Genomic DNA, 57,671 nt, shown 5'->3' on the forward strand with positions numbered 1-57,671 from the left:
CGGGCCGCCGTCGCTCTCCGCCGGGCCGTCGTCGCGGTGCAGCCGGGGCACCAGCAGCTCGCCCGCGCGCAGCGCCACCTGGGGCTCACGGGCCGCGGACGCGACGGCGACCACGTCGCGCAACGCGGTGTCGCCCGGCTCGTCGACGTCGACCAGCAGGAGGCGACCGGGGTACTCGTTCTGTGCCGAGCGAGCCAGCCCGTAGGCCGCGGACAGTGCCAGGTCGGGTTCGTCGCCCGCACGCACGCCGAGCGCGCGCTCGGTGCGGACCACCAGCAGCGAACCGGCGAACCGCTGGTCGGTGAGCCACACGCGCAGGTACCCGGTCAGCTCGGTGAGCGCGGCGCGGACCCGTGCGGTGACGTCGTCCCCGGCGGGACGGGCCGGGCGCAGCACCACCACCGGCGGCACCGGGTCCTCCGCGTCCGCCAGCGATGCGAGGTCGAGCCCACCGATCCCAGGGTCGTGCCACCTACCGGGGTCGTCCACTGTGGACGGCCGGCGTACGGGCACCCAGTCCTGTGCAAGCAGTTCCGCGCCGTCCTCGGCCGGTCCCAGCAGGTAGGACTCGTCGGCGGGCAGCGGCCGGAACACCAGGGAGTCCACCGTGGCCACGGTGGCACCGGTCTCGTCCGCCAGCGTGATCGCCACGTCTCCGTTCCCGCCGGTGACGTGCACCCGTACCGTCGAGGCTCCGGCCCGGAACAGCGACAGCCCCGACCACGAGAACGGCATCGAGCCGCTGCCCTCGTCGATCCCGTCCAGCTGCGGGCCGAGACCGACCGCGTGCAGTGCCGCGTCGAGCAGCGCCGGATGCAGGCTGTAGCGCTTCGCGTCCCCCGCCGCTTCGGCGGGCAGGGCGACCTCGGCGAACATCTCCGAGCTCCCGTCGGGGTGGTCGCGCTGCCAGAGGGTCCGCAGGCCTCGGAACGCGCCCTCGTAGCGGAAGTGCCGGCCCTCCACCACCTCGTCATAGACGTCCGCGACCGGGATCTCCCGCGCATCCCGCGGCGGCCAGTGCGCGAGGGTCGTGTCCGGCGTCGCGGTGCGGATACCCAGGTAGCCGAAGGCGTGTGACCGCCATGGGCCCGGCTCGGCCCGGCCCACGCCCTCCGGCCGGGAGTACACCCGCACCGGGCGGCGGCCGCTCTCCTCGGCGTCGCCCACCACCACCTGCACCGATACCCCACCGTGCTCCGGCAGGGCCAGCGGTGCCTCGACGGTCAGCTGTTCGAGGAGGTCGCAGCCGGCATGCTCGCCCGCGGCCAGCGCCAGTTCCACGAAGCCGGTGCCGGCCAGCAGGGGGATGCCGCGCACCCGGTGTCCCCCCAGCCAGGAGTGCGACTCGAGGGACAACCTGCCGGTGAGCAGCACGCCGTCGCCCTCGGCCGCGGACAGCAGGGCGCCCAGCAGCGGGTGGCCCACCGGGAGCAGCCCGGTGGAACGCAGGTTCAGCCCATGCCCGTCCGGCACCAGCCAGTACCTCTCGTGCTGGAACGCGTAGGCGGGCAGGTCCGCCGTCCTGGCGGGCGCGGCGGGCAGCACGGCGGGCCAGTCCACCTCCACGCCTTGCGTGTGCAGCGCGCCGAGGGCGAGCAGCACGTCCTTGGTCTCGTCACGATCGGCCCCGCGCAGGGTGGGCACCACCGCCTCGTCCGGCCCGGCGTCCCTCCCGGCCAGCGCGGACAGCACGGCGCCCGGTCCCAGTTCGAGCAGGACGCGTGCACCGGCCTTGCGTGCGGTGCGCAGCCCGTCGTGGAACCGCACCGCCTGCCGGACGTGCGCGGTCCAGTACGCCGGCGAGCGCAGCTGCTCCGCCGTGGCCATCTCGCCGGTGAGGTTGGAGATCACCGGGATTTGCGGATCGTGCGTCGTCAACCCGGCCAGAACCGTGCCGAACTCGGCCAGCATCGGCTCCATCAGCGGTGAGTGGAACGCGTGGCTGACCTGCAGCCGCCGGGTCCGCCGTCCCCGGCCCGCCCAGTCGGCCTCCAGTTCCGTGATGTCCTCGTCCGCACCGGAGACGACCACTGTGTCCGAGGCGTTCACTGCCGCGACGGACACCCGCTGCGCGCGCCCCGCCAGCCAGGGGGCCAGGTCCTGCTCGGTGCCCTGCACGGACAGCATCGCGCCGCCCTCGGGCAGCGCGGCCATCAGGCGGCCTCTGGCGGCCACCAGGCGGACCGCGTCCGGCAGCGACCACACCCCGGCTACGTGCGCCGCGCTGATCTCCCCGATCGAATGTCCCAGCAGCAGGTCCGGGCGCACACCCCAGGAGTGCATCAGCCGGAACAGCGCGACCTCCACCGCGAACAGGGCGGCCTGGGCATAGTCGGTGCGGTCGAGCAGGTCCGGTTCGCCCTCGAGCACGGTCCGCAGCGGACTCGCCAGCTCCCGGTCGAACAGCTCGCACACCTCGTCGAAAGCCTCGGCGAACACCGGAAAGGAGGCGGCGAGCTGCCGCCCCATGCCGGGCCGCTGCGCGCCCTGGCCGGTGAACAGCATGCACAGCCCGCCGCCGGCGGAAGCGCCCACCGCCACATCGGTGGCCAGGCCGGTGCCGAGGTGGCCGCGCAGCGCGGAGGTGAGTTCGGTCAGGTCCCGGCCGGGCACTGCCAGCCGGTGGCGGAAGTGGGTGCGGCGGGTGGCCAATGCGTGCGCCAGCCCCTCGGCGGAGGGAGTATCGGCGGACTCGGCGAAGGCCAGCAGCCGGGTCGCCTGGGCGCGCAGCGCGTCCTCGGTCCGGCCCGACACCGTCCACACCAGGCCGGCGGACGGCACGCCGGGCTCCGGCGCCTCCGGCTCGACGTGCTGTTCCAGCACGACATGGGCGTTGGTGCCACTGATCCCGAAGGAGGAGACGGCGGCGCGGCGCGCTCGGCCGGTCTCCGGCCAGGGCATCGCATCGGCGAGCACGCGGACCCCGTCCACTCCCCAGTCCACCTTCGGGGTGGGGCTGTCCACGTGCAGCGTCTGCGGCGCGAGACCGTGCCGCATCGCCATGATCATCTTGATGATGCCGGCCACGCCGGCCGCGGCCTGCGTATGCCCGATGTTGGACTTCAGCGAGCCCAGCAGCAGTGGCCGGCCGGGCGGCCGGTTCCGGCCGTAGGTCGCCACCAGCGCGGTGCCCTCCACCGGGTCGCCGAGCGGGGTGCCGGTGCCGTGCGCCTCGACCACGTCGACGTCCTGGGTGGACAGTCCGGCGTCGGCGAGCGCGGTACGGATCACCTCCTGCTGGGCGGTGCCGTTGGGTGCGGAGAGCCCGTTGCTGGTGCCGTCGGAGTTGACCGCCGAGCCGCGCAGCACCGCGAGCACCTGATGGCCGTTCCGCCGCGCGTCGGAGAGCCGCTCCAGTACCAGGAGACCTGCCCCCTCGGCCCAGATCGAGCCGTTCGCCCCGGCCGCGAACGCCTTGATCCGGGCGTCCCGGGAGGTGACGCCCTGGCCGCAGAACTCGACGAACGTCTCCGGAGTGCTCAGCACCGTCACACCGCCCGCCAGCGCGATCGGGCACTCGTCGGAGCGCAGGGCCCGCATCGCGAGGTGGGTGGCGACCAGGGAGGACGAGCAGGCGGTGTCCACGGTGAGGGCCGGGCCGTGGAAGCCCAGGGCGTAGCTGATCCGGCCCGAGATCACGCTCATGGTGTTGCCGGTGATGCCGTACTGGGAGAACTGGTCGGTGCCTTGCCAGAGCATCTCGTAGTCGTTGCTGGACGCGCCGACGAAAACCCCGGCCCGCTCGCCCACCAGCGAGTCGGGCAGGATGCCCGCGGACTCCAACGCCTCCCAGGCCAGTTCCAGCACCAACCGCTGCTGCGGGTCCATCACCAGCGCCTCGCGCGGGGATATCCCGAAGAACGCGGGGTCGAAATCGCCCGCCCCGCTGAGGAAGCCGCCCTCGCGTACGTAGGACCGCCGCGCCTGCTGGGACTCCGGATCGGCGTCGTAGAGCTCCTCGATCGGCCAGTGCCGGTCCACGGGGAAAGGCGAAATGGCGTCCGTGCCCGCAGCCACCAGGTCCCACAGCTGGGCGGGCGAGGCCACGTCGCCGGGCAGCCGGCACGACATGCCGATCACCGCGATCGGCTCGGCGGACTGCTCGGTCGCGTCACGCAGCTGTTCCCGGGTGCGTAACAGGTCGGTGGTAACCCTTTTCAGATATTGCCGGAGCGTGCTGACTTCATCGGGTACTTCATCGGGCATGGACGACTCCCTGCGACGGTTGGCCGGTCAGAGTTGGAAGGTGATCCGTTCGGTGTCGAGGCCGCGGACGACCACGTGCCGGCGATAGCTCAGTGAGTCCTCGTGCACGTGGAAGCCGCGCAGCCGGCGGGCCAGCTCACCGAACACGATCTCCGCCTCCAGCCGGGCCAGGCTGCTGCCGAGGCAGTAGTGCGCGCCGGCGCCGAAGGCGAGGTTCATCGCGGCCGGCTTCCGGTCCGCGATGAACTGACCCGCCCTCGGGTACACCCGCTCGTCCCGGTTGCCGGACGCGAGGACCAGGGTGACCACCGAGCCCTCGGGGATGTCGAGGCCGTTGATCCGGTCGGACCGCAGCGCGACACGGCCGGTCAGCATGATCGGGCAGTCGTAGCGCAGCGCCTCGCTGACCACGTCGCCGGCGATCGCCGGGTTCTGCCGGAGCAGCTGGAACTGCTCCGGGTGGCGCGACATCGCGAGCAGGCCGTTGGTGATCAGGTTCGTGGTGGACTCGTGGGCCGCGGTGAACACGGTCACCACGACGTTCGTCACCTCACGTCGGCTCAGGCCGCGCCCGTCCTCCTGCGTGGAGAGCAGGCTGGAGATGAGGTCCTCTCCGGGGTTGCGGCGGCGCTTGTGGATGAGGTTCGCGAAGTAGCCGTGCAGTTCGGTGGTGGTGCGGATGATGCGGACGAGTTCCTCGCGGTCGAACATCGCGGTGGAGTGGAAGCTGGCCACCAGCGTGGGCAGCTCCGTGGACAGCGCCATGTCGCTGGACCACTCCCGCAGCATCGGGATGTCCTCGGCCGGGATGCCCAGGAGCGTCGCGATGACCCGCAGCGAGAGCACCGCGGCCAGGTCCTGTACGCCGTCGAACTCGCCGTCGGCCAGGCAGTCGCGGAGCAGTTCGTCCACGATCTCGCGAATCCACGGCTCGAAGCGCGCGGTGATCCGTGGCGTGAATGCCTTGCTGACCAGGCTCCGCTGCCGCCCGTGTCCGGGATCGTCCATGAAGAAGATCGAGTTGAGCACCGGCTCGTCACCGCGGTCGCCGAAGAGTTCCCGCATCCCCGGCGCGTTGAACGTGTCGCTGCCCATGGTCGTGTGGCTCTTGAGCACCGCCATACAGTTGTCGTGGTCGCTCAGCAGCAGGGAACCGTCCGGCGTCCACATCGGACCTTGCTCTCGCCACCGCTCGAACAACGGGTAGGGGTTCGCGAGCACCTCCCGGTCGAGCAGGGCGTGCAGCGGGTTGTCGAGCACGGTGGCCGGTGGGCGGCTTGGCACTGACATGGGCTAGCTCCTCTCCATGGCACGGCCGGCAGCGCGACCGGTGTCCGTTTTCTCGTCGTCGAGCACTCCGTCGATCAGCGCGAACATCTCGTCGTCCGTGGCGCCGCTCAGGTCGGGCACCGCGGCCCGCTCATCGGCGGTGCCGTCCTCCTGGCTGCGCAGCAGCCGCCGCAGTGTCGTAGTGACCACCTCGGGGACGGGCGCGGACGGACGCCGCCGGAGCAGGGCCGCCTCCAGCTCCCTCAGGCGGTCCAGCACGACCCGCTCGGCCGGGTCGCCCTCGTCGACACCGAGCGCGTCGCCGAGGTACCGGGCCAGCGCGGCGGCGGTGGGATGGTCGTAGACCGCGGAGGCCGGCAGCGGCACTCCGGTGTCCGCGCCGAGCAGGTTGCGCAGCCGGACCCCGGCCAGCGAGTCCAGGCCCAGCTCCTGGAACGGCCGGTGCGCGTCCAGGTCTCCGGCCGGCCGGCCCGAAACGACGGCGACCCGGGCGGTGACCAGCTCCAGCAGCACCGACGACCGCTGCTGCGGCGCGGTGGCCGCCAGCCGTTCCCGCAACGCGCTCGCGGGTTCGGGCCCGGTGTCCGCGCCCACACCCGGCAGTCCGGAGCACAGGCGCCCCGGCCGGGCCGCGGCGAACCGCGGCCAGTCCACGGCACCGACCACGTACTGCGCCGCACCGCCGGAGAGTGCCCGCTCCAGCGCGTCCAGCGCCCGGTCGGCGGGCATCGGCGTGGCGCCGCTGTCCGACCGCGCGCCGACGGGCCAGGACGTGGTCATCCCGGTGTCCAGCCAGGGGCCCCAGGCCAGGCTCGTCGCGGGCAGGCCGCCGGCCTGCCGATGGGCCGCCAGCGCTTCCACGACGGCGTTGGCCGCGGCGTAGTTGCCCTGCCCCGGCGAGCCCGCGGTGCCGGCCAGCGAGGAGCACAGCACGAAGAAACGGAGCGGATGGCCGGCGGTCAGCTCGTGCAGGAACCGCGCGCCGTCCGCCTTCGCCGCGAACACCCGCGCCAGCCGGGCCTCGGACAGCGCCTCCAGCACTCCGTCGTCGAGCACCCCGGCGGCGTGCACCACACCGGTGAGCGACCGCCCGGCGAGCAGCCCGGCCAGCGCCTCGCGGTCCGCCACGTCGCAGCCGGCGATCTCGACCTCGGTACCCAGCGCGGTGAGTTCGGCGCGCAGTTCCGTCGCGCCAGGGGTGTCCACGCCCCGGCGGCCGACCAGCAGCAGGCGGTCCGCACCCCGGGCCGCCAGCCGGCGGGCGACGTGCGCGCCGATGCCGCCCAGCCCCCCGGTGATCAGCACCGTGCCGATGGGCTCCGTCGTGGCGGGTTCGGTGCGAGGCACCGGGACCAGTCGCCTGGCGTACAGCCGCCCGTCCCGGATCGCGATCTCGTCTCGGGCGGCCAGCGCGGCGGGCAGCGCGGCCAGGTCCCCCACGTCCGGTCGCAGCGGCAGGTCCACCAGGCCGCCGTACAGCCGGGGCGCTTCCATGCCCGCGACCCGGACCAACCCGCACACGGCGGCCTGCTCCGGATTCGGCACGGTGTCCGCCGTGCCGGCCCGCACGGCGCCGCTGGTGATCGACCACAGGGGCGTATCCGCACCTCTGGACAGCAGCGCCCGCAGCAGCGCCAGGGTGGCGGCCAGGCCGGTCGGCACCCGCGGCGTATCCGAGCCCTCAGCCATCAGGCCGGCCGGCACCCGCGGCGTATCCGAGCCCTCGGCCATCGCCAGGAGGGACACGATGCCGCCCCCCGGCAGGTCGGGCAGCAGCCGGTCCCAGTGCTCGCCGTCCACGGCGTCGCCGCGCACGGTGCGGGTCCCTTCGCCCAGCACGCCCGCCACGTCCTCGGTGAGCCGGTCCCAGTCCGCGCCCGGCGGGGCCACCACCAGCCACGGCCCCGGCGCGTCGGCGACCGGGCCGGGGACGGGCAGCAGCGGCCACTCGACACCATGCAGCAGAGGGTCGGCCGGGACCGCTTCGTCGTCGGGCAGCCAGAACCGCTGCCGAGTGAACGCGTAGCCGGGCAGTGGCACCGCCCTCCCGCCCGCGCACCAGGCCGCCCAGTCCACGTCGACCCCCCGGGTGTGCGCGGTCGCCAACGCCGTCAGCAGGCCGTGCACCTCGTCGGCGTCCTGCCGTAGCACCGGCAGGAAACCGTCCCCGCCCAGCGCCTCCTGGCCGAGCGCGCTGAGCGTCGCGCCCGGTCCCAGCTCCAGGTAGGTGCTGGTGCCCGCCGCGTCCAGAGCGCGCAGGCAGTCGTGGAAGCGCACCGGTTCCCGCGCCTGCCGGACCCAGTACTCCGGGTCACGAAGCTCTTCGGTGACCCGTGCGCCGGTCACCGAGGACACGACCGGAATGACCGGTGTCCGGAAGTCCAGTCCGGCCAGCACCTTCCGCAAGGGGTCCAGAACCGGGTCCATGTGGTGGGAGTGGAACGCGTGCCGCACCGCCAGGCGGTGCACGTGGGCCACCCGCTGCGAGATCTCCCGCACCGCGTCCGCGTCCCCGGCGAGCACCACCGAGGCGGGCCCGTTCACCGCGGCCAGCGCCACCCGGTCCTCGAGTCCGCGCAGCAGTTCCGGCACGTCGGCTTCCGGTACCTGGACCGCCACCATCGCGCCCTCGCCACCGAGTTCGCGCATCAGCCGCCCGCGCGCGGCCACCAGTGCGCAGGCGTCGGCCAGCGAGAACACGCCCGCGGCGTGCGCGGCGGCGACTTCGCCGACCGAGTGCCCGGCCACCGCGTCCGGCCGCACCCCCATCGTGGTGAGCAGCCGGAACACCGCCACCTGAACCGCGAACACCGCGGCCTGCGCATGGTCGGTGCGTTCACCGGGTCCGTCCCGGAGGATCTCGGCGAGCGGCCGGTCCAGCAGCGGGTCCAGCTCGGCGGCGATCTCCTGGAGGGCCGCCGCGAACACCGGTACCCGGTCCCGGAGCGACGTGGCCATGTCCGCGTACTGCACGCCCTGGCCGGGGAACAGGAACGCGGTCGCGCCGTCGGCCGCCACTCCGGTACTGCCGGTCCCGGCTCGCAGCGCGGCGGTCAGCTCGCCGGTGTCCGTGCCGAGCACGACGGTGCGGGCACGCAGCCGGGCCCGCGTGGTGGCCAGCGAGTACGCCACGTCCAGCGCGGACGGCGAGCCGTTCCCGTCCTCGTCGGTCAGCCGGCGGAGCAGGGCCTCGGCCTGCGCGGGCAGCGCCTCCGGGGTGGCCGCGGAGAGCACCCACGGGATCAGCGGCGGAGCCGCGGCGGTCGCCGGCTCCGGTTCGGGCTCGGGCTCGGGCTCCTCCAGGATCACGTGCGCGTTGGTGCCGCTGAGGCTGAACGAGGACACCGCCGCCCGGCGCGGACGGCCCGCGCGCGGCCAGTCCATCGGCTCGTCCAGCAACCGCACCGCGCCGTCGTCCCAGTTCACGTGCGGGCTCGGGGCATTCAGGTGCAGGGTCCGGGGCAACCGGCCGTGCCGCATGGCCAGCACCATCTTGAGCACACCCGCCAAGCCCGCCGCGGCCTGGGTGTGCCCGAGGTTGGACTTCGCCGACCCGACCAGCACGGGCTGCGCCCGGTCCTGCCCGTAGGTCGCCAGCAGCGCGGTGGCCTCGATCGGGTCGCCGAGCGGGGTGCCGGTGCCGTGCGCCTCCACCGCGTCCACCTCGCCGGGCGCCAGGCCCGCGACGGCCAGCGCGTTCCGGATCACCCGCTGCTGGGCCGATCCGTTCGGCGCGGTCAGCCCGTTGGACGCGCCGTCGGAGTTGAGTGCCGAGCCGCGCAGCACGGCGAGCACCCGGTGGCCCCGTTCGCGCGCGGTGGAAAGCCGCTCCATCACCAGCAGGCCGGCGCCCTCGCTCCACGAGGTGCCCTCCGCGGCCGCGTCGAACGGTTTGCACCGGCCATCCGGGGCGAGCACCCCCACCTGGGAGAACTCCACGAACAGCGTCGGCGTGGTGAGCACCGTGATGCCACCCGCCAGCGCGACCGTGCACTCACCGGCCCGCAGCGCCTGCGCGGCCTGGTGCATCGCCACCAGCGCGGAGGAACACGCCGTGTCCACCGTGATCGCCGGGCCGTGGAAGCCGAACGTGTAGGCGAGCCGCCCCGACGCGACGCTGCCCGCGTTGCCGATCGAGACGTCGCCGGTGAGGTCCTCGGGCGTCCGGTGCGCGCGGCGCGCATAGTCGTTGCCCATCAGCCCGAGGTAGACACCGGTGCGGGTGCCCCGCAACGCGGCCGGGTCGATCCCGGCGTCTTCCAGCGCGTGCCAGGCCAGTTCCAGCAGGATGCGCTGCTGCGGGTCCATCGAGACCGCCTCGGCCGGGGCGATGCCGAAGAAGCCGTTGTCGAACTCGGCGATCCCGTCCAGGAAGCCGCCGTGCCGCACGTAGCTGCGCCCGCCACGGCCCGGCTCCGGGTGGTAGATCTCGTCCAGGTTCCAGCCGCGATCCGCCGGGAACTCGGTGATCGCGTCCCGCCCGTCGGCCAGCAGCGCCCACAGCTCGTCCATCGTGGACACCCCGCCGGGAAAGCGGCAGCTCGCGCCGACCAGCACCACCGGGTCGTCCATGTCGTGCGGGCCGGGCCCGGCGACCGGTGTCCGGCCGCCGGGTATAGCGCCGGGGAGCTGCCCGGACAGGTACCCGGCCAGGGCCGTGGGGGTGGGGTGGTCGAACACCGCGGTCGCGGGGAGCCGCACCCCGGTCGCGGCGGTGAGCCGGTTACGCAGCTCCACCCCGGACAGCGAGTCGAAGCCGATGTCGCGGAACGCCCGCGACGGGTCCACCCGGCGCTCCACGCCGAGCACGGAGCCCACCGTGGCCAGCACGAGATCGAGCACCGACCGCTCGCCACCGGAGACGAGCACGGGCGCCGCGGCCACGGAGGCCGGCCGGGCCGCGCTCCGCCGGACGCCGAGCAGCCCGGCCCACACCGGAGCCCGCTCCGGGCCTGCCGCACGCACGTTGGCCAGGTCGAAACGGGCGGGCACGGTGCACGCCAGGTCGGTGCCCAGCGCCGCGTCGAACAGTGCGAGCCCGTGTTCGCGGGACATCGGCACGAGCCCGGTTCGCCGCAGCCGGGCCCGGTCGGTGTCGCCCAGCCGCCCGGTCATGCCGGTGTCCTGCGCCCAAAGTCCCCACGCCATCGACGAAGCGGGCAGTCCCCGCGAGCGGCGGTGCTGCGCCAGCCCGTCCAGCCACGCGTTGGCGGCCGCGTAATTCGCCTGCCCCGGTGTGCCGAGGACACCGGCTACGGAGGAGAACAGCACGAACGCGGCCAGGTCGAGGTGTTCGGTCAGTTCGTGCAGGTTGCGCGCACCCTCGACTTTCGGTCGCAGCACCGCGTTCAGCCGTTCGGCGGTGAGGGAGCGCACCGTGCCGTCGTCCAGCACCCCGGCGGCGTGGATCACCGCGGTCAGCGGGCGGTGCGCGGGGATCGCCGCCAGCAGCTCGGCGAGGGCGGCCCGGTCGGCGACGTCGCATGCCACGACCGTGATCTCGGCGGTGCCGGTCAGGTCCTCGAGACCGGACCCGAGCGCCGCCGCGCCGCCCCGCCGCCCCGCCAGCACCAGGTGCCGCACCCCGTGCTCGGTGACCAGGTGCCGGGCCAGCTCCCGGCCGAGTACGCCGGTCCCGCCGGTGATCAACACCGTGCCTCCGGCGAGGGCGGGCCGGTCCCCCGTCCGCGTCACCCGGGCCAGCCGCGGCGCGAACGTCTGCCCGCCCCGGACGGCGATCTCCGGCTCACCGGTGCCCAACGCCAGCTCCAGGGCGGAGCCGGCGTCCTCGGGGTCGCCGGGGCGGTCCAGGTCGACCAGCACGAACCGGCCGGGATGTTCGGTGCGTGCCGTGCGGACCAAGCCCCAGACCGCCGCGGCGTCGGGGTCCTGGTCTTCCTCCGGGGCGATCGCGACCGCACCACGGGTCCGCACGATCAGGGGCCCGTCCGTCGCCTTCTCGTCGTCGGTGCCCAGAAACTCGCGGACCCGCGCCAGTGCTTCCTCGGGACCGGCCACGTCCACGATCGGCGCGTCCACGATCGCCGCGTCCACCATCGCCGGGGCGGGCCGCCGCGCAACCTGCACCCAGTCCAGCCGGTGCAGCGCCCGGTCCACGCCCGCCGTCCCCGGCCGCACAGGCCCTACGGGCCGGAGCGCGAGCGCGCTGATCGTGGCCACCGCTTCCCCCGCCGCGTCGGCGAGCGCCACGGCGAAGGAGTCGTTGCCCTGCGGAGCCAGCCGCACCCGCAATGCCGTGGCCCCGACCGCATGCAGTGCGACCCCGCTCCAGGAGAACGGCAACCTCACCGGCGCGTCCCCCGCATCCAGCAGCAGCGGGTGCAATGCGGCGTCGAGCAGGGCCGGGTGCAGGCCGAACCGCCCGGGATCGACCGGCAGCTCGACCTCGGCCCAGCGCTCCGCACCGAGCCGCCAGGCCCGCCGCAACCCCTGGAAGGCCGGCCCGTACTCGTAACCTCGCTCGTCGAGCTGTGCGTACTCGCCGTCGAGGTCGATCTCCTCGGCACCGGCCGGCGGCCACTCCGTCAGGTTCGCGCCGCCGGACCCCGCGGCCCGGAGCGTCCCCGTCGCGTACCGGGTCCACGGCGCGTCCGGCGCGGACCGGGCGTACATCGCCAGCGTGCCCGGATCCGTCTCGCCGATCGCGATCTGCAACTCGGTCTCGCCCCGCTCGGGCAGCACCAGCGGGCTCTCCAGCACCAGTTCGTCCAGCACCGGCAGCCCCGCCCGCTCACCCGCGTGCAGCGCCAGTTCGACGAACGCGGCCCCGGGCAGCAGCACGGTGCCGCGCACCTCGTGCTCGGCCAGCCAGGGGTGCCGGGCGAGAGAGAGCCGGCAGGTGGCGACCAGGCCACCGCCGGCGAGCTGGACCACCGAGTCCAGCATCGGATGCCCGGCGCCGGGCCCGGAGGCGGCGGTGGGCAGCATCCAGTACCGCTGCCCGCGGAACGGGTACGTCGGCAGCTCCACGCTCCGGGCGCCGTCGAACAGCCCGTTCCAGTGCACGTCCACACCGTGCACGGCTGCTTCGGCCACCGCCATCAGGAAGCGGTCGGCACCACCCTCGTCCCGTTTGAGGGTCTCCAGCACGACGCCGCCGCCGTCGTGGTCCTCCTGGTAGTCACTGAGGATCTGCCGCACGCCGCCGGCGAGCACCGGATGCGGGCTCGACTCCAGGAACGTGGTGTGCCCGGCGGCGACCAGCCCGCGCACCGTCGCCTCGAACTCGACCGTGGCGCGCAGGTTGCGGTACCAGTAGTCCGCGTCCAGCCCGGTGGTGTCCACCGGACCGCCGGTCACGGTCGAGTGGAAGGGAACCTCGGCCGCCACCGGAGTCACCGGCGCCAGCAGTTCGCGCAGCTCCGCACGCAGCAGCTCGACCTGCGCCGAATGCGAGGCGTAGTCCACCGGCAACAGGCGCGCCCGTATGTCCTCGGCGACCAGTGCGGCAGCGAACTCTTCGACCGCCTGGACGGTGCCCGAGACCACCGTCGCGAGCGGCCCGTTGACCGCGGCCACCGACAGATCCTCGCCCCAGCGGGCCATCGACTCTTCGACCGCCGCTCTCGGCAGCCCCACCGACAGCATCCGGCCCGTGCCGGAGAGCGCCCGCAATGCCCGGCTGCGCAGCGTGACGATCCGCGCCCCGTCGTCCAGGGACAGCGCGCCTGCTACGGTCGCGGCCGCGATCTCGCCCTGGGAGTGGCCCACCACCGCGGCCGGCCGCACCCCGTGTGCCCGCCAGAGTCCGGCCAGCGACACCATGACCGCCCACAGCGCGGGCTGCACCACGTCCACCCGGAGCAGCGCGTCAGCGTCGGTGAGCACGTCGCCCAGGTTCCAGTCCACGTACGGCGCCATCGCGTCCTGACAGGCCGCCATGTGCCCGGCAAAGACCGGGCTGGACTCCAGCAGTTCCGTGGCCATCCCGGTCCACTGCGTGCCCTGGCCGGGGAACAACAGCACCGGACTGGTGTCTCGGCAGGGTGACCCGACGACCGTGCCCGGTGCCGAACCGCCCTCGGCGAGCGCGTCCAGTCCGTGCACCAACGCGTCCCGGTCCCGGCCGAGGACGGCGGCCCGGTGCTCGAACCCGGCCCGGCCGGTCGCCAGCGTGTATCCGGCGTCCAGCAGACCGACCCGGTCCGGGCGGAGCCGCTCGGCCAGCCGGCCGGCCTGCTCCCGCAGCGCCTCCGCCGACCGTGCGGACAGCAGCAGCGGCACCGCGGACGCCGGGCGCGGTGCCGCGGCGGGCGCGGGTTCCGGCGCCTGTTCCAGGATCACGTGGGAATTGGTGCCGCTGATGCCGAACGAGGACACCCCGGCCCGGCGCGGCATCCCGGTCTCCGGCCACGGCGTGTTCTCCGCGAGCGGGGTGACCCTGCCGGACTCCCAGTCCACGTGCGGGCTGGGCTCGGTCAGGTGCAGGATGCGCGGCAGCACGCCGTCGCGCATGGCGTGCACCATCTTCAGGATGCCCGCCACCCCGGCAGCCGCCTGCGCGTGCCCGATGTTCGACTTGACCGACCCCATCAGCAGCGAGCGCGCCCGCTGCGGGCCGTGCACCGCCAGCAGCGCCCGTGCCTCGATCGGGTCGCCGAGCGCGGTGCCCGTGCCGTGCGCCTCCACCGCGTCGACGTCCGCCTCGGACAGTCCGGCGTCGGCCAGCGCCGCCCGCAGCACCCGTTCCTGAGCCGCCCCGCTGGGTGCGGAGAGCCCGTTGGAGGCCCCGTCCGAGTTGACCGCGGTGCCGCGCACCAGCGCGTGCACGGTGTGCCCATGGCGCAGGGCGTCGGAGAGCCGTTCCAGCACCAGCATTCCGACGCCCTCGGACCAGGCCGTACCGTCCGCCGTCGCGGAGAACGGCTTGCACCGGCCGTCCGGGGCGAGGCCCCGCAGCCGCGAGAACTCCACGAACATCTCCGGGGTCGCCATCACCGTCACCCCGCCGGACAGGGCCAGGTCACACTCGCCGAGACGCAGGGACTGCACCGCGAGATGAGTGGTCACCAGCGACGAGGAGCAGCCGGTGTCCACCGTGACCGCGGGGCCGTTGAGGCCGAGCACGTAGGCCACTCGGCCGGACGCCACGCTGGAGGTGTTCCCGGTGATCAGGTACCCCTCCAGCCCGTCCGGGACGGTATGCACCCGGGGCGCGTAGTCGTGCATCATCGAGCCGGCGAACACGGCCGTGCGGCTGCCCCGCAGCGAGGTGGGATCGATGGCCGCGTTCTCCAGGGCCTCCCACGCCGTCGTGAGCAGGAGGCGCTGCTGCGGATCGGTGGTCAACGCCTCGCGGGCGGAGAGCCCGAAGAACTCGGCGTCGAAATGGCCGGCGTCGTAGAGGAAGCCGCCGTGCCGGACGTAGGAGGTACCGGGCCGGTCCGGGTCGGGATCGTAGAGGGCCGCCAGGTCCCAGCCCCGGTCGTCCGGTAACTCGCCGATCGCGTCGATCCCGTCCCTGGCCACCTGCCAGAGCCCCTCCGGGTCGGTTATTCCGCCCGGATAGCGGCACGCCATTCCCACAATCGCAATCGGTTCGCCCGGCATCCGGTGCCCTCCCTGAGCAGTTTGGACTTTGTCGGCTACCACGGACGCAAGATCATTCGCCGAACTCGCGACCATCTAACCAAACGCCGATAAATCGAGGTGCATCAACATGATCAGCACCCGGACCCATTCCACACAACGCCTCCAGCCGACCAAGGTCTGGGGCTTTCACTAGAAACTTCGGCCTGCTGTCAAGGCTTTCTACCGCTACCGTGACGCGTAGAGGATCCCGCCGAATTGGCGCCACCCGCCAAAAGCAAGACAGCCGTTCCGTCGCACCGGCCACCCCCAGGTGAGCACCCCCTTTGGCCGTCGCCGCCGGGCCGGCCGCGAAGATCGGCCAAAACCGCAGGCCACGAGCTCGACCAGTGGCTCTGAATTTGACCGGCGCGAAACGAACCACCTCTCCCGCAACTCCGTAAACGCATGGCTGACGGCCGGCGCTTTTTGTCTCCGTCACCAAGTGACCGGGAGCGCCGATACCGAGAACGCGGAGCCGTTGACGTAGCGCAGTTCGTCGCGTGGCGTGGCCAGGCGGAGAGTGGGAATGCGCCGGAACAGAGTGTCGAGGACGATGCGCAGCTCCAGCCGGGCCAGATTCTTGCCGATGCACTGGTGCGGTCCCGAGCCGAAAGCCAGGTGCCCGCGGTTGTCCCTGGTGACATCGAACGTGTCCGGGTCGGCGAAGGCCGCGGGGTCGCGGTTGGCGGCGGCGGACAGGGCGGCGACGCCCTCACCCGCCCGTACGAGAGTGCCGCCGATCTCGACGTCCGCCGTGGCGCGGCGGATCAGGGACAGCTCGACGACGGAGAAGAACCTCAGCAGTTCCTCCACTGCCGCCGGGGTCAGGCCCGGGTCGGCGGTGAGGAGGGCGAGCTGGTCGGGGTGTTCGAGGAGAGCCAGGACCCCGAGTGCGGTCATCGTGGCGGTGGTCTCCAGGCCTGCGGCGACCAGGAGTACGCACAGTTCGACCATGGCCCGGCGGCTCTCGCCACCGCTGAAGAGCTGGTGGCCCGCCAGCCTGCCCAGCAGGTCCTCGGGCCGCTCGGTCATCTTGCTGGCGCACAGCGCGTCGAAATACGCGATCAGAGAGCGGAAGGACTCGGCGCGATCCGCATCAGCGGAGTCGTGGGCCGTCAGCACCGTGGTGTTGGTGGTCAACTCCTGCCGGTCACCGGTCGGGATGCCGAGCAGCTCGCACAGCACCAGACCGGACATCGGCACGGCCAGCGCGGACACCAGGTCGGCGGGCTCGGCGCCGGCCAGCACATCGTCGAGCAGACCGTCGACGATGCACTGGACCTTGGGGCGCAGTTCTCGCATGCGGCGGATGGCGAACTCGCCGGCGACCGCACGACGGGCGGGGGCGTGCTCGGGTGGGTCCATCTCGACCAGCGAGGGCCTGAAGCCGGGGAACACGGTCTCGCCGACGCGCATCCGCGGGAAGTCCGGGTGCGAGCGGTCGGAGCTGAACCGGGCGTCGCCGAGCACAGCGCGGACGTCTTCATGGCGTGCGGCAACGAACACAGTGCGTCCGCTCGGGCCCGTCAGCCTGGGCAGGCCGGCGTACTCCGGCGGCGGGGAGAACGGGCAGGTCCGAGACATCGGCCAAGTCTCGGCTCGCAGCGGGATCTGGTCGTGCATGGTCACCACCTCGACTCGTTCGGAAATCAAGGACGACCGTATGACTGGTGATACCCGAATTTCCCTAGATTCCCGTTGAGGTCGGAAGTCGGCCGTCCGTCCGTATCACCCGGGGGAAGCCGTGCCGTGTGCCGTGACTGTGCCGACGCTGATCCTTCTGGGGGCGGCGAGAGGCTGGCGGGAGGCGTGTTGCGCGGGCTTCTGGACGTCTACGCCCGGTTCCTCGACCGGCAAGCGAACCGCCGTGCCTACCTGCTGTGACCGCCCGGGCAGGAAGGCGAATCGCCATGGTTCCCACAGCATTTCGACCCCGTCGGCGATCCTGTCGGCGACCCTGTCGCGGCTGTGGCCCACAGCGCGATGGGTGCCGGTGCTGCGGTGCTCTGAGGTGCCACGGGACAGATCAGTGGCGCGTACGCGGCTGTCGTCGTCGGAATCCCGGCGCCGGTGATCCTCACGCAGCTCAGCCGCGTCCAGTCGGTGAGCTACGCACTCACCGGAGGGAGGGGCACGACCTGAGGCCGGCGTCGACGAGCGGACGGCTGAACCTGCCCGGCCTGACCTGCACCGATCCCACAGCAGTCGGCCGCCGCGCACCCTGGGGAACCCGGCTGTGTGCCCGGATCAGCTCCCACGCTTCGTCCGACAGGCCACCCGGGTACGGCTCGCGCCCGTCCACACACACCAGCGAACCGCGTGCCCGGCCGTCCATGAAGCCCTCGAACCAGACAACCCGCCTTCAGCGCGACGAGTGCCCCTGGACCTCACAGAACACCCACTGAGAGGGTCGGGTGCCGGATGATGCCAAGTGGACTGTTCGCGGTTCAGCGTTCGGGCGGAAGCAGGGCGCCCGGCTCGTTTCACAGTGCGGATGACAGGGGCCGTCTCGATCATGTGGATGGCATCCAGGGACGCGATTCTTTCGGTCAGGTACCGCGCAAGGTCGAGGGAGTCGCGGCAGTTGACGGCCGCGAGCAGATTGGTCCGGCCGGTGGTCTGGGCCACGAGTGAGACTTCGGGGTGGCTGGCCATCGTGGACGCCACGGCGGTGAGTCGGGAGGGGCACACGGACATCCACAGGCGGGCTTCGGCGCGGAAACCCAGGGCTGTCGGCAGGATGTCGACGGGGAAGGTAAGTGCGCCGGCCTGGCGCAAGGCGGTGAGCCGACGCCGCACGGTCGATTCGGACCAGCCTGTCGCGACGGCAAGTTCGGTGTAGCTCGCCCGTCCGTCCCGTGACAGGAGGTCGAACAGCAGGCGGTCCGCAGGTCCGAGGGACACATCGGTGTGCTCGGCGGGCGACGGGGTGAGCAGGGCGACCTGTGCAGGGGTGAGGCAGGCGGAGCCTGCCCAGTTGTTGGGCAACGCGCGGTTGCCGAGCAGCAGGTGGGCAGAGACGGATGTGATGCGGCTCGTCCTGGGGAGTTTGTGCAGCAGGAGAGCTTCGCTCTCATCGGTGGTGGGCATCTGGGCGCTGCACGATATCTCCGTGCCGCCGGAGAGCAGGTAGACGTAGGACGTGTCGGGGCGGGCGGCGAGGGCTTTGGCGATGGCACCGGCAGCGTCCGGGGTGCACTGCAGCCGGATGGTCCACGCGCTGTAGCCGAGACGGGCGCCGTTGAGAGTGCCGACCACGCGGAGGATGCCGGCGGCGCGCATGCGGCGGTAGCGGCGGGCGACGGTGTGCTCGGAGATGTCGGGGGCTTCGCCGATGACGCGGAACGGGGCTCGGCCGTCGATCTGCGGGGCATGCACCAACCCCTGATCGATGCCATCCAGAGCGACGGTATCCGTATTCATAAGGCATGAATATGCCGCTATCCACCGCTCAAGGCGGCCTGGGTGGTGGCGATGGGGCGTCGATCCGGACCGTGAGAGGCGTCCGACAAGTTCTGCGGAGGAAGTCTCATGCGCAAATGGTGGCCGTTGGTGGCCGTCGGTCTCGGCACGTTCATGTTCCTGCTCGACACCACGGTGTTGTCCGTCGCCCTGCCCGGCATCGGGAGGGGCTGTCCGCCTCGCTGTCCGCGCTGCAGTGGGTGGCCAACATCTACACGCTGGTCCTGGCCGTGCTGATGCTCATGATGGGGGCGTTGGCGGGGACAGGTCACCCCGAACGATGTCGTCTGCACTCCGCAGGGTGGTCCGGGCCCAGCACCCGCAACAGGTCGTCCAGCAGCTCGGCGAAGGCGGTGGCGCACCCCTCGCCCTGCGTCGTCAGCTTCAGCCGTTCCCCGGGCTCCTCGATGAGCACCCACAGGTCGATGTCGTCCACGCCGCGTCAACGGCCGCATCACTACTCGGGTCACAGCCGACGTGCGCATTTCCAGGAGGCTGGTCACGGCCGCGGCGCCGCGCGCCACGATAACGCGATGCGCCCCTCACACCTCACAGCCATCGCCCTACCTGCCTCCTCGCGGCCAGCCTCGTCGGCTGCTCCGAGGCCACGCCCGACAAGCTGGTGCCCTCGGTGTCGGCACCGCGGCTCAGCCAGGCCTGGACGTGGCTACAGCTTCGTCGCCGCTACGTAGAGGATGAAGACCCCGGCGGACGCGGACCTGGTCGGCAATGAGCAACGTCCTTGGCATCCGTCTTTCCGTCACCGCGGTAGCTCTCGGGGACACGGTGAACGGCCCGGCTCGAGAAAACGATGACGACGCAGTGGTGGTGAGCCTCGCCCGCGTCGATGTCGGCCCAGATCGCGGCCGCTTGGCGCCACCGCGCGGTGCACTTGCGGCACTTCCTACGGACGACCTCGCTGTCAGCTCCCGACTGAGCGATCATTCACGACTCCCCATCGGCAGCCAAGCCGTCGTGAGCGCCGGGCGGCCGACCAGTCAAAGCCACCAGTGACAAAGCGCTCCAACCACACCCGGCGCCCCGAGTGGGTCAACCATACGGAAGGCTCACCACATCCCGTAGAACAATGCAGGGAGTGCTTCAGTTGGCCGTGGGTAAAGATGGCGCGCCCCCACCGTCCGCCCGGCTGACCTCACCGTCAGCGCCCTGTGTCATGATGCGGACGCGTCCCTGGGGAGTGGGCCGCGGACTACTGATTGCCGGGGGTTGAGGATGGGCGCGGGTACGGAGCCGGACGGCTCGTCCAGGTCCGATGAGGAGTGGGAGCGGTTTCTGCGTGAGTCGGTGGCGGGTGCCGCCGACGCGCCCAAGGAGCCCTCAGCGCGGGCACGCGACGTGGCGAAGCGGCTGCGCGCGGAGCCCGGCGGCGGCTCGGAGGGCTGGCGCAGCTACACGCCCGCGCGGCCCAAGCGGCGCTTTGGCTGGTCCGTGGCCGGGCTGCTGGCCGTGCTGGTGCTGCTGGTGGTGGCAGTCGCGCCGGGGCGAGTGGTGGACCTGTTCGCCGGCGCCGACTCCTCGCCGTCGCCGGCCGAGACCGCCCGCCCGACCCGGGCGCCCGCGGCGGAGGCGGCCCGACGCCCCACCATGGAGGAGCCGTTCCGCGGCTCGCCGGCGGCGGGATGGGCGAGCGGAGCGGCGGGGATCACCGTGCCCGAGGCCTCGGCGGTCGGCTGGATGAGCACGGCCGAGGTCGAGCGGGCCCTCGCCAGCAGCCGGGACTTCCTCGTCGCGTCCGGTCTGGACGGCGGGGTGCTGCGGGGCGAGCGCCCCGAGAAGGCGATTGCACTGATCAACCCGCACCAGAAGGATGTCCAAGACCTTCTGAACACTGCTTTCCGAGCGCCGAGCGAGAAGAACGACCCCCTCTTCCTCTTCAGCCGCTTCCAACCTTCCCGCACCCGCCTGGTCGGCGACGTCGTGAAGACCCGAGGTCGGCTCACCTACCGGGAAGGCGAGCGCGGTGCGCTCCAGGTGACCGCCGACGTCACTTTCGTCTACCCGGTCACCCGCGCGGACGCGGGCGGCGACGGCGAGATCGTGCGCACGATCGTCCGGCGCGAGCTGGTCCTGAGCTGGGACGACCCCCGTAAGGTGATCACCGAACCGGGCACGTTCTCGATCGTCTCGCACAAGTACGACATGACCAACGGTGGCTGCGGCGCCCCCACGGGCTACTTCACCCCACCCTTCGGCACGGACCGCCGGGCGGACAAGACAGGCACGGAGGTCGACCCGTACGACCGCAGCACGCCGGTCGGACGGGGCGAGTCCTCTGGGAACGAGTGCAGGAGGGCGACGCGGTCCTAGCGGGCGCTACTCGGTGGCGGCCACCCCAACGTCGAGGGCGATGAACATCCCTCTGTGTGATGCCCGGCCACGATCGGGTGTCGAGTGCGTCCCAGGAGAGGATGGCGAGCTGCACGCACTGGCGCTGCCCGGCCTGGGCGGGGCGGTAGATCCGGGCCCAGGGACCGAACCCGCGCTGGGTAAGCTTCCACTTCGCCCGGGTGACCTGCCTGACCACGGGATGCTCGTCGTCCAGCCGCAGGGAGCGGCGCTGCTCAGGGCCCTCCAGCCGCTCCGGGAGCCCGAGCTTCACCGCGGCAGCCGCAGTGAGCACGACCAGCGGATCGGCATCCTTGCCGTTGCGGTGCAGGCGCGGGGCCCCGAGACCCGACTCGGCCAGTGCCCACTCCACCAACTGCGGGACAGTGGACGCCGGGCAGTCCAGCACGAGGCCGTCCAAACCGTAGGCGCGACCGCCGCCGTCCAGGACAGCGAGGGGCCCGTGCGGGAAGCGCGGGTCGATGCCGGCGGTCGGCACGGCACCGCTCGCGGGGTACCGCGGTCTCAGTCGGCGTCACGCGGCCACGACCGGGCCCAGTCGTGCAGAGGCCTGGACAGAGCGGGCACCGTGGCTGCGGAGCCGGGACGGGTCTGCCCGTAGGGTTTAGGACCGGACAACAACACCACCCGGATCCCTCACTGCTGCGGGACTCCCCTTCCTGTACGCGTTGCATTCCGCAAAAGGAGATCACGGTACATGGCCGTGAAAATGCGAGATGTCCAGATCGAGGCCGGCGCAACTACTGTGCGTGGTCTCGATATCCCGCCAGGGGGCATTTCCGTGAATGGCGTGCGCGGGCAGGTGAATGCCGCGGGCGGTACGGCAAAGACCATCATTGCCAGCGCGGCGGCTAGGGCGTATCTGATGAGTCGGTGACGAACCGAGACGAGAACTCGTCCCCAGGCATGTGGGACAGGTAGATCTCAGTGACACGGAGTGGGCCAGGCTGAAGTCGTACTTGCCGAGAAACGTTGGGCGGGGCGGGCGTTGGAAGTGTCACCGCAGGGTGATCAACAGGCTTCTGTTCCGGTTGCGGACCGGGATCCCGTGGCGCGATCTGCCATCCCGGTTTGGTAAGTGGCAGACGATATACGACCGGCATGGCCGCTGGTCGGCGGACGGCACATGGGAAATGCTCCTGCGAGCCGTGCAAGCCGATGCCGATGCGCAGGGGCGAATCGACTGGTCAATGGCGAGCGTGGACTCGACGATCTGCAGGGCCCACCCACACGCTGCGGGTGCCCGTCACCGGGCCCCGGCGGTACCGGGCAGACGAGCCCGGCCGGCCCACCACCGGGACGATGAAGGTCTTGGCCGCTCCCGCGGCGGCCTCACCACAAAGATCCACTTGGTTGGTGAGGGCGGCCTGCAGCCCCTGGCCCTACTGATCACACCCGGACAATGGGGCGACGAGCCTCATGATTCCGGTCCTGGAGAGCATCCGCGTCCCGCGGCCGAAGGGCGGGCACCCGCGCACGCGCCCCGACCACCTCAGCGGCGATCGTGCCTACAGCTCTCGGTGCGACCGCCGCTACCTGACGGCGCCGACAGATCAAGCACACCATCCCTGAGCCGAGGAATCAGCAGGCCAACCGCTTGCACCGTGAGAGCCGAGACGGCCGGCCCACCAGCTTCGAGAAAGCCCGCTACGTTCGCAGGAACGAAGTGGAGCGGCTTATCGGAAAGTTGAAGATCAACCGGGCGGTTGCCACGAGGTCCGACAAGCGGGCCTACGTCTTCTACGGCACTGGGACCGTTGCGGCCATACGCCTGTGGCTTCGTGCATGACCCGTCAGACGGAACCTGACCGGCCCCTGGTCTGCCTCCCCGAGTGCCCGGGGCGGCAGACCAGCCGCCTACGGGGCGATGATCACCTGGAAGGCCTCGCCGTCGAGGATGCGGTCGGACCTCACCGCCGCGCCGAATTCTTTACTGCCCGCATCGACGTTGTCCTTGTTGGTGACGTGGCCGCGTACACAGGGCGCGTTTGTTTTGACATTGCCGTTGCGAAGGACCTTGACATTGCTAACGTCCCATACCCCGCCCACTTGTTGGGGGAGGATGTCCACGCACTGGGTGCCCGCTTTGCCGCCCTCCTGGGTCGCAGCGAAGGGGAACTCGTCACAGGAGTCGTCCGGCACCGAAGGGTCTTTGACGAACCTGTCCGGCGCCAGATTGCAGGTGAGGTCTCGCCTGCGGTTTTTCTCCTCTTCGGTCATTTTCTTGTAGTGCAGGGGTTTGTTCTTGGTGCCCATGCTGAGGGTGGTCAGGTTGTTCTGTGCCCACTCGTAGGTGATGGCGGCGGCCCGGTAGAGGGACCTGCGGACGGTCACGTTGGCCATGTGCTCCGGGATGACGCAGCCCGTCCATTCGCCGGTCTTGCCGTCACAGCGTATCTGGGGGCCGACCCAGTCGGTGTTTGTGGGCGGCAGGAGCTCCCCGGGGACCAGGAGGTCCAGCATCGCGTGGTACTGGGGCTGAACCAGTGCTTCGGCGTCCGGGCCGATCGGAGAGTTGTAGTCGATGCTCCCGCCGACGTGTTCACCCACTTTCGACAGCCTCGCCACGAGGGGCCCCGACGCGGAGCACTGCCCGGTGCAGATGGCCTGCAGGACCAGTTCCACGGCGGGAATACTGTCCGTTTTGCTGTCCAGGGTGACGATCACGCTCTCTTTCCAGTTGGAATGCGGAACGGCCTTGAGCTTGGAGTAGATGTAGAGCCTGCCCTCAGCGATGCCGATCACCTCCTTCTGGTCGGGGCCGTAGTAGGTCCACCTCAATTCTTTTTCAATGCAGTACACGAGGCGGGTGGAGTTGTTGGGGGGCTGTTTGCCGCACAGAGCTTCCGGGCTTTCCGGGTCCGGTTGGTCGTCGCGGGGAGCGGGGGCAAGAGCACGTGCGGTGGCGGGGGCGGGGGCAGACGCCCCGGGCTTGGCCTCGTAGCAGGCCCACGCCGCGCCCTTGGGGGCCCCGCTGCTGGAGGGGACAGCCGTGCAGGTGCCGTGGCCCTGGGGAGGGGCCGCCGGGGCGGCTGTGGCCGGTTGGGATCCCATGGCCAGCAGGGTTGCGGTGAGGGCGAGTGAGGCTATCGCCGCCATGCCGCGTCTGACGTGTTTCACAAGGTGGTCCCTTCCTTCGGTGGCCCCTTTGCGGGCACATCGCAGGCATAGAACCGGTCAACGCCCTTGCACGCCAACCGAATTCGGGACAGTTCTTGATTCTATTTGGCCAGTTGTGGTATCGCCCTGCCGCCCCCGACGGCGCTATTTTCACTCACACTCACCTCACAGACCACACACAGGGGGAAACACGATGCGCCGCACAAGAACCCGCCTGGGCAGAGGGCTCGGAGCACTCATAGCCACCGCGACGGCCGCCGTGGGCCTGGCCGCCACCCCGGCCGCCGCCACCCCGGCCGCCGCCGGGCAGGTCGCCGCCGGGCAGACGGTCCAGCCCGGCCAGACCTGTACCGCAGCCGATCTCGGCAAACGCCACCCGATCATCAAGAGCGCCGAAGTCGCCCCCACCATCACGCACTTCAAAGGCTGGTACGTCACCGAAGGCTCGACCGGCACCCAGAGCGTCAACACGAACACCACGGAGACCATCTCCGTCTCCGTCGGCCTCAACGGCACCGTTCAGGGCAGCTTCGCCGTCGAGGCCCTCGGCTCCGTCGGCGCAAGCCTGGGCCTGAACGTCCAGGTCAACTACACCCAGACATCCAGCACCTCCAAGTCGATCTCGTGGAACTTCCGCCAGCCCGGCTACTACGGACTGTACGAGGGAACGAAGAAGGTCACCGGCACCTACGGCAGCCTCAACTGCAACCGCTCGGATGCGGGCGGCCTGAAGTGGACCGAGGGACCCGACACCGGCAGCTACACCACCTTCACCACCCTCGAAGAAGGCGCGGTGCGCTGCGAGGACAAGGTCCCCGCCAACAGCATCATGGCCAAGGCCCAGGGCCTGTTGGACTGCGGCTCCCCCGCCGCCACCGCGAAGCACCCGGCAGGTCCCGTCCCCTCGGCCAAGGCCGACCAGGCCAAGCACGACGCCGACAACGCCGCAACAGCCGCCAAGGCCGCCCGGAGCACAAAGGCCACCCAGGCTGCCAAGCCTGCCCCGCGCGCCGCCCTGAACTGCCAAGCCGGCGCCTACAGGATCGACGTCCCCGGCAAGCCCCTGAACTGGAGCGCACCGCTCCTGGCCAACGACGGCATCCGCCTGCGCACATCCAATTGGACCAGTGCCCACCTGGACAACTGGTTCCTGTGCAACGTGACGGAGAACAACGGAGTCCTCGAAGCGACCCTGAAGAACTGGGGCAACAGCGGATGCGCCACCATCCCGGCGAACATCGCCAACCAGGAACAGGCCTACCTGACAACGGCCACCTGCGGCGAGGACGACCTCCAGCGGTTCTACATCTACCGCGACGTACCCGGCAGCACGAAGATCGGCCTGCAGAACAAGTACACCGGCTCCATGATGGGCCACGACCGGTACGCGGACGGGGAACTCATCCGCCAGTACTCCAGCGGCAGGCAGGACGGCACGGGTACGTACACCCTGACCCGAGTCTGACAGCCCCCACCCCATGAGCGCGGCCCCGCACCTGAGCCCCCGGCCTCCCGGTTCCGTGCGGGGCCTTCCGTGTCTCCACCCCGAACCCAGCCTTGGGGACCGGTGCCCGTGGCCGAACGTCCCCTGTTATATGCAGCGAACCCATTCCAGGGTGGTTCGCGCTTCAGCCTGACTACAGTAATGAGGTCAACGCACGTGTATGCGAGGCGTGTTGACGATAGCCAACGAGTTCTCGTCTCGGTTCGTCACCGACCCATCAGGCAGGCCCTAGCCCAGCGCCGCTGACGCCGCAGATCGTCGCCGCACTCAATCCGGAGATCGAGCTCGCCGATCTGATCCGAGACATCTCAGAGATCGGTTACCCCGCCTGAGGGCGCCACGCCCCTCCGCACCACGATCGCGCCACCAGCGGGCCTCCCGCACAGCGCCCGGCGCACGCCTCAACCCCGCCACCGCCTTCGTCGGTCCGGCGACGCGGCAGCGCTTCGCCGCACTGACATCCGAGGGATTGAGCCATACGGGGTACACCGTGTACTCGCGGACCTGCTCCAGGCTTCGCATGAGTAGCTTGGTGCGTACATGCCCTGATGGGCGGCGTCGGATCGGGAGGAGTGCGCCATGCGCAGATATTCCGTTGTCGCGGCGGCAGTTGTTGGGGCCATCGCCCTGACCCTGGGAAGCACCGCCGTGGCGGAGCAGCCAGGGCCACGGCTGGCTCAGCGCTATCTGAACCTGCACCAGTGCGTCTACGTCGGCAGTGGCGGGCACTACACGAACGTGCTGCCGAACACGGCGAACGCAGCATTCAACACGGGTACGAACGTCTCCGACACGCCGGACACGGCACTCTCGTGCGGCCCAGGGGGCGGGGGCTGGCGTCCCGCTCCCGCCAACTCCGCGGTGAAGGCCTTCGACCTCACCGTCGGCCGGTACCTGAACCTGCACCAGTGCGTGTACTTCTCGGCCGGGCAGCACTACACAGCCGTGCTCCCGAACACCCCGAACGCCAACTTCAACACCGGCACCAACGTCTCCAACACCGCGGACACCACGCTGACCTGCAGCCCGGGAGGGGGTGGCTGGAGACTGCTGCTGGCCAACTCCGCCGTGCAGTCCTTCGATCTGACCGACAACCGCTACCTCAACCTGCACCAGTGCGTGTGGACGTCGGGCGGGCAGTACTACATGGGCCTGCTGCCCAATACCCCCAACGCCAACTTCAACACCGGAACCAACGCGTCCCGCACGGCCGACTCGGCACTGAGCTGCCGCCCTGGAAGCCCAGGCTGGTCCCTCGACCAACTCAACTCGGCATACCGCCCCCTGGGCAGCTGAGCCGGCCTGACGCGGTCACTGCATGCCCCCGGGCCGTCATGGAACCGGGAGTATGGAGTGAGCAACGCCGGCGGTCGAGTACCGGCTCCAGCTTCCCCGCTTCATGCCATGGCGGGGAGAGCCGAGGCACCGGTCTGGTGCCGATGGCCACGCACTGGTGACAGTGCAGCAGTGGTCCCGGCATCCGGGGCGCCGGGCGACGCGACCATCACTCGCCTGCTTCTTTCGCGCGTCGGCGACCAGGTCACACTGCGCTGAGCAATACATGCAGGGGAGGTTCGGGGCGGGCGGCCAGTGATGGTCTTACGGGCGCGGATCGATTGGATGTGCGGGCCAAATCTCATGCCGGTTCGGGAAGCGGCTCCTGGGAAACGGGCCAGCCGAAAGACCGGCACAATGCCCCCGGGGCGACTTCACCATCTGGAAAGCCGGTGGGCGGCCGCCGCTACCACGGGAGCACTGACGGCTTCCGTTGCCACCACCAGACGGTTTCGTGTGCCTCTGGCAGAGAGCCGGTCGCCTCGATGAGGGCTTGGCCATCATCCTGCTCGGTGAACTTCGTGAAGTCGCCGTCAATGTGCTCGGCCAGTTCCCGCAGAAGCTCGCCTGCCGGCTCCGGAAGATCGTTGATCAGCTGTGCGATGTCGTTGCGGGCTCGGAGGCCAGCCCGGTACATGTCTGCTGAACAGCGTCCGGTCGGCGGCCATCCCGATCCCATGCGTCGTGGGGCGCCGCCGTACTGCGTCCCACTGCTCGGCTTCCGGCTCCAGGGCGTCGTGCGCTGTCTCAGCACCCGTTTCCTGCGAGTCCCCCGCAGCCGCGGGATCCGGAGCATCGGCGGCAGACTGCCCGGCCTGCGGCTCCGAGGTACTGGTCTTCTCCGGTGCGCTGCCGGCTTCCTCCGCATCCGCCGGATCCGGAGCATCGTCTGCCTGCTCGGCACCCGCGCCCTGCGCGTTTACGGGGCCTGTCTCGGAGTCTGTATCCTCAGCAGTCGCCGGCTCCGGGGCGTCAGCGTCCCCATGCTCGGCTTCCAGCTCCGGAGCATCGGTTTCCTCGGGTGCACTGCTGGATTCCTCTACGACCTCCGGCTCCAGGGCCTCGTCCGCGTCCCCGGCACCCGCTTGCTGCGAGTCCTCCGCGTCCGCCGGCTCCGGGACCTCGGTGCCGGGCTGCTCGGACTCCGGTTCCGGGGTGCTGGTCTGCTCCGGTGCGCTGCCGCCTTCCTCCGCATCCGCCGGCTCTGGAGCATCGTCCGCCTGCTCGGCACCCGCGGCGCGCCCAACCATAGGCTCCTGCGCTTCCGCCGGGCCTGTGTCGGAGCCCGCATCCTCCGCGCTCGTCGGCTCCGGGGCATCAACGGGCTCCGGAGGCGGGGCTTCTGGGGATGGCGGGGGCTGTTCAGGCCGACGGTCGTCCATGATCAATATTCTGACATTGCCACGTCAAAACACCGAAGCCGCATACACATGCACATGGGAGACCCGAAGCAGCCCATGGCACCCCAGCACCCCCAGGAGCCCGTACCGGCGATTCACCTTCAGGAACGGCAGGTAGGCGGTGTGTGGAGTGTCAAGGATGTCAAGATCCTGCGGGGCACCACGGATGCGCCCTGTGTGCGCTCCCACGTCACCAACGACGTGAACACCGCTGCGGGCGGCGAGCTCGGCCGCGCGGTGCAGGCCGACCGCATCCTCGAGAACGAGCCGTACCAAGTGATCACCGACCTGTGACCGGCCCCCGCGCCCGGCCACCCGGTATGCCGTACGACATAGGCCGGCAGGCGTCGTAGATCACAGGCGCACGCCTGACGGGCATGGGAAGGCCCCCAATGGTGATGGAGTGCACCATGCCGAGGAATCGGCCCCGGTCGTAGGCGCACCTCTCCGTGCCAGGGGGCGTTCGCCTAATGCGTGGGCAATCGTGGGGTGTACAAGGCAGCGGAGCACGCGGCTAGACGGCCGTCGGTAGCGTCGATAACGAACACGGCGACCCGTGCGTCGTTCATCAGCATCGCGGCGACGGTCTTTCGCACTGGGCTTCCATGGGCCGTCCGGGGTGGGACCCGGCCTGGTTGGCGGCCTGTCAGCGGCACTACGCGGCCGTACGGGAGCCACTACGAGGCCAGGGGCAGGCGGAGCTCCTGCCCCGGGTCACCGTGCAACAGGACGGACCTCGGCCGGTGGCTGGCCGGCAGTGCCAGCGCACCGTCCGGAAGAGCCGACGAACGGGCAGCGCGAGTGCCTGGGAGCAGCCCCGTGACGTAGCCACTGCGGCTTGGAGCGGGAAGGGTCCGTGAAGCCGTCCAGGAACGTCTCGGGAGGGAGGGCCAGCGGCACATGTGCTGGGAGGGGCGAGGCCCACCGGTCCACCAGCTCTGCACAAACGACCGGCCAGGGAACGCCAGGAAGCCGTCGGCTACGGCTTCGTACTGCTGTACAACGTGCCCGAGAAGCCCTAACGGCCAAGCGGACCTGCGCTACTGCACCATGGCTACGGCCTCTTCTTCCGGGATGTCCCACGAGGGGCACTGTCCCGTCGGAAACGACCACAACGCGCGCGGCGGGCTTCAGCTTCCCCACACGTAAAACCCAGGGAAGCCGGGGCCGTCCGCCGTCCGCCGTCATGCAGGCGCGGTGAGGCGCGCCTGTGCGATGAGCCGGTCCAGCAGCGAGAGCAAGCAGCTGCGGACGTCCTCCCGGGAGCGGGCGTCGAGCAGGAGGACGGGGGTGTCCGGGTCCTTCAGGTGCAGGGCCGCCTTGATCTCCTCGGGGGTGTACGGCTGTTCGCCGTTGAAGCAGTTCGCGCCGACGATGAACGGCAGTCCGCGGTTCTCGAAGAAGTCGATGGCGGGGAAGCTGCGGTCCAGCCTCCGGGTGTCGACCAGGACGACGGCCCCGAGCGCCCCGTACAGCAGGTCGTCCCACATGAACCAGAAGCGTTCCTGGCCCGGTGTGCCGAAGAGGTACAGGGCCACTCCGGCGTCGGTGAGGGTGATGCGGCCGAAGTCCATCGCGACCGTGGTCGCCGTCTTGCTCTCGATGCCGTCGAGGTCGTCGACGCCGACGCCGGCGGACGTCAGCCGCTCCTCGGTCCGCAGCGGATCGATCTCGGAGATGGCCTCGACCAGAGTCGTCTTGCCGACTCCGAAGCCCCCGGCGACGAGGATCTTGACGGGGGACGCTTCCGGCGCGGTGGCGCTGTCATAGTCGGGCAAGGTTGTCCCTGATTTTCATGAGCAGGTGGACGTTGGAGGTCTCGGAGGCGTCCAGCGGCGGCCGGTGGCGGATCAGGCCGCGTTCCAGCAGCTCGCCGAGCAGGACCACCGTGGGAGTCAGGCGCATCCGCATCCGAGCAGCGATCTCGGCGACCGCCCGTCCGTTCGGCGACGGGCACATGGCGAGGATCTCCTGCCATTCCGTGGGCAGGCCGCCGTGACCGTGGCCGGCACCGGGGGCCGCTGTGATCAGGGTGTCCATCGTCAGGCCGTGGCGGGACGCGGCTGTACGCCCGTCGGTGAGGGCGTACAGCCGCGTCCGGCGGCGCCGTCCGGGCTGGGGGTCGGCCGCCATTACGAGGTGGGCGCCTGTGAACGTTCCGGGGTGTCCAGCCACTCGCCGAGCGCCTGCGCGGCGCGGACCGTCTCGCCGCCCAGTTCCCCGAGCCGTGCCTTGCGGGAGGCCACCACGATCAGGGTGCTGCCCGATCCGCATCCGACGATGCACAGGTACCGGTCGTCCATCTCGACGAGTTGGCGGATCACTCCGCCACCGTCGATCTCCCGCGAGATGGCCTTCATGGTGGACGCGATACCGGAGGACGCGGCGGCGACCCGTTCGGCTTGGTCCCGCTCCAGCATGTAGGCGCTGAGTTTGATCCCGTCGTTGGAGAGGAGTACGGCTCCTTGAATCCCCGCGATCCTGCTCAGGTTGTTGTCCAGGATGCTGTAGATCGCATCGTTCTGTGTCGTCGTCATGGCTGGTCCTGTCGGAGCTCGAGTTCCACTTGCCTGGTGCTGTCTTCGTAGTCGGCCCAGGCGTCGGCCACCTCTTCGGGGGTGGCGGCGTCCTGGCCCGCGCCCACCGGTCCGGCCGAGCGCGGCTCGCGGAGCTGCTGGGCCAAGTGGGCCTGCGGGATGCGCTCGGGGAGGGCCGGCCGGCCGGAGGCGTCCCCGGAACCGGGCCGTGGCGGTACCTCCTCCGGGCCGGGCCTCGCGTCTGCGTTCGCCCCGGATTCCGCCGCGGCGACCCGCGCCGTGTTCCCGGCCTCCCGTGCCTGCTCCTTCCGCAGGCGGCGGGGCAGGCCCGGCGCGCCGGGAGCGGGCTCGCCGGAAGCGGGTCCGCCGGAAGCGAGCTCGCCGGACGGCCGCTGCGGGACAAGCTTCGGCCGCCGTTCCTCGGCGGGCCGCGGTTCGGCCCCGGCTTCCTCCACCGGTACGGGCACTGCAGCGCGCTCCCGGGTCGCCACGAGGTGCTCAGCCGGGACGATCGCTATGGCGGAGGTTCCGCCGAACGCCGACCGGCGCAGCGTGACCGTCGCCCCGAGCTGGTCGGCGAGGTGGCCGACCACGAAGAGGCCGAGCCGGTGGGCGTTCCGGGCGAGCACGGAGTACGGCGGGGCCGAGTGCAGTCGGGCGTTCATCTCCTCGTACCTCTCGGCGGTGACGCGCGGGCCGCGGTCCTCGACCTCGATGCAGAGGCCGTCGCCGACCAGTTCGGACCGGATGGCGACCCTCGTCGTCGGCGGGGAGAAGCGGGTGGCGTTGTCCAGCAGCTCCGCCAGGAGGTGGCTGAGCTGGCTGATCACGCCGGCCTCCACGCTGGTCTCGTCCAGGGCGTGCCGGTCGATGCGCCGGAAGTCCTCGACTTCGGCTGCCGCCTCGCGCAGCAGATCGGCGATGCGCATGGGCTCCATGTGCGGGTCGGGGATCTCGCCGCCTGCCAGGATGAGCAGGTTCTCGATCTGTCTGCGCATGCCGACCGTGAGCTGATCGGAGCTCATGAGGTCGGCGAGGAGTGCCTCGTCCTGGCCGAAGGTGTCCTGGATGTGCTCGGTGAGGGCGAGCTGCCGGCTGACCAGGTTCCCGGTCCGTGCGGCGATGCCGGAGGCGAACACGCTGAAGCCCTGCCGCTCGTCGGCGAGCTCCCGGTGTCCCTCGACGGACACGGCGACGACGCGGGCGAAGGCGTCGCTGATCCGTCCGACCTCGTCCTGTTCGCCCCCCGGCTGCGGCAGTGCGTCGGCGCTGACGGACTCTCCGCGCCGGAGGCGGGCCACGACCTCCGGCAAGGTCTCCTCGGCGACCGCCACCGTGCGGTCGTGGAGGTCCCGCAAACGGCGCAGGACCGAACGCGTCGTGAAGACCACGAGGGCGACGACCAGCAGGAGGGCGGCACTGCTCGTCGCTACCAGGACGACGACCTGGTGCTCCAGCTCGGCCGCCCGGTCGTCGGCGTGGGCGAGCAGCTCCTGCAGCTCGCTCTCGTCGAGGGTGTTCAACTGGGCGGAGAAGGTTTCGTAGGCCGCTCGCCAGTCACTGACGTCCGGCGGCAGCATGACGCCGGAAGAGACGTCCCGGTGCTCGTCTACGACGGCCTTCTCGATACGGGATTTGGTCTGCCAGGCGGTCGAGGTGAGGATCCGCTGGAGAGCGTCCTGGTCGTCGAGGGGCAGGTCGCGGGCGACCGAGTCGTACAAGTAGTTGCCTGCTCCGGCGGCTTGGATGAATTCGCCGAACCTGGCGGGGGTCAGCTTCCCGGAGGGGCCCGACAGCGCGAGGATGGAATCCTCGCGAGCCACCGCCTCCGCCGCCGAGAGCAGGGCCACGAGCGACGTCGTCTCCTGCGTGAGCGCGCCGTCGTCGACGTGGCTGAAGTCTCCGTAGCACCGGACCGTCCCGCCGATCAGCCCGGTGTAGAAATTAACGGTGTCGTCCGGGGTCCCGTGGCGTGCGTCGGCCCGTTCGCGCTGGGCGCCCAGGTCGGCCAACCCCCGCGCGACTTCACGGAGGCGGTCCTTCGCCCGGTCGGAATGGACCTGATCGGGGTCCGACGACTTCAGGAACGCGGTGACGGCCCGGTCGGTGTCGGCCCGGCGGTTACGCAGGTCGGCCCCGGGTACGGGCATGCCCGACCACCAAGCGGCGGTGACCGCGCGCTCCGACTGCAGTTTGGTCATGAGCTGGTACAGCGGTACGACGGTCTGCCGCCCGGCCGCCACGTCCTCGCGCAGGTGCCGGGCCTCCTGCACCGACCGCTCGGAGCTGATGACGACCTGGACGCCCATCGCCAGGGTGGGCACCACTGCGAGCCCGACGAGCAGGGTACGCAGGCACACGGCTCGTCGTCGGCTTCTTCGTACCGGCTCGCCCGGGCCTTCGGATCCTGTGGGAGTCATCAATCCTCGTCAAACACAGCCGACCATTTCGGAGTGGATGCCGATCATAACCAGCCAATTCCAAAAGCGGCGGTTGAGGTTGACGTGCAGGAATGGTAAGGGCACTCAAGAGCAGTTCATCGCCGGTTGCGGTGATTGTCGGCTGTGCCCGGAGAAGTCGGGACAGGCCGGCGGCGACCGCTACCCATCCTGTCCCGTCCCCGCAGCCGCTCGTGCCGGGCCGGGCCGGGCCGCGCCGGCCATGCCGGGCCGCACCTTCGATGCCGTTGTGCATCTTCACACGCCGGGGCATCGATTCGGGCAACCGCTGGGAATGGGAAGGGGCCGTACCCGGCTTCTCGTGCCGGTCGGCGAACTACCTTGGCCGGCCCCGCCAGCGCACGAACCGGCTGCCAGGCTGTAGGCAGTTCGTTGATCCGCCACAGGTCTCCGGTTGGCCAACGTCTCGCAGGATGAGGACGCCGCGGACAGCGCTTACGACCGTCCTCTCGATCAGTTCGGCTTGCCGGAGCACATGTCAGACGAAGGCTGCTCTACCATCCGGCAAATTCCCGCCCGAGCAATCAAGTTCGATGCCTGGTTCAAGGCTGGTGTCCGAGGGCGAGCTAGGGTGACCGCTATGCGATGGGGAGATCGTCCGGTTTGGGTCCGGTGCACGGCTGCGGTGTATGTGGTCGGGTTCCTGGAAGGGACGGGAGCGCACGGGTATTTTCTGGCGACGGGCGGCATTGGCGCCTACGGCTACGCGCCGTTGCCCGTCCAACTGCTCTTCCATGGGCTCTTGCTGCTGGACCCGCTGGCCGCACTCATGATCATCCGTGCCCGCCCTGGCGGACCGTTGCTCGCTGCCGTGGTCATGCTCGCGGACGTGGTGGGCAACTGTAACGTCGCGTGGAGCGCGGTCATGACGCATCCCACCGCGTTTCTCCGCCCGATAGGGCTGTTGCCGATCACGCTCTTCGGCATCTTCGTCCTGCTGACAGCGCTCCCGCTTCGCCGAGCACTGGCGTCCAGCGGTGACGCCGAGGCCTGCGTCCCATCTCCGGCCGAAGCAGGATGACGCACCGTGTGCCGGCCCGGCCGGGCGTGCGCCCCGCCTGTTCGATCACCTCGATCACCTTGCGGCTGCGCTCTGCCCTCGGCCGTCGGCATTTCGTGATCGAGTAGGTCCCAACGAGGACACCCACACCGAAGGCGGCCAGTGGCGGCCGTCTGTGTAGGTACTTGACGCTTCTCCAGGCCCTCGCCTTGCGCCGCGGCGCCGCGGTCACTCCTCCGTGCCGCTTCCAGCAGCAGGCCACCGATGACCCGCCCGTACATCAGGCGTGCAGCCCTTCCTGTCACGCCGTCAAGGAATCGGGGCACTCCGCGGTCCAGCGGGTGACCGCCCGCACTTCGCGCGGACAACACGCCCTCGCTTCTCCACCCGGCAGTGGCCGGGATCGGCGCCGGAGGAGAGCGGCTCCCATCTCACGGCCTCCATGGGGTCATCGAAGGCGACGGGGCCGAGACGGGTACGGGCAACGAACCGCGTTCCTGTGCGGGTGGGTGGCGGAATGATCACCTCGATCGTGGTGAACGGCACGTGGGCGACGTGTCCCTCCCAGTGCGTGAGCCGTTCCCAGACGCTCCCGGCCCCGGCAGCGGGACCTGTCGTGCGATCCGGAAGAAGGCCATGCCCGTACGCAGCCGCCCGGTCCTCAGGGCGGCCGGCCGCCGAAGCACGGGCCGGACACTCTTGACCCTGCAGTGGCCTCACCCCACACGCCCGGCTCGCCCGCCTCAAGTCTTCCGCCGCAGCCACCGAAGGACCAGAAGTACCGTTCCCGAGACAGAGAAGCGGAGTTGGGTGTACCGCCCCATGGACAGCCACACCCGCCGCAGCTACCTCGCCCTTACTCAACGCCCCAGCAGCGGAAACACACCAACTTGACGTGCTGTCACTGGCATCCACTAAACACCGAGCCAGCACGTCGCAGCAGAGTCCGCTGCGACGTCGCTTCCTGTACTCGGCCGACCTTCGCCGAGCAAGTCATGGGGCTGACCTTCAGTTACGGCCGCCGCAGTGTCCTGCTGGCGGAAGACGCTGGTTGGAGAGCCTGGCTGGTGAGGCCGAGCGTACCTTGTCCTGAACACGACTTGCTCAACTCTGACGTCAACTGAATGCTAGAAAAGCCAGTAATACGGCTCAGCATCGGAGATCGGCAGACGTGGCAGTCTGCACATCCTTGACCCGACGCAGATACTGAACCGGAATCCTGGATGGACACGGTACACGGTACTGCGTCAACAGACTCAGGGGGGTACTCGATGAGTATCTCAGACACGCGATGGATTCTCGCATTCGATGCATCCTGCGGCACGTGCCGGGAAATGGCCGGTGCCCTCTCGCAAGCGTCCGCCTGCAAGGTCGAGGTGCTACCGCTGTCCGCCCCAGAGGTGTGCCAGTGGAGGGAGCAGGCGCTGGGAGCGCAGCCGCGGTGGGCACCGACGCTGCTGCGCGTGCAGCCGACGGGGCCGGTACATGCCTGGATCGGCGCACAGATGGGCCTTCCTCTGATGCGCCGCATAGGACCGCGATCCACCGTACGTGTATTGCAGCGTCTCGGACAGATACGCCGCCAGGCTCAAGGGCACCCCTTGGAGCGCGACGGGAGCACCAACGCCATCGGTCGGGCCCGGTTCCTGCGGCTGGGTGCGGGAGCCGCTGTAGCCGTCGGCATCATGCTGACGGGCAGGACACCTGCGTTTGCGGAGCAGACATGCGCAGCCGCCCACAAGTGGGCAGAGGAGAACAAAGACCAGCTTCCGCAACACTACGACGAGATCGTCGCCTATCCGATGGGGTACCGGCTTGCAATCTACAGCAGGATCCCCTCTGCCGCGAAGAGCCGTTTCTGGGTGGAACACCTACAGCGATATCAGTCCGCGCACCCCAATCTGTCACAATCACAAAGGCGCGTCGTCGACACAGTTGTCGCACTCGCGTCCCAGCCTTCGACCTTCGCGTCAGACCGCGTTTCAGATGAGGTCGGCCTTCTCGCCGACACGGTCAAGAACGTGTTTTCAGATACTGAGGCGCGCGCCCTCGTCGCGACCATTGGGCCCGCTGATCAATCAGCCATCACCACCAATGCTCAGGCGCCCATCTGTGAGTGTAGTGACGCCTCTCCGTACTGCAGCGACTGCCGTTGCCAGTACCGGTCCCATGGCTGTCTCTTCACTAACAAGGGTTGCGGGTTCCTGGGGCTCTACGTGTGCAACGGGCTGTGTGAGTGCTGACGCCGCCGAACTCTGCAGCACCGACGGAACCGTGGTTGACTGACGAGCTCGTGCCCGTCCCGCTTTGCCACCAGCGCAACCCGAGGCTTCGGCTGTCGCCCGCCGCCGATTCTCCGCCACGCGACCGGACGGGCCGGATCCGGGGCACGTTCCAGGCTCTGACAAGGGCTGCCCGAGAGCGCGAGTACACCCTCGATGCCATGCTCGATACCACGGATGATGTCCGGGAGCCGGGCCAAGCAAGCCTGGACATGAACAGCGTCGTGATGCTCCTGGCGCCCTTCGTCAGCCCGAAGACCACGGCCGGGTCCGGCGGCGACACCCCTGTGATGACGGCGCCCCGGCTACGGGTAGTCGCAGAGACCGCCAACAACACCGTACTCCCGGCCACGCACTCCGACCGGCCGCCGGCCTGACTCTCACCGCGTGCTGGCCGGTGCCCGGCAGGCGGATCGGTCACACCGGCCCACGGGCCGGGCGGCCTCGGCATCACCCCGGGCGGGAGGCCACTCGCGCATCGCAGGGCCGCACGAGCTACGAGGACGTCAGCCGACCTGCCGTGGCCTAGCGGGCAGGCCGGTTGTCGAGCGCCGCACGCAGACGCGCGGCGATCTGCGCGTACCTCTGGACGAAGCCCGGGTCCGGGAACTGGGCGGTTTCGGGGAACTGCTTGTACGGGACGGACCAATGTGTGTGCGGGAAGTCGTCGTTCACGAGGCCGTCATCGCAAAGGGTGTGACGCCTGACCGGTCGGAGATTGCCTGGCACGACTGGCTTCCCGGGTCCGCCCTCGGGGAGGTTCTGCAGCAGTGGCCGTTCGTCCCTGATTGCCGGGGAGCCTTCACGAAGCACATCGCGCTCCCAGGGTGGTTGCCCGATGACCCTGCTCAGACAGACTGGTTGATCGAATCCACTCCCGGCGTGGCGGACCGGGCGATTGTCTCGTGCGGATGCCGGCTGTCTCCATCACCTCCATCACCGGCCGTGTGCCCGGCGAGACGGTGGGAGACTCTGGCGCCGGACCGAGGCGCTCGCCCACGCGGCATCGGCCGTCAGGAGAGTACAGGGGGCGTCGCCAGCCGCGACGCCCTCTTACAACCGTACAACCGTAGGGTGAAAAGACTGCCCGACGGCGCCGACGCTGCCTCCTTGTGTTTGTGAGGATGCTGTGGGTGACAGGGGGTACAGCTCCCGGCTTCCGGAGCCCGTCCCTAGTCTCTGGTGCTCATGACGACGGAACACGCGCAGCAGTCCCAGGGGCACAACGGACGCAGCCGCAGACGCTTCCTGACCGCGGCCGGGAAAGCGGTCGCCGGAGTCGTCGGCGGGGCAGCTGCCGGCGCCGTAGCGGCTTCCGGCAGCGCGACCGCGGCTTCCTCCGGCAAGCGCGTCGCCGTCCTCGGCGGCGGAGTGTCCGGCCTGAGCGCCGCCCACGAACTGGCCGAACGCGGCTACGAAGTCACGGTCTACGAGTACTACGACGCCCTCGGCGGCAAGGCCCGCTCAATGGACGTCCCCGGGACCGGAACGGACGGCCGCAAGCCGCTTCCCGGCGAGCACGGCTTCCGCTTCTTCCCCGGCTTCTACCGGAATCTGCCGGACACCATGCGCCGCATCCCCTTCCCCGGCAATGCGAACGGGGTCCACGGCAACCTCCGCAGCGGCACGGAGGCGTTGTTCGCGCGCGGCTCGGGCCGCCCGGACCTGCACTTCCCGCTCCGCCGGGTCACCACTCCGCCCGCCCTCGGAGGCCTCACCCCGTCCTGGATCCGCGACCAGATCCTGTCGGTGCTGGACCTCGCCACTCATCTGCCCGCCCACGAGGCCGCCTACTTCGCCGACCGCCTCCTGGTCCACCTCACCAGTTGCGACGCCCGCCGCGAGGGCCAGTGGGAGAAGGTCGCCTGGTGGGACTTCATCCGCGCCGGCGAGATGAGCCGCGAGTACCAGGTGGTCCTCGGCATCGGCCAGACCCGCAACCTCGTCGCCACCCGCGCCGAGACCGCGTCCACCCGCACCGTCGGCCGCGTCATCATCGAGGCCCTCCTCCTGTGGGGCCTGCTCGGCCGCGGCATGGACGGCGACGCGGACATCGACCGGGTGCTGAACGCCCCGACCAGCGAGGCGTGGATCGATCCCTGGGAGACGCATCTGCGCTCCCTGGGCGTTGAGTTCGTGCTCGGCACCGAGGTCCGGGAGGTGGTGTACGGCGGCGGCCGGGTGACCGGCGTACGGGTAGCGGCGCGCGACGGCAGCCGGCAGCGCACCATCACCGCCGACCACTACGTCTGCGCCCTCCCGGTCGAGCACGCGCGCGTGACCTGGGGCCCGGCTCTGCGCGCCGCCGACCCGCAGCTCGGGCGGTGCGACGCGCTGAAGACGGACTGGATGACCGGCGTCATGTTCTATCTGCGCACACCCACCCCCGTCGTGCACGGCCACATCAACTGCCTTGACTCACCCTGGGCGGTCACCGGGATCGGACAGACCCAGTTCTGGGACGTACGGGACTTTTCGCGCGCCTACGGAGACGGGCAGGCCCACGAGTGCCTGTCCACGATCATCTCCGAGTGGGACAGGCCCGGCATCCTGTACGGCAAGACGGCCCGTGAGTGCACCAAAGACGAGATCGTCGCCGAACTGTGGGCCCAGCTGAAGGACGGACTCAACGACTCCGGCAAGACAACGCTCAGGGACGAGGACCGGCTCGGCTGGTTCATGGACCCGGCGGTGACGGGCCTGGGCGGCCCCGACCCGCAAAACCGCGAACAGCTCCTCATCCACCCCACCGGCACCCTCTACCACCGCCCGTCGGCAAGGACAGCGGTGCCGAACTTCTTCCTCGCGGGCGACTACGTCCGCACGGATGTGGACCTGGCGACGATGGAGGGCGCCAACGAGTCCGCGCGACGCGCGGTCAACGCACTTCTGGACGCGGAGAATTCGGGCGCTGAGCGGTGTCACATCTGGGAGTTGTTCCGGCCGCCGGAGATGGAGCCCCTGAAGCGGGTCGACGAGTTGCGCTATCGGCTGGGGCTGCCCAACACCTTCGACCTGGGGTAGCACCCGGCACCAAGTCGTACCGGAAGGGCCGCTGCCCGAACGGCTGCGGCCCTTCGACCGAAACTACGGGGCCGGTGCCGCTCTGGCCGGCAGGCCATGGAGCGGCTCGGTTCGGACGACTCAGTTCGTCCCGCCGTACCGGCCTCGGGGGGGGTCGGACAGGAGCCACCGAGGTCTACCGGCCGACCCAGGGCCGTCCAGGCCGCCGTGAGGACGTCGGACTACGCTCGCATCGCGACGGCACACGTCGAGTCGAGTCCCGCTCTGCGGAGGCCGCCGGGGAGGTTCGCCACTGACGAGCGGCAGCCCGAGGAGGCCACGTGGCGGCGCGCGTCCACCGAGGTGACCTGGCCGCCCACACATTGCAGCGCCCATGCGACCTCACCACCGTTTGTCTCGGGGCTTGAAGCCGGCACTCGATCAGGTCCGGGGCCGGCTTTCCCCCTCCGGGCCGGCGACTGCACCTTCCACCACTCGCTCACCGCCCACAGCGCCTCGCCGAACCTCCCCGATGACCCGCGCATCGCCCACGTGGTCGTCTACATGGACGCCGAGACGCGCTACGACCCCCGCAAGCGCCCCGTTGGCGAACCCCTCATCGAGCCGGTCGGCGCCACCGCAGGAGTCCCCTTCACGGACGACGAGTTCCCCCCACTCCCGTGAGGACGGGCCGGGGCCGTGTAAGGACGGGCCGCCGACCGGGCCGGGGCCCGGCGTCTGCTGTTCGTGGCCCTGCCGGCGATGGGCGCGGCCTCTGCTTGTATCCGGCGATCGGACAGCTGCCGGCGTCGGGCAGACCTTAGCGATGCATGCCGGCGGGGGAACCATGCGCAAACCACACACACGCATGACCCTCGGGCGAGAAACCGCAGCCGGGGTGCACACAGGCGGGACAACCACCGGCCTTGGGCCTGGCGGACAGCTACCTTCCTCCGCGGGGGCAGAGGCAGGAGTCCGAGCCGGAAATTCCGGCTCGATCCGCGCCCGCTTCGCGCGTCAGTCAACGACATACCCGGACCAGCGTCCCCACTGATCCAAACGAAACTGCCTAGCCGCAGCTGCCGGCCAGAGGTGTTGCCGGTGGGGCGGACGAGTCATGCCCGGCGTTCAGGTAGTGCTGGACGGTCGTTCTCAGCAGCTGGTCGAATCCGATGAGCGGGGTCCAGCCCAGGAGCTCACTGGCGCGGTGGATGGCGGGCACGCGGCGCTGGACGTCCTCGTAGCCCGACCCGTAGTAGTCGCGGCCGTCCTGCTCCACGATGCGGGCGGTGGCGGGGATGTCCTCGTAGCCGGGGACCTCGCCCATGTGGCGGATCAAGCCCTGCGCTGCTTCGCGGACGGTGTGTTCGTTGGCGGGGTTGCCCAGGTTGAAGATCTGCCCGTCGGCCACTCCGCCGGGGTTGTTGAGTATGCGTATCAGCGCGTCGATGCCGTCGTCGACGTGGGTGAAGCAGCGCCGCTGTGCTCCTCCGTCGACGAGTACGACGGGTTCGCGCCGGATGAGGTGGCCCAGCATCTGGGGCAGTACGCGGGAGGAGCCCGGCGTGGTGCTGTGTGGGTCGTCGAGGCCGGGGCCGGTCCAGTTGAAAGGGCGGAAGAGGGTGTACTGCAAGCCCTCCTGTTCAGCCAGGGCGTGGATGACCCGGTCGAGGAGTTGCTTGGACGCCGCGTAGATCCAGCGGGATTTGTCCGCCGGTCCGTACACCAGTCGGCTGGTGTACTCGTCGAACTCCTCGTCCTCGCACATCCCGTAGACCTCCGAGCTGGAGGGGAAGACGACGCGGGTGTGCGTGGCCGCGCATCGGCGGACGACATCGAGGTTGTGGGTGAAGTCGAGGTCGAACGTGCCCAGCGGATCCCTGACGTAGGAGGCGGGCGTGGCGGTGGCCACCAGGGGCAGGCACACGTCCGCCCAGTGCAGCTGCCGCTCGATCCAGTCCGTGTGGGCGTATACGTCTCCGGTTCGGAGAGTGAGGCGGGGGTGGTGCGCCATGCCGGCGAGGCGGTCGGTGTGCAGGTCCAGGGCGCGGACGTGCCAGTCGGTGCGTGCCAGGACGGCCCGGGTCAGGTGGTGGCCGATGAAGCCGCCCGCACCGAGGATGAGTATGTTCACGGATGTCCCTCGGGCTGGGTGAGAATCGCACCGTGGTGCAGGAGGTCGGGGAAGTCGCGGGGGCTCCCCCGCCGTTCGTCGGTCTCGACGTCCGTCAGGCGCAGACGGCGTCCGTCGCCGCACGTCACCAGGACCCCTGTGGGGCCGGTCTCGACCTCCCCCGCCCGGTGCGCTCCCTGGTCCGCCGGAATGGCCGGGGCGTGGGTGGCCCACCAGATAGTGATCTTGCGGGAACCCGCGTAGCAGTAAGCGCCCGGGTAAGGGTCGGTGACGGCGCGGATCAGGTTGCGGACGTCCTCGGCTGCGTACCGGAAGTCGATGAGGCCGTCGGCAGGGCACCGGGCTCTGAAGGAGGTGGCATTCGAGGCGAGCTGAGGCCGGCGCGGTGCATGACCGTCGAGCAGGGCCGGGACACTGCGGCGCAAGACCGTGGCCGCGGCGGGAACGAGCTTGCGGTAGACGTCCAGCGGGGTGTCGTCCGGGCCGATGGGGAAGGGCTCCTGGTCGACGAGGTCGCCGGCGTCCGGCTCGCCGGTCATGTGATGGAGGCTGACGCCGCCTTCGTGTTCGCCGTGCAGGATCTGCCAGTTCACCGGTGCCCTGCCGCGGTAGCGCGGCAGCAGGCTGCCGTGCACGTTGACGGCGACCGGGGCCAGGGCCAGCACCGGGTCGGGCAGCAGGCGGCGCCAGTACGCGCTCAGCAGCATCCGCGGCGTCAGCCTCCGGATGTGCCGCTGTTCGGCCTCGGTGCGCGGATCGGCGGTGCGGACGGGGAGGCCGAGCGAGGACGCCACGTCGGCGACCGACCGGAACCAGGCGTTCTCCCGCACGTCATCGCGGTGGGTGTAGACACAACCGACCGGAACGCCGAGCTCCACCAGCACTTCCAGGGCCCGGCAACCCACCTCGTGATACGCGAAGACCACGACGCTCATCGCACCGTACCGGTGGCATCGGATCCGCGATGGCGGCCGGCCACGGCCCGGACGGCCTCGACGACCCGGTCCTGCTGCTCGTCGCTCATGCCCGCGAACAGGGGCAGGGAGATGATGGTCTCCGCAACGTCCTCGGTGACGGGGAGACGCCCGGAGGCCGACTCGCCTTCGCGGCGGCTCCGGTAGTAGTGATGCAGGTGGACCGGCGTGTAGTGCACTCCGGCCGCCACGCCGAGCTCCTTGAGTTCGGCGACAAAGGTGTCCCGGTCCACGGCCAGCAGCTCCGGGACCAGCCGTATCACGTACAAGTGCCAGGCGTGGGTGTGGGGATAGGAGGGGACGTCCGGCAGCCGGATCTCCTCGAGGCCGGACAACAACTCCCGGTAGCGGCCTGCCAGCTCGGCCCTCCGGGCGTTGAACCGCGCGAGTTTGGGCAGCTGCACCAGGCCGAGTGCGGCGTGGAGGTCGGACATGGTGTACTTCCAGCCCGGCTCCAGCACCTCGTACGACACCGGCCCACCACCGCCGCGGTGCCGCGACCAGGAGTCCTTGGTGATCCCGTGGAATCGCAGCAGGCGTATGCGCTCGGCCAGCTCGCCGTCGGCCACTGTCACCATTCCACCTTCGGCGGTGGTGATGTTCTTGGCCGGGTGAAAGCTGAAGACGACGGGCTCGGGGCCGCCGCCGATGAGCTCGTCGCCGTACCGCGTGCCCAGCGCGTGCGCCGCGTCGTGCACGATGGTTACCCCACGCCCGTCCGCCACGCCGCGTAACGCGGCCAGGTCCGCCGGAGCCCCGGCGTAGTGCACAGGGACGACCGCCCTGGTACGGCTGGTGATCTTGCGCGCAACATCGTCGGGGTCGAGCAACAACGTGTCCGGCAGGACGTCGGCGAACACCGCACGGGCGCCCAGGAGCTCGACCACATTGACCGTAGCGGGCCAGGTCAGCGACGGAACGATGACCTCGTCACCGGCGCCGGTCCCCAGCGCGGCCAGCACCAGATGCAGACCGGCCGTGGCCGAATCGACGGCGACAGCGTGCGGCGCCCCCGCCCACCGCCCGAAGGCCGCCTCGAACTCCGCCGCCTTCGGCCCCGCGGCCAGCCAACCGGACCGCAACACGGCCGTCACCGCAGCGATCTCGTCATCCTCGACCGTCGGCGCGCACAACGGCACGCCACTGCACTCGTCCACTCCCCGCCCCAAAATCGTTACACAACGACAGACCTGGTCACCCTACGCCACCTCGCTGCGGGGACCCCGTTCGCCCCCAGGTCGCCCAGTTGGCCAGCGCTCTGTCCCGCCCGGCCAAGGCCGTCCTGATGCTGCGGGAGTGGGTGGGCGACATGCTGCGGGAGTGGGTGGGCGACGCCTGGCTCCTCGGCGCGCCGCCGCTGGCCACCGCTGCTGCCAGCACCTGGCAGACAGGTCCCGCACAGGCCAGGCCCGCCACGGCCGGGCGTCCTGCCGCACGGCCTCCTCATCACCACCTAGCGGCTGCTCGCCCCGGCACTGGCCCTGCACCACGGCGTCACCCCGCCCTCCACCACCGAGCCACCACCGCGGACAGCCTCAGTGCGTCCGATCGCACTCCTCGCAGCCAGCCCCTCTCCAGTCCTTCAGTCGGCTGGCCGGGCACTGGCGGCTGCCCTGGACCTCACCACCGGCACCCATCACATGAGGTGAACAGCCGACGGGCCCGTCGTCGGCCATCGAGACCAGAACAAGCCCTCGGGCAGCGCGCCATAGGGCAGAATCCCGATGCCCGACCCGTCCAGTACGGCGTCCCTGTCCTGGCCAGGCTCACCGCCCATTTACGCTCCCCGCCGAGCGGGAGAAGGCCGGCACCATCGCCGGCCAGCTCCTCGGCGCCATGAAACGCATCCGTCGCGCGCACGACTTCTCCGGCAAGGGCCTGGGCCTGGCCGCCCCGCAGATCGGCATCGGACGGGCAGCAACCGTCGTCCAACCGCCCGGCGCCCAGCCACGACTTGCGGGCCGATGCAGCTTCCCGGCAGGTATGGGGGGCCTTCGACAAGCGCCTCCCCGCCCTGAGCGTGCCGGACCTGCTCGTTTGCGAGCAGGTCAAGGCCCCCGCCATGACTGACCGTACTTACCGCCGCCGGCTGGCCACCGGACGCGGCACGGCGCTCGCTCACGATGCAGGAGGTCGGCTGTCACGTTCCACGATCTTCTTTGCCAGAGCGAGGATCTGCTGGAAGTCAGCGCCGTGGTGGTACTCCTTGGAGTGCCTTGGTGAGCGTTCCGGCAAGGCATTGATGAGGCTTCGCTCCCATCGTGGTGCTTCGGCGGAGTAACACGAGGCCCAGCCGTCGACGAGTGCGGCGCCGTGCATGTTGGCCTCGTGTCGTAGGCGCATGATCCGCCCGAAGATGTCTGCGGTCCGTCCGAGCTTCACGTACGGGACCGGGCCCGCGAAGGAGAGGACGTAAAGGCGCGGCTGGCCCTTGCCGAACCTCCCGCTGGCCGCGCCGATCCGGCCCAGGACGTGCTCCTCGAAGAAGAGAATGTTCCATGGAAGGGGCGGTGGCCGACCAGGGGCCAGATACGCCTGGACCGCTTGAACGGCGGCTGCGTGTTCCTCGTGGCTGTGACAGGGCCGGAGCCCTCTCGCAAAGCAACTCGTGCCGGCGGGTGTGCTCATAGGCTACGGCTACGGTTCGTCGCCTCGTACTGGCTTCCATAGTCCCGGGCCAGGCGGTTCGCGGGCCCCACGGAGCGTGCACGGCCCTCGGCCATCTCGCACAGTCCGATCTTCCGGAGGGCGTCCACAGCCTTGAGATCGATGCCGCAGCCGTCGGTGACCCACCCGTGCCGGCTGCGGTCCTGCCCGTCGCGCACGGCGGTCAGGTCCTGGTATTGCGATTCCTTCAGGACACCCAAGCCTGCCCCCTCCCCGCCCCTCCCCTGCTGCCTGTCGTTTCATCGGCATCATGTCGCGCAGCCGAGTGCCCGGGCTGGGACTTCCGAGAATTTGAGCGGGCGAATCGGAACGCCACGCGGACCGCCGGAGCGTTTTCCCTTCGAGGGCGCACGGCATCGCGCGGAACTCGCCCCAGGCGCCAGCACCCTGAAGGCAGTCTCGGATGCCCGAGCCAACTGGCATGCGGGCACGCCTACGTCCTCTAGGCCCCTGTGTCCTCGGCTGCCTGTCTCTGCCACAGCTCCCAAAGGATGTTCAATGGCGCACGTATCCCCTCCTGTTGTGGATCTGCGCAGCGCCCCGGTCGACAGCGTGCTCGACCGGGGCGAGAAGGCGCTCCAGATTCGGCTGGAGCGGGGCACGGTGGTGCGCAAGCGCCGCTCCGTCGGTGCGTGCACGGAGCGCGGCACGTTGGTGCGGGCCGAGCGACGCCCGGCGGGCAGGATCGACGGCCGAGGCTGGAACGGCGCCGAGAGCGCGGCCGCGCTCCGGGGAGCCACAAAGCCCCAGTGACACGCCGAGCTCGCGTGGTGGGAAGAGGGCAGCCGAGGGGCAGCCGAGGCACTGATCGTCAGCACGATTGCCACACCTGCGAGATCCTCGGCACGGCCGTGGCCGTAGGTGTAGCGGCGGTTCGGCGCGCGACGCCCGAGGACGAAGGCGATGCCCAACGGGACAGCGGTGAGGGCAACACCGGCGTCGTGGACCGCATCGCCCAGCTGTGGGCCCATGGCAGGCGTCGCTGGGACTCAGCCGCAGCTCCCTCGGCCGGACCCTCGATGGAGGCTCGCACGTCAGAGGGCGGGGCGGCTTTGACGCCGAGTGCGTTGCGGTTGCCTGGGCCGCTGAAGTACCGGCGCGGACGTCCGCACCGCGGCAGCGATGCTCGACGCGGCCGCCTCGCCCCGCGGCGGGCCCTGCCCCCGCTGAAGGCGGCGGGCAGCGGTCTAAGCTGGCGGTGCTCTGGCGGGATGGCCAGAGCAGGAGGAGAACCGAGCGACGCGATGGACAGCGAACAGGACCTGGCGGAGGCCCAGCGGCGCCACTGGCAGGACACCTACACCGCCCACCCGGGCATGTACGGAGAGCAGCCCTCGGCACCGGCCATCTACGCCGCCGACGCGTTCCGCGCGGCGGGTGCGAAGAACGTTCTGGAACTGGGAGCCGGGCACGGCCGCGACGCCCTGTACTTCGCCCGCGAGGGCTTCACCGTGCGGGCCATCGACTTCAGCGCCACCGCCCTGGAGCAACTTCGGCAAGCCGCCCGCGAACAGGGCATCGGCGAGCGGCTGACCACGACGGTGCACGACGTCCGTGACCCGCTCCCCCTGGAGGACGCCTCCGTCGACGCGGTCTTCGCGCACATGCTGCTGTGCATGGCCCTGTCCACGGAAGAGATCCACGCCCTGGTCGACGGCATCCGTCGTGTCCTGCGGCCGGACGGGGTGCTCGTCTACACCGTCCGCCACACCGGCGACGCCCACTACGGCACCGGCGCCGATCACGGCGACGACATCTACGAGTACAGCGGCTTCGCCGTGCACTTCTTCCCCCGCAACCTGGTCGACGCCCTCGCCACCGGCTGGACGCTCGAAGAGGTCCACGCCTTCGAGGAAGGCGACCTGCCCCGGCGCCTGTGGCGGATTACCCAGAGGCTGCCCCGATGAGCGGGGGTGGGATACCCGCGGCGGACATCACCGTCGACGGCACGGGCCTGCTGTGCGTCACCCTCCTTCTGAAGCTCCGCGCCCGCATCGCCGACGCCGGACCCGGCACGGTCGTGCACGTCATCGCCACCGACCCGGCAGCCCCGCTTGACCTGCCCGCCTGGTGCCACATGACCGGACACCACTACCTCGGTCCTCTCCCCGACGACACCGGCCGGGCGGTGTACGCGCTCCGGCTCGCCGGCGACGCACGCCCCACCCGGCCGGACGCGCCCTGGCACCCGGCCGGCCCCGGCCGCTGACCAGCGGCACACGGGCCTGCTGTCCAGACCTGTCCGGTGTCAGGAGCAGCAGTCGCATCCCGGACGGCAACCGCAGGCATCATCCGCCTCCTGGGACTGTGCGGGGATCACGGCGGCGGGGGCCGCGCAACAGCCCTTGCCCTGCCAGGTGTCGCGGCCTTCCCTGACCGCTACGGCGGCGATGACCAGGGCGGCAACGGGGTCGGCCCACGACCAGCCGAGGGTGGCATTGAGGACCAGGCCGGCCAGGAGCACAGCCGAGAGGTAGGTGCACAACAGGGTCTGCTTGGAGTCCGCGACCGCGGAGGCGGAGCCGAGCTCGCGCCCGGCGCGGCGCTGGGCGGCGGACAGGAACGGCATAACGGCCAGCGAGAGAGCGGCGAGCGCGATACCGGGAACCGACCGCTCGGCCTCGCCGGTGCCGGCCAGCGCGCGTACGGCGTCGACGACGACGTACGCGGCGAGCGCGAAGAACGACACCGCGATGATCCGCAGCGTCCTGTGCTCCCGGGCCTGGCGTACGGCGTGGTCCCGGGCGGAGAACTGCCAGGCGACCGCGGCGGCGGAGGAGACCTCGATGACGGAGTCCAAGCCGAAGCCGATCAGAGCAGTGGAGGAGGCGACTGTTCCGGCGGTGATCGCGACGGCGGCCTCGATGACGTTGTAGGTGATGGTCGCGGCGACCAGCAGCCGTATGCGCCGGGCGAGCGCCTCGCGCCGGGCCGGGCCGGGGCCGAGGGATATGGGTATCTCGGCGGTCATGGTCAGCAGCAACCCTTCGTCTCGGAGTCCGGGCAGGTGCGGTCGGTCTCGACGGCGACCACGGCGGTGCGCAGGTCCTCGAGCGCGTGGCCGAGGCGGGGATCGGCCAGTTCGTAGCGGGTGCGGCGCCCGTCGGGCACGGTGACGACCAGACCGCAGTCCCGCAGGCAGGCCAAGTGGTTCGACAGCCGGGTGCGGGAGATGCCCAGGGTGTCGGCGAGGTCGGCGGGGTAGGCCGGAGCCTGGCGCAGGGCGAGGAGGATGCGGCAGCGGATCGGGTCGGCGAGCGCGCGGCCGAACCGGGCCAGCACCTCGATGTCGGAGGCAACAGTCAGCACACTCACGACAGTACACAGAATCCTGAATTCAGGAAATCATGGATCATGGATCATGGATCATGGATCATGCTGAACGCAGTCTCTCGTGAAGCCACGGTGCGAGCACCGGCTACGCACTCGCGGATCACACCTGGACCCACCCGCTTGGCCTTCGAGCCGGGTCGAAGGTTTACCGTCGAAAGCGTGAGCACGATGCGGATCTCTCCCACCGAACTGACCGAGTTCACCGCCTCGTCGCACGCCGCGCTGCAGCACTTGAACGCACTGCCCGACCGCGACCAGCGATGCGGCCCTCAGTGCGGGTTTCTTGCCTCGCCCCGGCCTGCCTCCGCCCTGGTGGACGTGGCGCTGGCGCCCGGCCGCCAGGCCCCCGAGCAGGAGGCCGAGCGGTGACGGAGCGCACCAGTGGCCTGTGCTCGCTGACCGGGCAGGCCATGGCCGAGCGTGCCGCCGCCTGACAGACGGCCATCGACGGCGCCGTGCGCACGCAGATCCCCGATGGGCTCCGGCTGGCCCTGCCCGCCGAGCGCACCGCAGCGGTCGCCGAACTGGCAGCCGCGGAACAGCGGTGCTGCCCGTTCTTCGACTTCCGCTTCCACCTCGACAGCCTCCGCCTCCACCTGGAGGTGCGCGCCCCTCCGACGCCGCCGGCCTGCTCGCCGATCTGTTCGGCCCGGCCGACTGATCACCGACGCTTCCTCCCCCATCCCCCTCCCTCGTCACCAGACAGACCCCGCCATGCTCGTCACCCGCTCCGTTGCCCTGTTCGCCATCGCCGCCCTGATCGAGATCGGAGGCGCCTGGCTGGTCCGGCAGGGCATCCGCGAACACAGGGATGGATCTGGATCGGCGTCGGCGTCATCGCACGGCCAGGGCGAGCGGCGAGGAGCGAGCAGCGAGCAGGAGGGGCCACACTCACCCTGACGTCAGAGGCGTTCGGGACCCCCTAACTCGTTCCCAGTCGGTGACCGTGCTTTCGAACGGGTGCCCTCAACGGCGAAGGACTCGCGCAGGAACTCTGGCCACAGGCCCGAACCGCGTGGACCGGGGCAAGCCGGGTTCCAAAATGCACATCCTGTCGGATCACAGAGGGTTGCCCCTCGTCGTCGGTGTCACCAGCTACCGACGCCTGTCACCCCGCTACGAGCGCGATCCCTGCAACTGCCTGACCTTTCTCGGTCTCGCAGTGGCGATCTCCAGCTACAAGCGACCCGTCCGCCTCACCGCACAGGACACAGGGTCCAAGGAGGCAGTGGCTCTCCGGCCCGGAGCCGGCCCGGCGAAGGCGGCGTATCGGCATCGTTAAACAAATAATGAACGTCTGTTGTGTTCGGCGCGCCTTCACGAGATCTCAGCCGAACTCCGAACGGTTCCTCAGACAGAGTCATAGGGAACGAGGACAGGGAAAATGCGCGATTCGCCCGTCTCGGTAATTCGGCGTGTGGTGGTTCTCACGACATGATCGGGCTCGGGGACGGTGGGTAGCCGGACGGGGAACATAGATAAACGCACTTATCGGCTGCCCGCAGCACACTGATGCACCCTCCCGGGGTGTCCATGCAGCCCGGGGAATCGCCGTTCACCTGGAACTTTCTCTCACTGGTTGCCACAGCTGGTGATGTCAACAGCGCCCTTCCAGCCCCGCTCGATAAACGGAGTGTGACAAGCCTGCCGGGCCGTACCGCCAGGTGGCCGAAACTCTCTTACAGAGGCAAGGGTATCCGGGGCGACATGCCTTACCGGGGGCCGTACACGTGCTTCCCGGGACGGGTGCGGCTGCTGAGCGGGTTGATGGTGGGGCGCAATATCGCCAAGTCGCGCAAGTGCGCTAGCGACATGAGGTGTGAGCTGCAGGAACGCGTCCGTCAAAGTTTTGGCGACGGCATGGCTCCCCGGTCACGTTCGGGTCGGAAGCGTGTCATTCCTGCCCTGCGCCGACGCAGACTTCGGTCACCGGGCATTCTGTAGTGGCTGAATATGGGGCGAGACTCTCCGTGCTTCTCGATGATTTTCAGTCGCTGTGGACCCGCACCATGGTGACGGAACGCAGCAATGAGCAGGTGTCATGACGGCCCGACTCCACTCCGGTCACCTGCGATTTTCGGCGCGCGGCCCATAAAGCGACGGCTCTGCCGGGGCCTTGGCGAAATTCTCGCGGCGGGCGCAGACAGCCCTGCCAAAGTGGTCATCGTTCCGCCGAGGGCATGCCGGCAAAGAGCCGCTCGGCAGTGACAAGTGACATGCGTTTCGTTGAATGGTTCAACAGGAAGGAGGAGGAATGCCTTTCACTATCAGTCAGGGGAAGGGAACGCCGGGAGATCTCCAGCCCGGGGCGCTGGGGTCCCTCGGCGTCGACGTGGGCCTGACCCCGGACACGCAGAAGCCGGTGAGCAAGGGGGAATGGGTTCAGATCACGTTCCCGCAGGGGGTGTCCTTCCCTGAGGACGGCCAGGTCGGTTACGTCTGCGGGACCCGGCGGCCGGAGCCCCAACCCAAGGCCACGTGGGACCCGAGGGCACGGACGCTCCGCTTCCAGACCGTGGCCGACCTGGTGCCCGGCACACCGCCCGGCTGCTTCTACGCGGTCGACGTCAGGGCGGACGACGACGCTCAGCCGGGCACGGTGCACGGTCGCCTGGAGATCGGCGGCGTGCGAAGCGACTTGACCATCGACATCGGCGGGAGGAGCGCAGGAGTGCTCGCATTCCGGAAGTACACGCTGCCCATTCAGTCCACGCAGGCCGCGAGCGTGGCCAGGGTTACGCACTCCGTGGAATTCCCCAGCAAGATCCGGAAGGACGAGCACGACAACAAGGTCGTCGACGTCCTGCTCAAGGGGTTCGATCTCCAGGTCCGCTGGGACGCCCGGCCCGAGGACTTCCAGATCGGCGCCCAGAGGGTGAACGCGTCGTGGCGGAGCAGTGGCCACACCTCCGGTGAGGTCGTCGTGGAGGCCCAGCTGGCTCCCCGCCCCGACGAGGCGAGGAACCAGAACTGGACCTACCAGGGAACCGTCGAGGTCCTCGTCATCGCCGACCTGGAGGACACCAAGAGGTAAGGGCCACTGAATCCGGCCGGTGATCGACGGCACGCACCCGCGCCTACACGGCGCAGGTGCGCGCCCGGCCGTCCTCACCGTCGTCGGCCGTGGTGCGCGCGGCAGCGGCATGGGCCGCTCTCCAGCCGGTCCGGTTGTGTTGCTACAGCCCTGGCACTCCCTATGAGCTGGGGCTGGTCCGCGTTTGCCCGGACGTCCCGTCTCCGAGGTGTGACTGGGCGCGCCAGTCGGCCCAGGTGGACAACTTCGAAGCTCGAAAGCCGCCCCCTGGGGGTGGCGGAGGGGCGACCAGACAGAGCGAGGGCCCCTGCCGCACCAGCAGGGCCTACGCTGTTGATGAGCCGACCGAATTGACTGACCGCGCCGGCCGTCCCCCGGGTAGACCGGCGCCTGTGTTCACCGTACTCACATTCGGTTAGGCTGGCCTTGCCTGGCGTGCTGGCGTGCAGATTCGGCTTCCGGTGCCGCAGGTGGGGACCAGAGGACGGAACGGCAGAGGCAGGGCGCAGGTGACAGACGGTGGCCGGGCTTGTGCGCGTCGTGCACCGGCCGGGATGGAACGCCGATGCGGGTGACGAGGGACGCGGGTTCCGGCCTGACGCCCGGGACGAGGCATCGTGGATAAGATCGCACTGACGGCCGGAGTCTTGTACGTCATCGTCCTGCTCCGCGCCGGAGGGACGTTCGCCGTCGGTTGGCTCGCCGGGGCCGGTGCGCGGCGCAGCAAGTTCGCCGGACGGATCTCCTCGGCGAAGTTCCGGCGCGCCGAGCGGGCGATCCAGCGGTGGGGCGCGCCGGTGGTGGCCGTTTCCTTCCTGACCGTCGGTTTCCAGACCGCCGCAAACTTCCTTGCGGGCAGCATGCGCATGCCGTTGCCGCGCTACCTCCCCGCCCTGTTCGGGGGCGGAGCGGCCTGGGCGCTGATCTACGCGACCGCGGGGATCGGCGTGCTCGAAGTGCTGGGAAAGCTCTTCGCCGAGCGGACGGCCCTAGGGGTGTCCGCCGTGGCCGTGCTCCTCCTCGCGGTGTGCGGGGTGGTGGTGTACCGCAGAAGAAGGGCGGCGCTGTCCTCCGGCGACACCGCGGCCGAGGAGTCGTGAGCTCGTCCCACGAGTGGAGGAGACGTAAGCTCGTCCCGCATGTGCGGGTGCCGCGGCGGGCGAGATGTACGGCCTCAGCCCTCCTCGGGAGTTACGTTCTGTAATCACTCGATGCCTGGGATGTCGCTAAGGGCCTCGGGCGAAGATCGTCTGCCAGATATCGCCGGCCGTCCAGCGAAGGAGCCTCGTGCGCGGTTTCCATGGACCCGGCCGACGGTGGTCGGCCCACCGCGCCGGCCGTGGCCCGGATCGGCCGCCATCGCCCCCCAACCGACCGTTCCCAGTCAGAGCACTACTTCTCGCGCAGGTTCTCGGCCTCAGCGGCGGCCGGCACAGCAATGTCGCGCACACGCGCGTAGTACCTGGTAGTCGCGTCAGGCCTGCGCGGCGCTGTTCAGTGAGAGTCCCTTTTGACATGTCCTGATCCTCGATGTCCAGGCCGCGGAAGCCGGGCAGGAACGGCATGACCACGTGCACGGCCGTCATCCGCGAGAGGGCCGGGCAGTGCTTCTGCGCAGGTGATCGGCGAGCTTGCAGATGACCAGCGAGTAAAGGCCTTGCCCAGGGCGGTCGGGCGGGTGGTGGCGGTCTGGACTACGAAGTCCTCGTCGTCACGATCGAGAGGGCGGGGACGCCCCCTCCACCGAGGTTTGCACTGCAGCGGTGTGTTTGCTGTGACGGGTGGGCAGATGCCGCGGGACGCCGCCTTGAGGCCGGCCGTGTACCCGTCCATGTAGCCCTTCTGGAACTCCTACCAGGAGTTCGGGTCGGCGGACGAGTCCTGGGGCTCCGAGATCTCGCAGTTCACGAAGACGAAGTCCTGGTCCTCGTACACCGCGAGGACGGTATAGCTGACGTCCTTCTGGAACCGCTGCACCCGGAAGTTGCCGTTCTCGTCGATGTTCAGCGGCTCGGTGGACTCGCCGTCGTTGAGGTTGCGCGGGCCCGTGAACCCCTCCCCGGTGATGATGACGAACCTCCCCTCGGGGTCGGGGGTGACCGTACAACTGGGGGTGGGCACCGTCGCCGGGGCAGCGGCGGCCGGCGCGGCCAGGGCGACCGCGCCCCCGAGGACGACGGAGGACGCCAGGGCGGCGCAGAGCAGAGTATGTCGGTTGCGTCGGTGCATGGGGGTGCTCCCATCCGAGGGTAGGCCCGGGATCAAGCCAGGGGCGGCACCCGTACGGGGTGCTCCCATCGTCCGGCGGACCGCCCCCGGTGTCCACCGCAGCGGCGGGCACTGCCGGGGACCAGCCGCACCCGCCGCCTGACGCCGTCAGGCGGAGAGCACCGGCCGGAGCGGGCCCAGCCTTGGTCCAAGGTCCATCGGATGAGCAGTCCATTCGGACTCGTCCGGCCGATCATGTGAGCCAGGTGACGGTCAACCAGGCCGGGTAGACGTTGGTGGTTGCCTCAGTGCTGGATCAGGCCGCCGACTGGGACGGGAGCGACGTGGCCGGTTGCCGGAAGGGTCCGCGCCAGGGCGAGTCCGACGTCGACCAACGATGACCGGCGCAGGCCGGCGACATCGGGGATCGGAGTCCAGACAGACTCGGCGATGTCGCCGTTCGGCTCAGGCCGGAGTTGGCCGCCGGTGATGCGGACCTGGTAGAAGATGCCGACATTCTGGTGTTCTGCTCCGCCGGGGATGGTGCGTTCGGCCGCGGGGATGATCCTTGAGTCCACGCCCAGCAGGCGTTCGACCACCGCGTTGCAGCCGGTCTCCTCAGCGACCTCTCTGATCACTGCATCGAACGGATCCTCCGCTTGCTCCACCCTGCCGCCCGGAAGAGTCCAGTTGGCCTGGCCCTTCGGTGGTACGTGACAGGCGAGCAGCACCCGCCCGTCCTGGATGCACACGGCGTACGCCGCCAATCGGAAACTCACCCCCCAAACCTCCCCACTGGACGCTATCTCAACGTCCAAGATCCGTGCATGGCTGGCTTGGCCGGCCCGTCACCCGGGACTTGTCTGAATACATAGCCGCGCTTGTCGTAGCGAGTGGCGACCACCCGGTGCTGCTTCAAGCGGTTGATCGCCCGCTCGGCGGTGTTGCGCTTCTTATATCGCTCTTCGTCGAAGCCCGGTGGCACCAATGAGACAACGGGCCCGGATCGTGTCCGTGCCGAGCAGGATCTGCCAGTGGTCATGCAGCCACCGCACCGTCCTGAGGCGGCAAGTCCGTTGCCGGTCCCCTGCGTCACGGGCGGCACTGGCCGGCGCACTGTCGAAGTGGAGCCGGTCGAGGTGCCGCCCCCGGCCCATGGGGACCGAATAGGAAGTCGGTACCGGTGAGCATGCTGAGTCCCCAGGAGGGATGGTTCCCGACACACGGTGTGTCGGCCCTGCATTGCTCCTGAGCCTTCCGTGTGGTCCGGTCGCCGCCGGTGAGGGTGAGGGTGGCACGTAGGCGTGAGCCGCCGGAGAAGCCTGGACGCCGGGGTTGAAACGGCCGCTGCGGCATTACGACGAGATCGGCGTGCTGCCACCGGCGTGGATCGGCGCCAACGAGCACCGCTACTACGAAGAGCGGCAGCTCCTGCGGCTGCAGCAGATTCTGGTGCTGCGGGAACTGGGCGTGGGCTGCCCGAGATCGGCCGGATCCTGGCCGAGCAGGTCGATGAGCTGGAGGCCCTGCGCGGCACCGCGGCCGGCTGCTCGCCGAGCGGGGCGGACCGCCTCGACGCCCTGGTCCGGACCGTCTCCCGCACGATCGCCGAACTGGAGCAGCCGGGAAGGACAGTAACCCCAGGATCAGCATCAACCGGCCTGAGAACCTGGAGGAGTTCCGGGCGATCGGACGCTCCTGCGTGGACAACGAGCCGTGGCACGCGGTCTACGAGGCAATCGTGCCGGGCCTGGCCGCCTACCAGCGCGACGCCATCGAGGCGTACGCCACGACCCGGCTCAGCTGAGCCGAATCCTGCGAGGACCGGTCCACAGTGGCGGCAGCTCACGCCGGTTGTACCGACAAGCACACCTCACCCGGCAACGGAGGCCGGGCGAGCTGCTGTCCCTACTCGTAGAGATGGCCATCGGTGACCGGACTGTGGTGGTAACTCCTACCACGGACAACGGCTATCGCTCCTGGAGCCGGGGGTCTCTGCTGTCGGCTGTGGCCCGGCTTCCGGCTCTCGTCAGCGGTGGGCCGGCAGGCCGTAGAGGAGGGTGTCGGTCCATCTGCCGGTGTTGATGTTCAGGGTGACCCGGGGCGACGGCCTTCGAAGTCGAAGCCGATGCGTTCCAAGGGCAGGCCGAGGGGATATTGTGGGCGTTGCATTCGACGGAGGCCCGGTGCAGTCCCGGCAGGCCGGCGCCCAGCCGCCGGGGCGGGATCCGGCGGTCTGGCTCAAGTCCGGCGGTTGGCGTCGGTCTGCTCACGCAGGATGTCGCTGTGGCCGGCGTGGCGGGCAAATTCCTGGATCATGAGCAGGTAGATCCATCGCAGGCTGACGCTGCCGAAAGCAGGGTGCTCTCGGGTGGCGTCGAGGTCGATGTCCGCGGCGATCGTTCGTGCGCGGTTGCCGGCGCGCTCGAATTCGGCGATCACGTCGGCCACCGTCTCGTCGTCACTGACCACGAAGCTGGCCTCGCCGACCATCGCACCGTCGCATTCGGATTCCGGCAAACCTCCCAGGATGTGCTGGAACCACTTCCTTTCTGCGAACGCGGCGTGTTTGACCAGTCCGATCGATGTCGTCATGGACGGGACGAGACGGCGGCGGGCGTCTGTTTCAGATAGGCCGCGCACCGTGTCGATCAGTTCGGCCCGAGTGTGGTCGAGCATGTACTCGAGAAGCTGGCGCTCGGAGCCGCCGGTGACACGCGTGGGGTTGTTCATGGCGTGTGTGTCCCTTTCGTATTCGTAGACAGCGTTGGGGTTCACGGTTTCGATCGATTGGGCTGTCGGCGTGTCCGACCGAACGCGCCGCGCCGCGCTGCAGCTATGTTGCCCAGTTTCGGTGTGCGGGCGACAGCGCCGGATCCAGCGAGCCGACCAGTGGACGGCGATGATCTCGCTTACTTGCGGGCAAGTGGGCCGAGTCGATCGGTTCGGTATTGAACACGAATCGGATGCCGGCCGGGATTCCCAGCCGAGAGGGATGTCGTCGACGACCAGCACCTGGGCCACCGAGACGACGAGACCGGCTCTCTCCGACCCCTTGCGTCCGGGCTGTCCCCGACAGGATGACAGGAGCCGTTTCGGCCTGACAAGGAGAGAACCGGTCGGCCGACCGGACCCCGGACCTCTTGAGCCCCGAGCTCTCGCGCTGCCGCCGGGGCCGCTGCCCGCCGATCCCACTGCTCGCCGATCCTCGGCGGCTCGGCGGCGGACCGGATCGCCAAGCCCTCGGCACCCCGACCGCGTACGACGAGAAGGCACGCGTGACGTCATTCGTGGTCCGCCTGCTCATCAACTGCGGACCACTGGACCGCTCACCGAGCTGAGCGCGAACCCCGACGGGCCTGCTGCTCCACCCCGGACAGGTCTCGGAAGTCTGCCAGCGCGCGGAGGTATGCCCGCGCGAGGGCCCGGCCGGGCTGGTCGGCGCCGGGACGCCGCTCGGACCGGAGCAGGCCGCGAAGTGGCTCTCCGTGAGCAGGACCGACTTCGACCACACGGTCCGTCTCGGTGTAACAGGGCCGCCGAAGCGATCGGGGTCCGCTTCGGCACCTCTCGGGCCGGGGCCGTCGACGTCGCGCTCTACCGCGTCGCCGACGTCGACTCCCGCGGGCCCAGGGCCCGGGGCCCAGGGCCCGGGGCCCGGGGCCCGGGGCGACCGGTTGCGGCTGGTCTTCCCCGAGTTACCCGGTACGGCGCGCTGCCCTGCGCGGCGGCGGCCAAGCGGTCGACTTCCGTGGCGAGACCCAC

The 57,671-nt window shown here is 70.1% G+C and carries 38 protein-coding genes and 7 pseudogenes; 20 read left to right on the plus strand and 25 right to left on the minus strand.

The genetic code is table 11. From position 1 onward, the window contains the following. From V7793_RS05170 to V7793_RS05195, 6 genes are all read right to left on the minus strand, one after another. Positions 1–4,206: type I polyketide synthase (locus V7793_RS05170; RefSeq protein ID WP_335581707.1), on the minus strand; the 4,206-nt coding region annotated here is incomplete at its 3' end. 27 nt (positions 4,207–4,233) lie between these two features. Then, positions 4,234–5,496 (minus strand): cytochrome P450, encoded by a 1,263-nt coding sequence (locus tag V7793_RS05175; RefSeq protein ID WP_335581708.1) that lies wholly within the window; start codon positions 5,494–5,496, stop codon positions 4,234–4,236. A gap of 3 nt (positions 5,497–5,499) precedes the next feature. After that, positions 5,500–15,108 (minus strand): SDR family NAD(P)-dependent oxidoreductase, encoded by a 9,609-nt coding sequence (locus V7793_RS05180; RefSeq protein ID WP_443057843.1) that lies wholly within the window; start codon positions 15,106–15,108, stop codon positions 5,500–5,502. A 414-nt stretch (positions 15,109–15,522) separates the two neighbouring features. Next, positions 15,523–16,710 (minus strand): cytochrome P450, encoded by a 1,188-nt coding sequence (locus V7793_RS05185; RefSeq protein WP_335581710.1) that lies wholly within the window; start codon positions 16,708–16,710, stop codon positions 15,523–15,525. Between the two features lie 624 nt (positions 16,711–17,334). Continuing rightward, positions 17,335–18,510, minus strand: a complete 1,176-nt coding sequence (locus V7793_RS05190) for an Lrp/AsnC family transcriptional regulator (RefSeq protein WP_335581711.1) — start codon at positions 18,508–18,510, stop codon at positions 17,335–17,337. A gap of 307 nt (positions 18,511–18,817) precedes the next feature. Next, a complete protein-coding gene (locus tag V7793_RS05195) occupies positions 18,818–18,985 on the minus strand; it encodes a hypothetical protein (RefSeq protein WP_335581712.1) in 168 nt (55 codons plus the stop codon). A gap of 797 nt (positions 18,986–19,782) precedes the next feature. Between V7793_RS05195 and V7793_RS05200 the strand changes: the two genes are divergently transcribed. Further along, the gene (locus V7793_RS05200) at positions 19,783–20,877 is read left to right on the plus strand and encodes a hypothetical protein (RefSeq protein WP_335581713.1); all 1,095 of its coding nucleotides are present in this window, start codon (positions 19,783–19,785) and stop codon (positions 20,875–20,877) included. A 46-nt stretch (positions 20,878–20,923) separates the two neighbouring features. On the opposite strand, the pseudogene V7793_RS05205 reads toward V7793_RS05200, so the two are convergent. Continuing rightward, positions 20,924–21,379: pseudogene (locus V7793_RS05205) on the minus strand (telomere-associated protein Tap); the annotation flags it as partial. A 234-nt stretch (positions 21,380–21,613) separates the two neighbouring features. Here V7793_RS05205 and V7793_RS05210 point away from each other — a divergent pair. Both V7793_RS05210 and V7793_RS05215 read left to right on the plus strand, forming a co-directional pair. Next, entirely contained in the window at positions 21,614–21,793 is a 180-nt protein-coding gene (locus V7793_RS05210; protein WP_335581714.1) for a hypothetical protein, read from the plus strand. 31 nt (positions 21,794–21,824) lie between these two features. Continuing rightward, positions 21,825–22,705, plus strand: a pseudogene (locus V7793_RS05215) (IS5 family transposase). Between the two features lie 68 nt (positions 22,706–22,773). Here the strand turns inward: V7793_RS05215 and V7793_RS05220 are convergent. Next, a complete protein-coding gene (locus tag V7793_RS05220) occupies positions 22,774–24,036 on the minus strand; it encodes a NucA/NucB deoxyribonuclease domain-containing protein (RefSeq protein ID WP_335581715.1) in 1,263 nt (420 codons plus the stop codon). Positions 24,037–24,229: 193 nt separating this feature from the next. On the opposite strand from V7793_RS05220, the gene V7793_RS05225 reads away from it, so the two are divergent. The 4 genes from V7793_RS05225 to V7793_RS05240 all read left to right on the plus strand — a co-directional run bounded on the left by V7793_RS05225 (position 24,230) and on the right by V7793_RS05240 (position 28,569). Further along, positions 24,230–25,501: a hypothetical protein gene (locus tag V7793_RS05225; protein ID WP_335581716.1), complete on the plus strand. Its 1,272-nt coding sequence runs from the start codon at positions 24,230–24,232 to the stop codon at positions 25,499–25,501. Between the two features lie 618 nt (positions 25,502–26,119). Further along, positions 26,120–26,836, plus strand: coding sequence for a hypothetical protein (locus V7793_RS05230; protein WP_335581717.1), 717 nt, complete (start codon positions 26,120–26,122; stop codon positions 26,834–26,836). Positions 26,837–27,368: 532 nt separating this feature from the next. Further along, positions 27,369–27,521 (plus strand): hypothetical protein, encoded by a 153-nt coding sequence (locus V7793_RS05235; RefSeq protein WP_335581718.1) that lies wholly within the window; start codon positions 27,369–27,371, stop codon positions 27,519–27,521. Positions 27,522–28,311: 790 nt separating this feature from the next. Further along, positions 28,312–28,569, plus strand: a complete 258-nt coding sequence (locus V7793_RS05240) for a hypothetical protein (protein WP_335581719.1) — start codon at positions 28,312–28,314, stop codon at positions 28,567–28,569. 890 nt (positions 28,570–29,459) lie between these two features. Here the strand turns inward: V7793_RS05240 and V7793_RS05245 are convergent. Genes V7793_RS05245 through V7793_RS05260 form a run of 4 tightly spaced genes read right to left on the minus strand, consistent with a single transcriptional unit; the run spans position 29,460 to position 33,172 of the window. Continuing rightward, positions 29,460–30,053, minus strand: a complete 594-nt coding sequence (locus V7793_RS05245) for a GTP-binding protein (RefSeq protein ID WP_335581720.1) — start codon at positions 30,051–30,053, stop codon at positions 29,460–29,462. After that, positions 30,040–30,408, minus strand: a complete 369-nt coding sequence (locus tag V7793_RS05250; protein ID WP_335581721.1) for a DUF742 domain-containing protein — start codon at positions 30,406–30,408, stop codon at positions 30,040–30,042. Before V7793_RS05250 ends, V7793_RS05245 begins: the two co-directional genes overlap by 14 nt. Beyond that, a complete protein-coding gene (locus V7793_RS05255; protein WP_335581722.1) occupies positions 30,408–30,812 on the minus strand; it encodes a roadblock/LC7 domain-containing protein in 405 nt (134 codons plus the stop codon). Before V7793_RS05255 ends, V7793_RS05250 begins: the two co-directional genes overlap by 1 nt. After that, positions 30,809–33,172, minus strand: a complete 2,364-nt coding sequence (locus tag V7793_RS05260; RefSeq protein WP_335581723.1) for a sensor histidine kinase — start codon at positions 33,170–33,172, stop codon at positions 30,809–30,811. The genes V7793_RS05255 and V7793_RS05260 overlap by 4 nt, the downstream gene beginning before the upstream one ends. Before the next feature lie 493 nt (positions 33,173–33,665). On the opposite strand from V7793_RS05260, the gene V7793_RS05265 reads away from it, so the two are divergent. From V7793_RS05265 to V7793_RS05275, 3 genes are all read left to right on the plus strand, one after another. Further along, positions 33,666–34,292 (plus strand): hypothetical protein, encoded by a 627-nt coding sequence (locus V7793_RS05265; RefSeq protein ID WP_335581724.1) that lies wholly within the window; start codon positions 33,666–33,668, stop codon positions 34,290–34,292. Positions 34,293–35,542: 1,250 nt separating this feature from the next. Further along, on the plus strand, positions 35,543–36,514 hold the full coding sequence (locus tag V7793_RS05270) for a bacteriocin fulvocin C-related protein (protein WP_335581725.1): 972 nt from the start codon (positions 35,543–35,545) through the stop codon (positions 36,512–36,514). A 200-nt stretch (positions 36,515–36,714) separates the two neighbouring features. Beyond that, the gene (locus V7793_RS05275; protein WP_335581726.1) at positions 36,715–36,930 is read left to right on the plus strand and encodes a hypothetical protein; all 216 of its coding nucleotides are present in this window, start codon (positions 36,715–36,717) and stop codon (positions 36,928–36,930) included. Between the two features lie 148 nt (positions 36,931–37,078). Here V7793_RS05275 and V7793_RS05280 read toward each other — a convergent pair whose 3' ends face one another. Further along, positions 37,079–37,228 (minus strand): hypothetical protein, encoded by a 150-nt coding sequence (locus V7793_RS05280; RefSeq protein WP_335581727.1) that lies wholly within the window; start codon positions 37,226–37,228, stop codon positions 37,079–37,081. 513 nt (positions 37,229–37,741) lie between these two features. On the opposite strand from V7793_RS05280, the gene V7793_RS05285 reads away from it, so the two are divergent. Beyond that, positions 37,742–39,577: a hydroxysqualene dehydroxylase gene (locus tag V7793_RS05285; protein ID WP_335581728.1), complete on the plus strand. Its 1,836-nt coding sequence runs from the start codon at positions 37,742–37,744 to the stop codon at positions 39,575–39,577. 1,048 nt (positions 39,578–40,625) lie between these two features. On the opposite strand, the gene V7793_RS05290 is transcribed toward V7793_RS05285, so the two are convergent. The 5 genes from V7793_RS05290 to V7793_RS05310 form a co-directional block, all read right to left on the minus strand. After that, positions 40,626–41,690, minus strand: coding sequence for a bifunctional UDP-4-keto-pentose/UDP-xylose synthase (locus tag V7793_RS05290; protein ID WP_335581729.1), 1,065 nt, complete (start codon positions 41,688–41,690; stop codon positions 40,626–40,628). Next, a complete protein-coding gene (locus V7793_RS05295; protein WP_335581730.1) occupies positions 41,687–42,625 on the minus strand; it encodes a formyltransferase family protein in 939 nt (312 codons plus the stop codon). Before V7793_RS05295 ends, V7793_RS05290 begins: the two co-directional genes overlap by 4 nt. Beyond that, on the minus strand, positions 42,622–43,821 hold the full coding sequence (locus V7793_RS05300) for a DegT/DnrJ/EryC1/StrS family aminotransferase (RefSeq protein ID WP_335581731.1): 1,200 nt from the start codon (positions 43,819–43,821) through the stop codon (positions 42,622–42,624). The genes V7793_RS05295 and V7793_RS05300 overlap by 4 nt, the downstream gene beginning before the upstream one ends. A gap of 961 nt (positions 43,822–44,782) precedes the next feature. Beyond that, a complete protein-coding gene (locus V7793_RS05305) occupies positions 44,783–45,292 on the minus strand; it encodes a hypothetical protein (RefSeq protein WP_335581732.1) in 510 nt (169 codons plus the stop codon). Further along, positions 45,289–45,531: a hypothetical protein gene (locus tag V7793_RS05310; RefSeq protein WP_335581733.1), complete on the minus strand. Its 243-nt coding sequence runs from the start codon at positions 45,529–45,531 to the stop codon at positions 45,289–45,291. Before V7793_RS05310 ends, V7793_RS05305 begins: the two co-directional genes overlap by 4 nt. 298 nt (positions 45,532–45,829) lie before the next feature. Between V7793_RS05310 and V7793_RS05315 the strand changes: the two genes are divergently transcribed. Further along, positions 45,830–46,084: a hypothetical protein gene (locus V7793_RS05315; RefSeq protein ID WP_335581747.1), complete on the plus strand. Its 255-nt coding sequence runs from the start codon at positions 45,830–45,832 to the stop codon at positions 46,082–46,084. 38 nt (positions 46,085–46,122) lie between these two features. Here V7793_RS05315 and V7793_RS05320 read toward each other — a convergent pair. Next, positions 46,123–46,290: pseudogene (locus tag V7793_RS05320) on the minus strand (cation transporter); the annotation flags it as partial. Positions 46,291–46,575: 285 nt separating this feature from the next. Between V7793_RS05320 and V7793_RS05325 the strand changes: the two are divergent. Continuing rightward, positions 46,576–47,238 (plus strand): class I SAM-dependent methyltransferase, encoded by a 663-nt coding sequence (locus V7793_RS05325; RefSeq protein WP_335581734.1) that lies wholly within the window; start codon positions 46,576–46,578, stop codon positions 47,236–47,238. Further along, positions 47,235–47,540: a sulfurtransferase TusA family protein gene (locus V7793_RS05330; RefSeq protein WP_335581735.1), complete on the plus strand. Its 306-nt coding sequence runs from the start codon at positions 47,235–47,237 to the stop codon at positions 47,538–47,540. The genes V7793_RS05325 and V7793_RS05330 overlap by 4 nt, the downstream gene beginning before the upstream one ends. A 39-nt stretch (positions 47,541–47,579) precedes the next feature. Here V7793_RS05330 and V7793_RS05335 read toward each other — a convergent pair whose 3' ends face one another. After that, positions 47,580–48,302 (minus strand): cation transporter, encoded by a 723-nt coding sequence (locus tag V7793_RS05335; protein WP_335581736.1) that lies wholly within the window; start codon positions 48,300–48,302, stop codon positions 47,580–47,582. Positions 48,303–48,304: 2 nt separating this feature from the next. Further along, positions 48,305–48,640, minus strand: coding sequence for an ArsR/SmtB family transcription factor (locus V7793_RS05340; RefSeq protein ID WP_335581737.1), 336 nt, complete (start codon positions 48,638–48,640; stop codon positions 48,305–48,307). A gap of 183 nt (positions 48,641–48,823) precedes the next feature. Between V7793_RS05340 and V7793_RS05345 the strand changes: the two genes are divergently transcribed. The 5 genes and pseudogenes from V7793_RS05345 (at position 48,824) to V7793_RS05360 (ending at position 52,798) form a co-directional block, all read left to right on the plus strand. Next, positions 48,824–49,033, plus strand: coding sequence for a hypothetical protein (locus tag V7793_RS05345; RefSeq protein WP_335581738.1), 210 nt, complete (start codon positions 48,824–48,826; stop codon positions 49,031–49,033). Between the two features lie 345 nt (positions 49,034–49,378). Beyond that, a pseudogene (locus V7793_RS38110) lies at positions 49,379–49,506 on the plus strand (YnfA family protein); the annotation flags it as partial. A gap of 134 nt (positions 49,507–49,640) precedes the next feature. Then, a pseudogene (locus V7793_RS38115) lies at positions 49,641–49,865 on the plus strand (hypothetical protein); the annotation flags it as partial. Between the two features lie 1,053 nt (positions 49,866–50,918). Beyond that, a complete protein-coding gene (locus V7793_RS05355) occupies positions 50,919–51,698 on the plus strand; it encodes a hypothetical protein (protein WP_335581739.1) in 780 nt (259 codons plus the stop codon). 617 nt (positions 51,699–52,315) lie between these two features. Further along, positions 52,316–52,798, plus strand: a complete 483-nt coding sequence (locus V7793_RS05360; RefSeq protein WP_335581740.1) for a DedA family protein — start codon at positions 52,316–52,318, stop codon at positions 52,796–52,798. 494 nt (positions 52,799–53,292) lie between these two features. Here V7793_RS05360 and V7793_RS05365 read toward each other — a convergent pair. The 3 genes and pseudogenes from V7793_RS05365 to V7793_RS05375 all read right to left on the minus strand — a co-directional run. Beyond that, a pseudogene (locus V7793_RS05365) lies at positions 53,293–53,447 on the minus strand (IS630 family transposase); the annotation flags it as partial. 102 nt (positions 53,448–53,549) lie between these two features. Next, entirely contained in the window at positions 53,550–53,927 is a 378-nt protein-coding gene (locus V7793_RS05370; protein ID WP_335581741.1) for a hypothetical protein, read from the minus strand. 284 nt (positions 53,928–54,211) lie between these two features. Beyond that, on the minus strand, positions 54,212–54,685 hold the full coding sequence (locus V7793_RS05375) for an NUDIX hydrolase (RefSeq protein ID WP_335581746.1): 474 nt from the start codon (positions 54,683–54,685) through the stop codon (positions 54,212–54,214). Positions 54,686–55,241: 556 nt separating this feature from the next. Here V7793_RS05375 and V7793_RS05380 point away from each other — a divergent pair. Further along, positions 55,242–55,713, plus strand: a pseudogene (locus tag V7793_RS05380) (MerR family transcriptional regulator). Positions 55,714–56,147: 434 nt separating this feature from the next. Here the strand turns inward: V7793_RS05380 and V7793_RS05385 are convergent. Then, a complete protein-coding gene (locus V7793_RS05385; protein WP_335581742.1) occupies positions 56,148–56,639 on the minus strand; it encodes a DinB family protein in 492 nt (163 codons plus the stop codon). Positions 56,640–57,671 lie beyond the last annotated feature (1,032 nt).

The organism is Streptomyces sp. KLMMK (assembly GCF_036961605.1).
Lineage (GTDB): Bacteria > Actinomycetota > Actinomycetes > Streptomycetales > Streptomycetaceae > Streptomyces > Streptomyces telluris.

Bases quoted from the DNA above. Each gene is read 5' to 3' on its own strand.
- V7793_RS05240 (WP_335581719.1), top strand. From the start codon at position 28,312: ATGGGAGACCCGAAGCAGCCCATGGCACCCCAGCACCCCCAGGAGCCC.
- V7793_RS05335 (WP_335581736.1), bottom strand. From the start codon at position 48,302: ATGACCGCCGAGATACCCATATCCCTCGGCCCCGGCCCGGCCCGGCGC.
- V7793_RS05325 (WP_335581734.1), top strand. From the start codon at position 46,576: ATGGACAGCGAACAGGACCTGGCGGAGGCCCAGCGGCGCCACTGGCAG.
- V7793_RS05355 (WP_335581739.1), top strand. From the start codon at position 50,919: ATGCCTTTCACTATCAGTCAGGGGAAGGGAACGCCGGGAGATCTCCAG.
- V7793_RS05305 (WP_335581732.1), bottom strand. From the start codon at position 45,292: ATGAGCACACCCGCCGGCACGAGTTGCTTTGCGAGAGGGCTCCGGCCC.
- V7793_RS05250 (WP_335581721.1), bottom strand. From the start codon at position 30,408: ATGGCGGCCGACCCCCAGCCCGGACGGCGCCGCCGGACGCGGCTGTAC.
- V7793_RS05385 (WP_335581742.1), bottom strand. From the start codon at position 56,639: ATGAACAACCCCACGCGTGTCACCGGCGGCTCCGAGCGCCAGCTTCTC.
- V7793_RS05285 (WP_335581728.1), top strand. From the start codon at position 37,742: ATGACGACGGAACACGCGCAGCAGTCCCAGGGGCACAACGGACGCAGC.
- V7793_RS05295 (WP_335581730.1), bottom strand. From the start codon at position 42,625: ATGAGCGTCGTGGTCTTCGCGTATCACGAGGTGGGTTGCCGGGCCCTG.
- V7793_RS05200 (WP_335581713.1), top strand. From the start codon at position 19,783: ATGGGCGCGGGTACGGAGCCGGACGGCTCGTCCAGGTCCGATGAGGAG.
- V7793_RS05190 (WP_335581711.1), bottom strand. From the start codon at position 18,510: ATGAATACGGATACCGTCGCTCTGGATGGCATCGATCAGGGGTTGGTG.
- V7793_RS05370 (WP_335581741.1), bottom strand. From the start codon at position 53,927: ATGCACCGACGCAACCGACATACTCTGCTCTGCGCCGCCCTGGCGTCC.
- V7793_RS05210 (WP_335581714.1), top strand. From the start codon at position 21,614: ATGGCCGTGAAAATGCGAGATGTCCAGATCGAGGCCGGCGCAACTACT.
- V7793_RS05175 (WP_335581708.1), bottom strand. From the start codon at position 5,496: ATGTCAGTGCCAAGCCGCCCACCGGCCACCGTGCTCGACAACCCGCTG.
- V7793_RS05315 (WP_335581747.1), top strand. From the start codon at position 45,830: ATGGCGCACGTATCCCCTCCTGTTGTGGATCTGCGCAGCGCCCCGGTC.
- V7793_RS05230 (WP_335581717.1), top strand. From the start codon at position 26,120: ATGCGCAGATATTCCGTTGTCGCGGCGGCAGTTGTTGGGGCCATCGCC.
- V7793_RS05275 (WP_335581726.1), top strand. From the start codon at position 36,715: ATGCTCGATACCACGGATGATGTCCGGGAGCCGGGCCAAGCAAGCCTG.
- V7793_RS05270 (WP_335581725.1), top strand. From the start codon at position 35,543: ATGAGTATCTCAGACACGCGATGGATTCTCGCATTCGATGCATCCTGC.
- V7793_RS05225 (WP_335581716.1), top strand. From the start codon at position 24,230: ATGCGCCGCACAAGAACCCGCCTGGGCAGAGGGCTCGGAGCACTCATA.
- V7793_RS05255 (WP_335581722.1), bottom strand. From the start codon at position 30,812: ATGACGACGACACAGAACGATGCGATCTACAGCATCCTGGACAACAAC.
- V7793_RS05330 (WP_335581735.1), top strand. From the start codon at position 47,235: ATGAGCGGGGGTGGGATACCCGCGGCGGACATCACCGTCGACGGCACG.
- V7793_RS05185 (WP_335581710.1), bottom strand. From the start codon at position 16,710: ATGCACGACCAGATCCCGCTGCGAGCCGAGACTTGGCCGATGTCTCGG.